Origin of the sequence: Labrys okinawensis (genome assembly GCF_047345005.1) — a bacterium.
Lineage (GTDB): Bacteria > Pseudomonadota > Alphaproteobacteria > Rhizobiales > Labraceae > Labrys > Labrys okinawensis.
The window spans coordinates 6,955,697-7,013,139 of record NZ_CP178864.1; the positions used below are offsets into that span (position 1 = coordinate 6,955,697).

The following is a 57,443-nucleotide window of genomic DNA, read 5'->3' on the forward strand; positions in this document are numbered from 1 at the left end:
GTGCTCGTCGCCATCGTCTACCTCGCTATCGCAGGCCAGCCGCGCGAGGCTGCAGGCCCGGCGGCCGCGAGCTGAAGCATCGCGCTTCAGCTCCAGCCTGCCTTCTCCAGCGCCACGCGCAGCCAGGCATTGTCTGCCCCGCCTTCTTGCATGGTGACGTGCTGCACCATCGCGGCAGTCAGGCCTGGCTCCAGCTCCCGCGCCTGGCGGACGCTGGCCGCGGCGCCCTTCATATCGTCCTGCAGGGCCTGGCAGACGGACAACAGGGCCCAGCGGTTGACATCCCCCAGCGGCAAGCGCGAGAGGGTCTCGGCTGCCTCGCCATGACGCCCGAGCAGCAGTTGCACCACGCCGCGATCAAGATAATACCAGGGCGGATGTACGGGATTGAGCTGCATCGCCCAATCCACCAGTTCGAGCCCGGCAGCCGGGTTCCCCATTATCGCCTTCAGCCAGCCCATCTGAGCGATGGTGTCGGCGTCATAGGGGTTGAGCTCCAGGGCCTGCCGATGATGCAAGTCCGCCGCCAGGAAATCGTGGCGTAGCATCAGGATCAGGCCGAGGATACGATGGCAGCGCGCCTCGAAGGGGCTGAGCGAGACGCCGCGCAGCGCGTTGTCGAGGGCCGGGTCCAGCAGTTCCGGCGAGGTTCGGCCATAGCCGTTCTGCACCGCATCGGTCCAGGCGAGATAGGCAAAGGCAAGTCCCGACTGCGGATCGAGCGCTATGGCTTTCCACAGATGGGCCCGGGCCTGCCCGACCGCCTCCTCGCCATGAGCCCGCAGGAGCAAGAGCGCCTGCATGAGATGAGTATAGGCCTCGACATTGCGAGCGGGCGCCGGCGCCACGCGATATGCGGCCGCGCTCTCGATGTTGAAGACCAGAGCGGATGCGATCCGCCTGGCCACGGTCTGGTGGAAATCGAAGAGGGCATCCGCTTCAAAGGAAAAGGCCTGCGTCCACAGCCGCCGGGCGGAGCGGGTGTCCGATAGGGTGATCACCACGTTGAACAGAGGGTCACCGCCATCGATCCGGCCTTCCACCATGAAATCGACGCCCGCCTCCTGGAGAGCCACCTGCATTCCGTCGGGCTCGGTGCGGGCCAGGGCGAGCGTGGAATAGCGCTCCAGCACGGACAAGGTCCTGAAATAGGACAGCGCGGTGGTGATCTCCTCCGCCACCGCGTCGAAGGCGGATTTCAGCGGCTCTTCCAGCGCCTGGCCACGGAAGGGAAAGACGGCGATGCGGGGTTCGGCCTGGCGTCTCTCAAGTCCGACCGGCAGCTCCGCCGAAGCTGGCCCCTCAGCCAGGGTGCCGGACGGCTGAAACATGTAGCCGCGTCGCGGCATGGTGCGGATGATCTGCTGCTGCTCGTCGCCGATGCATTTGCGCGCATCACGGATGCATTGGGTCAAGGAATCATCGGTCACCGTCGTGGAGGGCCAGACGACGTCCAGCAATTCATCCTTGCCAACGACACGGCCGGGATTGCGGGCGAGATAGGCCAGGAGCTGGAAGGTCTTGGGTCGCGGCAGTACCAGCTCGCCGGCTCGATAGAGCGTTCCCCGGCTGACGTTGAAGACGGATTCGCCGAGTCGATAGGTCAGCTCCTGTTCCATGATGAGCCCTCTCGGTATTTTCGGTCTGGCCATTCGTCCGGCCCTTGCCTCGATTCTGTTTGAGGGTGCGGCCGGCCATATCCACCAGGTGACGGACATGATGGCCTCGGAAGGCGGGGCTCATCCGGGGCGACTCGGCAGGCCATGAAGCCGCGACCATATAGTCCAGACCAGGCCCCATCGGCCGCATGGGGAAAGGACAGCGTGTCCGCGGGCGGCGCGCCAGGACTTGGGTAAAGTGGCCGGATCAGCCACCGGCAAAAAAGAATCTGAGAGCCGAGCCGGCTTGATCGGGCATAACATGTCGACCGCGCCCCCCGCGCAGTTCAGCATTCGATGACACTCTAACGCCGGCATCGTTATTTGAGAGTGATATCACCCCTTGGCAATCGAGAGTTGCATGATCTAATCTGCATTGCCAGGAATTATGATTATCATCAGAGTGTTTTGGCCCTGGTTTGTTTCCGGTCTTACTTAATGGTATTCGCACCGGCGCGAGCTTAGCCTTGGATCAAAGAAAGCAACAAGCACGACGGACGCGGGCCATGGGCGCTAAGATTGCGGGCAGAGGCACACCAAACTCGGAGTGGCAGTCTCCGACTGCCATCTTCCCTCTGTATAAAATGCTCCGTTTCGAGGAATGGCAAAGCATCTTCCGTCTGAATCGGCCGGCGGACGCATGGGCGTCCTTGCGGACAACGGGCGTGCTGCGCAACTACCGAAGCCGATGCCTGTCCAGCCAACGCGCAAGGGCCGTTGCGATCGCTTCCGGCTGATCCTCAGGGGCGACGTGGCGGGCCGGGCCGCAATTCTCGATCTCCAGGGCGGCAATATTCGCGGCGCACCAGGCGGTCATGTCCTCGCCGATCAGCAAGGTTTCCGGTGGGCCCTCGAAGGTCAGCAACAGCTTCGGCACATCAATGCTCCGGCTGAGCCAGGCGTCATAAGCCTCGATGCGCGCAACCACGTCGGCCGGCTCTCCCTCGATGGGCATGGCGCGCGGCCAGGCCAGCAGGGGGCGGCGGCTCTCGCGAGTCGAAAAGGGCTTGCGATATTCCTCGAGGTCCTCGTCGCGGAGCCCCTTCAGCACGGTCGCCTGCAAGGCCTGCTCAATGAAGAAATTCTCGTCGAGCACCTTGGTCTCACCGGTTCCCGCCCCGCGCAGCATTTCGTAGCGCTGACGCGCGCCAGGCGGGAAATCCGCCCAGACGAGCGGCCGCATGATGGTTTCCAGGAAGGCAATGCCCCGTATCTGGTCGGGATGCCGACTTGCCCAGTCGAAGGCGAGAGCGCCGCCCCAGTCATGGCCGACCAGCACCACATCGTCCAGACCGAGACGATCGAACCAGGCATCGAGATAGCGGGCATGGTCCTCGAAACTATAGGCGATGGCGGGCTTGCCCGAGCGCCCCATGCCGATGAGGTCCGGTGCCAGCAGGCGGCTCGGCTGTCCGATCCCGGGCAGCACGTTGCGCCAGAGATAGGATGATGTCGGATTGCCGTGCAGGAAAACCACGGGTCTGCCGCTGCCTATCTCCGCATGGAACATCGACGAACAGAGAATATCCAGGATGGGCATGATGCCTTTCTCCAGATCAAATGGTAAGGTACCTGACTAGATTAGCAGATAGACAGGTACCTGTCCATTATGGATGAAGGCGACGCGCATTCCCGTTCGCTCGGGCTGTTGCTCAGACTCGTGCACCAGTATTGGACGCAGGCCATCGAGGCTGCGCTGGAAGAAGCCGGTTTCGGCGATATCCGTCCACCCCACGCCAATGTATTCACCTTCACGCGGCCGGAAGGCATCCAGGTCAGCGAGCTCACCCGGCTCGCCCATGTCCGCAAGCAGACCATGACTCAGGCCGTGGAGGAGCTGGAGCAGCTCGGCTATGTCGAGCGCCGGCCCGATCCCAACGATCGCCGCGCCCGGCTGGTGTTCCTGACCGAACGGGGCAGAGGCGTACGGCCGGTCGCCATGGCCGCCGGCCAGAGGGTAGACAGGCAATGGGCCGAGCTGACCAGCCGACAGGAGATCGACGCGCTGCGAGACGCCCTGCTGGGAATACTCGAGCAGTTGCAGCATGCCGCCGACCGGCAGGCCAAAGCATGACGTTTGGTCATGCCACTTGCCGAAAGGCGAGCCCCCGCCGACGTCATGAGGACGTCATCGGTCAACCCTAGATTTCGCCTCGGTAAATTTCCCCGCAGACGGAGCAGGTCCATGATCGATCGTCGCGCCTTTTTGACTATCAGTGTTGCAGTTGCCACAGTTGGAATGCTACCTGCAACAAATGCTCTTGCAGCAACCAAGCTCGATATCTTCACCGATAGCGACGCCAACATCTCCGACTGGCTTGCCAATGTGGTGAAGCCGGCGTTCGAGAAAGCGCATCCCGAATACGAGATCAATGTGGTGATCGCCCGCGACGGCGGACTCGACGCCGTGGCGCAGCGTGCCCTGGCCGCCCTTCAGACCAAGGCCGATCCGCAGATGGACTTCGCCGAGGAGCACGACCCGAACCTGCCGAAGGGCGGGATCGAAGCCGGCCTCTGGACCAGGTTCGACGCCTCTATCGTGCCGAACTACGCCCATGTGAACAAGCTGGCGATCCAGTCGCCCTATTCGATGCCCTATCGTGGCTCGCAGGTCCTGCTGGCCTATGATTCGGCCAAGATATCGCAGGCCAACCTGCCCAAGACCTGGGACGCACTGGTCGCGTGGATCAAGGCCAATCCGGGCCAGTTCATCTATAATCGCCCGGACAAGGGCGGTTCGGGCGGCAATTTCGTCCGCCGCGCCATCCATGAAGTGAACGGCCGGGATCCGCAGGTCTTCAAGATCGACAATTTCTCCAAGGAGGAGGCGCAGAAGCGGCTGACGCCGGCCTGGGCCTTGTTGAGCGATCTGGCGCCCGCGCTCTACGGCAAGGGCACCTATGCGGCAGGCAACACGGCCTCGCTGCAATTGCTCGCCAATGGCGTCGTCTCCATGGTGCCGGCCTGGTCCGACCAAGCCCTGCAGGGGCTTTCGCAGGGCGTCCTGCCTTCGACCATCAAGCTGGTCCAGTTGCAGGACCTGGCGCTCTGCGGCGGCTTCTCGGCCTCGGTGATTCCCTCGATCGCCGCGCATCGGGATGGCGCGCTGCTCTTCGCCGACTTCCTGCTCTCGGAGGAGGTCCAGACCTCCATCCTCAAGGATCTCGGCGGTTTCCCGGGAGTGGACTGGAAGTTCCTGCCGGAGGCGTTACGTCAGCAATTCGCCGACGTGATCCCGACCGCCATCCCGACCTTCCCGCAAGGCGACTGGGAGACTGCGGTCAATGACGGCTGGTATCGCAACGTTGCACCGAACCTTCAGCGCAGCTGACATCGCAACGCGATGACGGCGCTTCCTTCCTCGGCATCGAAATCCCAGGCCCGACCTATCCCCGTCGGGCTTGTGCTCGTTGCGGCGCCGGTGCTGCTTGTCCTGCTCTTCGTGCTGATGCCGGCGCTGACCGCCATTCTCTACACCTTGCGCGCGAGCGGTGACGGTGACTGGTCGCTGCAGAACTACCGTGTGTTCCTGTCGGATCCGCTGAGCATCGGCAATGTCCTGTTCACCCTGCAGACGACGCTGATCACCGCCATTCTCCTCCTCGGGCTTTGCCTGCCGATCGCGCTCTATCTGCGTTTCTCGCAGGGGCGCCTGCCGGCCTTCGTGCAAAGCATTGCCGTGTTTCCGCTGTTCGTGCCGGGCATCATCATCGCCTACGCCCTGATTCGCTTCATGGGCCCCAACGGCACGCTGGCGACCGTGCTGCATCATATCGGCGTGGACGGCTACCGATCGCCCTATCTCACCGGCTGGGGCACGATCATCGGCCTGGTGTGGGAGGGCATGCCACTCACGCTGCTGGTCCTGCTCTCCGGCCTGGCCCAGATCCAGGATGCAGCTGTCGAGGCGGCGCGCGATGTAGGCGCGGGCCGCCTGCGCATCCTCACCGGCATCATCCTGCCCCAGATCCGCAACTCGCTGATCGTCGCATTCTCGCTGTCGTTCCTGGGCGCGTTCGGGGCGTTCACGTTGCCCTATGTGCTCGGTCCGGCTTCACCCGAGATGATGGGCGTGTTCATGCAGCGCACCTTCACGCAGGTGATGGATCCGGTCCAGGCCCAGACGCAGGCCGTGGTGAGCTTCCTGATCTGCGCCATCGTCGGCATCGTCTATGTGCGCTCCGTTGCTCGCTCGCACGGGGCGGCACGATGACGGGGCGGTCGCAATCTCGTGCGAACCTGCTGCCGGGTATCTCGCTCGCCGGCTTGCTGACCATTTTCATTCTCGTGCCAATTGCGGCCGTGTTCCTCTGGGCTTTCGCCGAGGTCTGGCGCTATCCGTCGCTGATCCCGACGCAATGGGGCCTGCGTTTCTGGTCCGCCATGCTCTCCCGGGCCGATGTCCGGACGGCGCTGCGGACCTCGCTCGCGCTGTCGGCCGTGGTGACGGCGCTGTCGGCCTGCATCTGCCTGCCAGCCGCCTATGCGTTCGCCCGGCTGGAATTTCCAGGCAAATCGGCGCTGTTGCTCTCTTTCCTCGCCACGCATGCCTTCCCGAAGTTCGGTCTCTACATCGCCATTGCCACGATCATGTACTCCTTCGGCCTGATCGGAACCTTTGCCGGTGTCGTGCTAATCCAGCTCGTCAACACGCTCCTTTTTATGATCTGGATCCCGGTCGGTGCGTTCCAGACCATCGACCGCAGGCTCGAGGAAGCCGCCCGCGACGTCGGGGCATCGGCCGCCCGCACCTTCTTCTCGATCACCTTGCCGCAGGCGGGGCCGGCCATCGGCGCGGCGCTGTTGCTGACCTTCGTCGGCACATTCTACGAAACCGAAGGCGCCTTCCTGATCGGGGCGCCTCATATCCGCACCATGCCGATCCTGATGATTTCGCTGATCAACAACCAACTCATCGTCCAGTACGGCGCCGTGCTTTCGGTGCTTCTCTGGGTACCGTCCTTCATCGCGCTGCTCCTGGCGCGCAACATCCTGAGCGCACGCACGATTGCCGGCGGTCTCGGTGGCTGATCGGAATCCCGGCCAAGCGCATGTCGAAGCTCATCGTCGAAAACCTGACCAAGAATTTTTCCAGCACCGCGGCCGTTTCGGACGTTTCGGTCTCGATCGACGATGGCGAGCTGCTTTGCCTGCTCGGTCCCTCGGGATGCGGAAAATCGACGGTGCTTCGAATGATCGCCGGCTTCGAAGCACCGACATCGGGCCGCATCATCATCGATGGCGAGGATGTCGCTCATCTTTCGCCGGACAAGCGACCGACCGGCATGGTTTTTCAGAGCCATGCCCTCTGGAGCCACATGACGGTCTTCCAGAACATCGCTTTCGGCCTGAAGTTGCGAGGCCTCGCGCGGGAGGCCGTTCGCAACAAGGTGTCCGAAGTGCTCGAACTCGTGGGATTAGCCGGCTACGAAAGGCGCTATCCCGGCCAACTTTCGGGGGGCCAGCAGCAGCGCGTGGCGATCGCGCGCTGCGTCGTGCTCACCCCGAAGATCCTGCTGATGGATGAGCCGTTCTCGGCGCTCGATGCGCATCTTCGGGTGAGGCTGCGCGAGGAGGTTCGCGGCATCCAGCAGCGGCTCGGCCTGACCACCCTCTTCGTCACGCACGACCAGGAAGAGGCGCTCACGCTTGCCGACCGTATCGTCGTGATGAAATCCGGCCGCGTCGAGCAGATCGGCTCGCCATCAGCCATCTACGCCCAGCCGGTGACGCGCTTCGTGGCGGAATTCATAGGCACCATGAACATGATGGAGACGACCGTCTCGGCGGGCGCCGCACGGGTCGCCGGCGTGTCCTTCTCGGTCGACGGAAGCGATGGGCCCTATGCGCTCGCCATCCGGCCCGAGGATATCGGATTGTCCCATGCTCCAGGCGGGGGCCTCTGCGCCGTGGTCGAGCGGATTCTCGACCTGGGCGCATTCCGGATGGTCGATGTTCGACTCGGCGATGGGCAGATCGTCAAGGCCCAGATCGGGAAAACCGAACCCTGCCGCATGGGCGACCGAGTCTGGCTTGCCGTCAACGCCATGGTCGCGTTCGACGAGGGCGGCGCGGTTCATGCCGCCCGGCCTTTCCACCCGGGAACACGCCTCCATGGCTGAGGCCGATGGTCCAGGGAAGGCGGACGGTGTTTCACTCCTCGGCGGCGCCCATCGCGTTCGTCTCAAATGGCATCGCATGAGGCGGCGCCTCGACGACACTCCTTTCACGCCGGCGATTCTGGCCGAGGCCTTGGCAGCCGGTGCATCATCGGAGGTTGATCTGCGGGCCCATGGCGAGGCGGGTCTTGCGGTGCTGCATGACGAGACCCTCGACCGGGAGACCACGGGCACAGGCCCGGTCGCGACGGCCACCGAGGCACAGCTGCGCCGTCTGCACCGGCGCGGAGCCGACGGGCGCCCGACACGGGAGCGCCTTCTGCTGCTGAATGATCTCGCCGATCTGGCAGGCCGCGAGGCTGCGCCTGGAGCGCTGGTTCAACTCGACCTCAAGGAAGATGCTGCCGCCATCTCCCCCGCGCTCGCCAGGAATTTCGGCCGCACCATCGCTCCGGTTGCTGCGCGCTTCATCCTGTCTGGCCATGACTGGGAGGCGGTCGGCCGTCTGGCGGAAGGAGCGAAGGTGTCTGGGGCAAAGGGGCTTGCCCTCGGTTTCGATCCTTGCGGTGACGAGGCAATGGAACACCTCGAAAGCCTCAGGGATTTCGAGGCGTTCGTCGACGGGCCGTTGCGGAGGGCGCCGGAGGCTTCGACGATCTACCTCGACTACCGGATCATCATCAAGGCCGCGGCCATCGATTACGATATCGTGGGCGCCTTCCATGCCGCAGGCATGCTAATCGACGCCTATACGCTCAATCTCTCGCACCCGCAGGCGGAACAATCGCTCCGTGATCTGGTCGGCCTGAAGGTCGACCAGATCACCACGGACGAACCGATAGCGCTGCAGGCATGCTTCGAACAGGGCTGACAGCCTGCAGGAGCGGATCTTGGCAACTCGGGCGGAATGACGGCTTGGCCTGAGTTGAAAGGTCTTCACAACGTCTACCGTCCGCCATGCTCCAGCTTCTGTTCAGCCTTGAGATTGTCGAGGTCACGGCCGATAGTCGCGATCGCCGTGAGGTGTCCGTCGGAGTGAAAGCGCACCGCAGCGTCTTCCTTCTTCACCGAACCGGCGACCTTGTGGGGATCGCTGCCTTTGGCGTGGCCCGTATAGCTGATCATCTTGTCGTAATGGCTCGACCAGAAATAGGGTGGGTCGTGGAAGGGCCCGTCCTCCCCCATGATCAGCCGAGCCAGATACTGGCCCTGGCGCTCGGCATGCACCCAATGCTCGACCCGGATCGGCTTGCCTGAGACCGGATCGGGATAGCGGGCGATGTCACCGGCGGCGTAGACGCCATCCGCCGAGGTTCTGAGGTGATCGTCGGTCACCACTCCGTTGTCGACGTTCAGTCCGGCGGCCTCGGCGAGCTCAGTGCGGGGCTTGACGCCGACCCCCAGCACGACGAAATCGATATCCGGGAGCTTGCCCTTGTCCAGGCGGAGCGTGCCGTCCGAAAAGCCGGTGACCTTCCGACCCAGATGGAAGACGACACCCTTCTTCTCATGGACCTTTTGCACCCAGGCGCCGATCTCTTCGCCCATCACCTTCTCGAGCGGCACCGTTTCCGGTGCCACCACATGCACATCGAGGCCGCGCTGCTTCAGTGAGGCCGCGACCTCGAGGCCGATGAAGCTGGCGCCGACAATGGCGACGCGTTTTGCCTTCCCGGCGGCCGCGATGATCGCCTCGGCATCCCTGAGGCTGCGCAGCGTATGAACATTGGCTCCTTCCAGTCCCTCGATCCGCGGGCGCTGCGGCTCTGCGCCGGTGGCAAGGACCAGGATTTCGTAGGTGAGTGTGGCACCATCGGCGAGCACCACTTTGCGTGACTTCGGATCGAACCCCGCCACCTCGGTCTTGAGTCGCAGGTCGATCCGTGCGTCCTTGTAGAAGGCCTCGTCCCGAAGCGGCATCCAGTCCTTGGGCGCCTGGCCAGCGAGATAGTCCTTGGAACAGTTCGGCCGGTCATAGGGCGGATCGGCATCTGCGCTGAGGAGCGTGATCTCACCTTCGAAGCCCTCGCGGCGCAACAATTCCGCTGTTGCGAACCCCGCTGCGCCCCCGCCGACGATCACCACCCGCCTGGTCTGCGGCCGGGGATGTTCTGCGGAGGCGGCGGCTTCCTTTTCCCGCCGGACAAAGGCCTTGCCGCTTTTCTCCTCGACCAGCCAGCAAGCCACCGCATCGATGGCCGGCGCCGCCAGTGCCTTCCCTGTCCTGAGGTCGAAGCAGGCATGATGCCAGGGACAATGCACCTTGCCCTCGGCGAGCAGCCCTTCGGCGAGCGGGCCATGATAATGACTGCATTCGGCGCCGATGGCATGGAGCGCACCATCGCTGCGAGCCAACAACACCGGCTTGTCGCCGACATGGCCGAGCAGCATCGCGCCCTCCTTTATGTCGCTCGCCAAAACGCCGCGTGTAAAATCCGGCCCCGCTGGTTTCTTGTCCTTGCTCATGAGTGTCTCCCCGAAATTTGGAAGAGAACGCATGAGGCGGCGCTTTGATCCCCGGCGCGATGGTCCCGGTGGAGAGACCCCTCGTCGGCCGGGCGAGAGAGGCTTATGAGAAGAGCTCCGCCGTCAAAGTCCCCCCGCTATCCAGCCGGCCGCCTTTTCGGCAATCATCAAAGTGGGGGAATTGGTGTTGCCGCTGGTGATCGCGGGCATCACGCCGGCATCGACCACGCGCAGGCCCGCCACGCCGCGCACGCACAGATGTGGATCGACCACCGCCATGACATCATTGGCTCTTCCCATCCTCGTGGTGCCGACCGGGTGGAAGATGGTGCTGGCGATGTCGCCTGCGAGCCTCGTCAGTTCCTCGTCGCTCCGGAACGCAGGGCCCGGCTTCCACTCCACCGGCCGATACCGGGCGAGCGCCGGCTGTCCGACTATAGTGCGCACCTGCCGCAGGCTGTCGGCGGCCACCTTTCGGTCTTCCTCCGTGCTCAGATAGTTCGGCGCGATCGCCGGGGCGTCGCCAGCCTGGTTCGAGCGGATGCGCACGCTGCCGCGGCTGGTGGGATTGAGGTTGCAGACGCTGGCGGTGAAGGCCGGAAAGGCATGCAAGGGCTCGCCGAACGCCTCCAGGCTCAGCGGCTGCACATGATATTCGAGATTCGGGTGGCTGAGGCCGGGATCCGAACGCGTGAAGGCCCCAAGCTGAGAGGGCGCCATGCTCATCGGCCCGCTGCGCCGGAGCACATATTCGAGGCCGATGCGCGCCTTGCCGAAAATATTGCGCGCCAGGGTGTTGAGCGTGGGCGCGCCGTCGATCTTGAACACGGCGCGGATCTGCAGATGGTCCTGCAGGTTTTCGCCGACGCCTGGCAGCTCATGAACGACCTCGATGCCGTTTGAGGTGAGAAGCGGCGCCGGGCCGATGCCGGAGAGTTGCAGGATCTGCGGCGAGCCGATGGCCCCGGCGCAAAGAATGGCCTCGCGCCGCGCCGTCACCTCGATCGCCTCTCCATCCCGGAGCAGCCGCACGCCGGTGCAGCGTGGCCGACCGTCGTCGCCGGTGACAAAAAGCAGGCGCTCGACCTGGGCCTGCGTCCATACCGTCAGATTGGCGCGCTCGCGGATGGGGCGCAGGAAGGCCTTGGAGGTATTCCAGCGACAGCCCGAGCGCTGGTTCACCTCGAAATAACCCACGCCCTCATTGTCGCCGGTGTTGAAATCGGCCGAGCGGGGGACGCCGGCCTGCACCGCTGCCTCGGCGAAGGACTCCAGGATGTCCCATTTCAGGCGCTGCTTCTCGATGCGCCATTCGCCGCCATGGCCATGCAAGTCCGAAAAACGGCTGTTGTCGCCCGTCAGCGGGTCGGCGCCATCATCGAGACGGTAGTGATCCTCATGCGCCTTGAAGTCTGGCAGGCAATTGGCCCAGCTCCAGGCCGCCTCTCCCGTCTCCGCCGCCCAGCCATCATAGTCGCGGGCCTGGCCGCGCATATAGATCATGCCGTTGATCGAGGAACAGCCGCCCAGCGTCTTGCCGCGCGGATAGCGCAGGCGCCGCCCGTTCAGCCCAGGCTCCGCCTCGGTCTGATAGAGCCAGTCGGTGCGCGGATTGCCGATGCAATAAAGATAGCCTACCGGAATGTGGATCCAGGGATAGGTATCACGCGGACCAGCTTCGAGGAGCAGCACGCGCCTGGAGGGATTGCGGCTGAGCCGGTTGGCAAGGAGACAGCCAGCGGTCCCAGCGCCGACGATGATGAAATCGAACGGCTCCCTCTCACTCGACCTGTCACGCGGCATTGCTTCCACCCTTGCACGCCGGACGGCCTTGCAAGACCGCCCGTCCGCCTTCGAACGCCGCACCGGTTCTATCGCGTTTTCCGCACAAAAGAGAAGGAGCGGCCGCCGGGTGCACCGGCGGTCACCCCGTTCCTGTCACATCGTGTGCATGGGGTGATGGCTGTTATCGTAGTAGCCGCGGCCATAGCGCATGAGCAGATGGTCGAGAGCTTCGATCGAATGCTCGATCTCGTCGATCGCCTCGATCGTCATGTCGGTCCAATCGGTGCCAAGGCGCTCCTTGACGCAGAAGCGACCATCCTTGAGCGCGTCGAGCCGTTCATGCAGCCTTTCCCGTTCGCTGAAGCACCAGCTGGTCAGGTCCGTCATTTCGGTCATGGACATCTCCCACAGCTTTATCTTGCTTGCTTGGGCGGAGCAGCCTCCGCCGACAGTACGAAGGCCGGGGAAAATGCGACTCTCATTCGGCGGATCTGAGGCGCGAAGGCCCTCAAATATGCGTTGGATGAGTGCCTGCGCCGCTTTGTCGCAAGGCCGTTATCCATACGCGAAGCGTTGATGTCAGACACCGACAATCACCGTGGCTTTCCAGTTCACAATGGTTTACAATCCGTTACATATCGTGATGTGTCGATGCGCCATCCAACCGATCGTTCCGGGCGAGGCAGGCTATGTCGCTTCATTCTTATCAGTGGCCCACCAATCCAAACTACCCAGCCAAGCATGCGGTGCGGGACTGCGCCTATAATCTGGCTTGGCACAAGTTCCAGGAGTCCCATCGCGTGATCGATGTGAGTCAGCGCAAAGCCTATGAAGCCGCGTTGAAGGACATCGTCTCGCATCTGTGCGATCATGGTGACCTCGATACCATCATGCTGTCGCACCGCGCCTATTCGCAGCTCCTGAAGCGCACGAGGTCGTAAGCAACGCTGGGTCCTCAAGAGCCCACCCAGCAAGGGCAGCGAAGCAATCCAGGGCGGAGCCTGTCCGCCCGTGGTTTGCCTGGGCGCGCTCGCGATAATCGGCACCGCGATCTTTTCGAGCAGGCTCTTCCATTCACGCATAATTGTTGGACAAATAATGCCTTCCCGGGCTGATATGGCGCCGCACCATTTGCGGATGCCTGCCCATGTCCTCCGTTACGCCCGATCTCCTGCGCCTCTACAGCCATAGCGACGCCCTCGCCCTCGCCGACCTTGTGAAGAGAGGCGAGATCTCGCCTATCGAGCTGGTGGAAACCGCCATCACTGCCATCGAAACGCTCGATCCCCACCTCAATGCCGTGGTGATCCGGCATTTCGAGATGGCCCGCGCCATGGCCGCGGAGATGAAACCCAATGGACCTTTCGCCGGCGTTCCCTTCCTCCTCAAAAATCTCGGCTCCCATTGGAAGGACACGCGGCTCACCGGCGGCATCGGTTTTCGCGAGAATTTCGTCTGCGACACGGATTCCGAGATGGCCCGCCGCATGCGTGCCGCCGGCCTCATTCCGCTTGGGCGCTCCAACACGCCGGAGAATGGCTGGTGCATCGCCACCGAGCCCAGGCTCTACGGCCCCACACTCAACCCCTGGAACGAGGCGGTCACACCCGGCGGCTCCAGCGGCGGATCGGCGGCGGCTGTGGCCGCGCGCATGGTGCCGCTGGCCGAAGCCAGCGACGGCGGCGGTTCGATCCGCGTGCCCGCGTCCTGTTGCGGCCTTGTCGGCCTGAAGCCCTCGCGCGGGCGCATTTCCTATGGGCCGCCCGACGCCGACATCTGGTTCGGCAGCGTCTATTTCTTCGCGGTCACGCGCACGGTCCGCGACAGCGCAGCCTTCCTGGACGCCACGGCCGGCACGTTGCCGGGTGATCCCTATATCCCCCCGACGACACCGGGCACATCCTGGCTCGCCAGTCTCGCCGACAGGCCGCGCCAGCTCAGGATCGGCTACACGCTTACCCCGCCCTGGGGGCCGGCCTTTGCGCCGGACGTCTCGGCGGCGCTGAGGGATACAGTGGCGCTGCTTGAAGCCTTCGGTCACAACCTCGAGGAACACGCCTTCACGACCGACCTCGAAAAGGCCTGGATCGACTATAATCAGGTCAATTCGGTGGAGATCGCGCGCGATCTGGACGCGCAGGCGGAATGGGCGGGGCGGGCCCTGCGCGAGGATGACCTCGTGGCCTTCAACTGGGCCCAGTACCAGCGCGGCCGCTCGCAATCGGCCATCGCCTTCAGCGCTGCCGTCGATGGCATCCGCCGAGCAAACCGCGCCATCGCGACCGAGCTTGCGCCCTTCGACGCCTTCCTGACGCCGACGCTGACGCAATTGCCGAGGCCGGTCGGCTACTGGGACATGAACGAGCCAGACTTCGACGCCTATATCGCCCGCTGGACCGACGCCGCCTTCATGTTCGCCTTCAATATCTCGGGCCTGCCGGCGATCTCGCTGCCTGCGGCCTGGACGGGTGACGACGTGCCGGTGGGCGTGCAACTCGTCGGGCACTATGGCGATGAAGCCACGCTCCTGCGCCTGGCTGCCCATATCGAAGAGGCCCGTCCATGGATCCAGCGCACAAGCCGAAGAACTGCGTGGATTGAGGTGAGGCCCCGCCGGCTACCGCGACGAAAACCGGGAGGGCCTCACCCGCAGGGGTCCGTTGTCATGACGGACCCCTTACTTTGCTAAGCCGCTGCTGCGCGGGCAGCGCCACGCGAAACAGTCACGGCGTTTTGCAATCCGGCGTAACCGGGAAGCCTCAGATGCTGCCACCCTTCTCTATGGCTTCATGCAGGTCTTCATATTCCTCGCAGCCCGTGCCGCAGATCGTCTGGATGGTGTTAAGCTGCTCCTTGGCAAGATCGAGCCGGCCCTTGATCACATAGGCTTCGCCCAGATATTCGCGGACTTGCGCGTAGTGCGGATCGGCCTGGACTGATTTCAGGTAATAGCCGATGCCCTCGTCGGTGCGACCGAGCTTGCGGGTGGCATAGCCGCGATAATTCAGCGCCTTGGCAGTGTTGGGATCGTGCAAGAGGTCGAGAACCTCGAGCGACTCGCCATAGCGGTCGGCCTTGGCCAGCACCCAGGCGTAATTGGCCATATCGTCGTCATCCATCGCGTCGGCCTTCATCTTGAGGCAGGCCTTCTTCTTCGTGCTCCAGACCTGGCCCTTCGGGCAGGTGGTCATGTCGGTAATCGGCTTGCCGTTGCCACCACCGTTACCCATGCCACCCCCGCCGCCTGAGCCCCCGCCCGAACCACCGCCGCTGGAGCCGCCACCTCCACCACCACCGGAGGCGAAGACCGCGCCGGCTGTGAGCATGAAGGCTGAGGCTAGGGCTGTGACGGCCACCTTGCGGGCCGTCGATGACATCAGGGACATGGTGTTCCTCCATTGGGTGAATGTGGGAAGAACACGCATGCTGGGAAATTATTCGCGGGGTTGGTGTACTGGTCCTAAGTCCGGCACCCCAAATCCCCTTCACTTTCCTTGACTCTTCGACTTATCGCTGTATAAGCCACGCCAGCGCGCGGCCTTCGGGCCGCGTGCATTTTTTCGTGGCTGCCCCCGCAATGTTCGGAGGCGGCAGATATCAACGACCTGGAAAAGCCGGCCGTTCGGGATGTCCGTAAGGAAGCCTCGAACAGAATGCCGGGTCCGAACGAGGATAATCATGTTCGCGGTCATCAAGACGGGCGGTAAGCAATACCGCGTCAATCAGAACGACGTTCTCCGTGTCGAGAAGCTCGACGCCAAGGTAGGAGAAGTCATCGTATTTCCGGAGATCCTGGCTGTTGGCGGTGACGCCGGCCTGACTTTCGGCACCCCTACGGTTGCAGGTGCTTCGGTTGCCGCCGAAGTGGTCGAGCATGACCGTGACGACAAGGTCATCGCTTTCAAGAAGCGCCGCCGCCAGAATTCAAAGCGCAAGCGCGGCCATCGCCAGCACCAGACCGTGGTGCGGATCTCCGAGATCCTCACCGGCGGCGCCAAGCCCTCCAAGGCTGCTGCGAAGGCTGTCGAGGCCGATGAAGCCCCCGCTGCTGTCGCCGCCGTCCCGGCCGGCGAGCTCGACGTCTCGAATCTCTCGCTGATCTCGGGCATCGGCCCGGCCATCGAGAAGAAGCTGCGGGCCGCCGGCATCGTCAGCTGGAACGAGATCGCCGCTTGGACCGACGAGGACGTCGCCAAGTGGGACGAGGAACTCGCCCTGCGCGGCCGCGCCACCCGCGAAGAGTGGGTCACCCAGGCCAAGGAGCTTCTGGCCGGCAAGCCGCCGCGTGCCAAGGTCGATCAGGCCGAGCTAGCTTCGGGCAAGGATCTCTGATTTCCTTCCGCCCGTAAGGGCTGACAGGGACGAGATTTCGTTTCATGGGGTCGACATTCCGCCCGCTTTCGGGCATTGTCGCCCCGAATTGATGGATTTCACCGCCGCGTCACAGCACCGGCGTAGACAGGATTCGAGGAGTTATCGCCATGGCTCACAAGAAAGCAGGCGGTTCGTCGCGCAACGGTCGTGATTCGCGCGGCCAACGCTTGGGCGTCAAGAAGTTCGGTTCGGAAGAAGTCGTTGCCGGCAACATCATCGTGCGCCAGCGCGGCACGAAGTGGCATCCCGGCGTGAATGTCGGCATGGGCAAGGATCATACCCTTTTCGCCCTTTGTGACGGCCGAGTCGACTTCCGCACGCGCGCCAACGGCCGAATTTACGTCAATGTCGCCGCCCCCGAGGCCGCGATGAAAGTAGCAGCAGAATAAACCCGGCGGGACGTCAGCTCCGCCGGCTCCACTGGACCCGGCGGACCTGAAAAAGCCCCAAATGGGACTGAGGTTGCAGCGGGGGCGGTGGAGAGATCCAATCGCCCCTTTTTCATGCCTGGAGCTGCCCCAAATGTCCTCTCTCGAAATTCTCCCGGCCGAGATCTTACCCACCATCGAGATCGAGACGGAGCGCCTGATCCTGCGCTCTCCGCGTTTCGCCGACGTGCCCGCGATGGCCGCCCTTGCCAATGATCCAGCCGTCGCCCTGATGACGGGCCGCCTGCCGTTCCCCTACGGCGAGAGCGACGCGCTGGACTTCGTGCATTTCCAGGCGGAAGCCCGTCAGGCCGGCAAGGAACTGGCCTTTGCGATCGAATGCAAGACGAGCGGCGATTTCCTCGGTTGCGTCGGCCTGCGCTTCCCCAAACGCGACAACGCCGAGATCGGCTACTGGCTGGGCCAGCGGCATTGGGGCCAGGGGCTGGCCACGGAGGCGGCCCGCGCCCTGATCGATCACGGCTTTTCGACCCTTGGGATCGCCGCCGTCACCGGCGAATGCCGCGTCATCAACGAGGCCTCGCGCCGCGTGATGGAGAAATGCGGCCTGCGCTACGTCAATTCGGGCCTGCGTCATGCGCCCGCCCGCGGCGGCGCCTTGCCGATCGATCGCTTCAGTCTGACCCGGTCCGACTGGGCCAGCTTCAAGGCCTGGCGGCCGGCGATCGTGCGCGGCATGACACCGTCGAGCGAATTGATGGCATAGGCCTGGGAGGCGCGGAACCGCTAAATCGGACAGAAAACGCCGACTTGGAGGTCGGCACACCAGGGACGCGGCATCGCACTGGTGTGCCGGTCTCCAGACCAGCATGGAACCTCTCTGTCGGACCAAAAAGATGCCGGTCCGAAGACCGGCACACCCTCACGTCACGCTCGCCAGCGCTTGCGCGACGCGCATATCACCCCAGGCCTTCGGCGGGGTCGGAGGGGCGCTCTTGCTCTTCAAATCCGTGCCCTGGCCATTGGTCAGCGAAACCTGGCCTCCGCGGGTCTTCACCGTCACCAGCCCGTGCTCGACGAAGACGCCGAACACACCATTGCTGGGCCCGGCGAAAAATTTGGTGCCGCGCGCCGCGATCAAACCAAACGGCGTGGTGACATTGAGCGTGCCCGAGGGCTTGTCGTCGGGGCGGTCGAACAGGATGGCGCCGCGCTCCAGCACGAGTTCGCCGCCACGGTCGACCAGGAACTTGTCGATGCGCACGCGGGTGCGCTCGCCCAGCGACAGGCGGGTCATCTCACCGAGCTTGGCGCCGAGCCGCGCGCCGGCACCCGTGGTGAGCGTGTCGTCGATGAAGACTGAATCGCCGACCGAGAGGGTGCGCTTCTCGCCCTTGAGCTGGCCGGTGCTCTCGCCGGTAACCTGGACGACCGAGCCCGCCTCGATGATCTGCATGGCGGCAGCCGCGAAGCCGGGGCGCGCACCGGCAAGGGCCAGCCCTATCAGCAGGGAACGGCGATGAATGAGCATGTTGACGCTTCCTTGTCGAAACCCGCCCGCTTCACGGCGAAGCAGGCGGAAACCCAGCGAGACAAAATCTTCTTCTGCAGGCGATATGGCAAGGATCGTGTCTGCGCCGTGACAGGAAACACGTGGCGATGACCTAGTAGCTCTGGTCACACACGCGCTGGCGGCGGACGACGTAGCGCCCGTAATAATCGTCATAGACCTTCACATTGCGATAGTAGCAATGCGGCCGGTACTGCTTGTAGCGCGGCTGATAATCCTGATTGTAGCCGCCGCCATAGCCGTTGTCATATTGCGCCAGGGCCGGCAGTGGCGCCAGGGCACCCAGCGCCACGGCGGCGGCGAGCAGCGCCGGGCGAATTTTCAGGCTGGAAGTCGTCATTGCGAATCTCCTCGCTCGAACACGACACCAAGGGCGGGGCCCGACAGCCCGGGCCGGCCTTTGATAAATGGCAGTTGAGACGGATAGTTGGAACGTTGGCCCGGTGAAGTCCGACCAACGCCACCGCATCGCCGGCCCGCGGGGTCGGGCAGGCAAGTTGAGGCACAAGCACTTTGACGGCCTCATCCTAGCCGGTCTGTTTCCGTTGAAACAGATCAACTTTAGGGTGAAGTCGCGTCTGCCCTACACGTGTGGAGATCATTGGGCGGAGTTGGGATCCTGCGGCTTGTCGGCCGTCTTCCAGAGCGAGAATACGATACTGCCCGCGATGATCGTCACCGTTACGGCCAGCGCCAGGGCCGGATCCACCTTGCCGACGAGATGGCCCCAATAGATCTTGCCGCCGATGAAGACGAGCACGAGGGCGAGCGCATATTTCAGGTAGTGGAAGCGGTCGATCATGGCGGCGAGGGCGAAATAGAGGGCTCGGAGGCCGAGGATGGCCATGATGTTGGCCGTGTAGACGATGAAGCTGTCCGTGGTGATGGCGAGGATCGCCGGCACCGAATCGACGGCGAAGACGATGTCAGCGGCGTTGATGACGATCAGCGCCAGGAGCAAAGGGGTCGCGTGGAGCAGCATGCGACCACTGGCGGGTTCCGCCTGGCGCACGAGGAAGCGGTTGCCATGCAGGCCATCGGTGACGCGCATATGGCGGCGCAGGAGGCGCAGCAGCCAGTTCTCCTTGAATTTGGAGCCCTCGTCCCGAGCCATCAGCATGCGGATGCCGGTGAGGATCAGGAAGGCGGCGAAGAGATAGAGCACCCAGTCATAGCGCTGCACGATGCTGGCGCCGGCCAGGATCATGATGCCGCGCAGCACCACGGCAGCCAGGATGCCCCAGACGAGCGCACGATACTGGAAGGCCGGCGGCACGGCGAAATAGCGGAAGATCAGCGCGATTACGAAGACATTGTCGATCGACAGCGATTTTTCGATGAAGTAGCCGGTGAAATAGTCGAGCGCCGGGCTGGTCCCATCGGGCCGCTCGCCCAGGCCCCACCAGATCGCGCCGCCGAACAGCATGGCGATGACGACATAGACAGCCGAGAGCCTGAAGCTTTCGGCAACGCCGAGGACCTTGTCGTCGCGGTTGAGCACCCCGAGGTCGAAGGCGAGCAACAGCGCGACGAAGGCCAGAAAGCTAAGCCACATCCAGACGGGCTGGCCGGCAAAATCGAAAAACAGGAGATCGAACATCGGAACCGGACCCATATGCTTCGAGAGATCGAAGCCGGCTCCGACATCGCGGACAAGATCCGCCAGAGGGGCCCGGCAGCCGGCGCGCCTTGATCGCCGATTTCGGGCACGGGGGTCAAGGGGCGGCGGATTAAGCTTTGGTTAGGCGAGGAAGATCTTCCCTGGGACCGCAGGCATCCCAGCCTGCTCTTGGAAACGATAGGCCTTACAACAGAGGAAGAGCAGGCAGGGATGCCTGCGATCCCGGGAAGCAAGCCCCACCAGCCGCGCTCTGCAAACGCAAAAAGGGCCGAAGCACCAGGCTCCGGCCCCAAACGTCCACAAGACCCATCCGCTTACTAGGCGGCGGTAGCGATCTTCTTCTCGATCTCGCGCTTCAGGCGAACGGCCGTGGTCGACAGCTCGGAGCTGCTGGCCTTGATCAGCCAGGCGTCGAGGCCGCCATTGTGCTCCACGGTGCGCAGGCCGGCGCTCGACACGCGCAGGCGCACGGAGCGACCGAGCACATCGGAAATCAGCGTGACATTGTGCAGGTTCGGCAGGAACTTGCGCTTGGTCTTCACGTTCGAATGGCTCACCTTGTGGCCAGACTGGACGCCCTTTGCGGTCAGCGAGCAACGGCGGGACATGGTACTATCCTTCTTGATCAGAACGGCGCCGCTCACGCGAGGCCTCAGGCAAATAGAAAACCGCCACCCGGGATGGGTGCCGGTCCTCCGCCAGAAATTGTGTGCGTTGCTATAGTCGGGCCCTTGCACGGCGTCAAGAGTATCCGCGAGAGGACTTGCCTTCTGACGCGCTTGCCTGTATCAGGGCGGCGCGTCTCCATAGCCTGCGCCGAGCATCGGCAACGGCCCCACCGGAAGACGCCTTGGCGCCGCTTTAGCTCAGCCGGTAGAGCACATCATTCGTAATGATGGGGTCGCGTGTTCGAGTCACGCAAGCGGCACCAACAATTTCAATAGTTTACGGTGTACTCCAAAGATAGACGAGGCATAGCTGGACACACTGAGGGCGTACCGTGGGAGGTATTCGCAACTCCTGGTGCAATTCAGGGTGTCTTGAGATTGCGCCTACCACCGAGCATCATCGAGCTTCGCCTCCTCAAATACCTCAGAAACACCGTTCGACGCCGATTACGCTCATGCCTTGATTGAGGTAGAAACGCGAGGGGAGAGGCCGGCCCGAGACCTTCGCCGTTGAGCATGTCGGGTTAGCGCCTTGAATTAGAGAATGTGCTGCGGCTTCTTTGCACGGCGGTGAACTTCGCAGCCTTACCCCCAGAGTTGAAAAATAACAGCTGAGCCTAGGTCCGTCCGAAAATCACCCGTACCAACCTAACTGTGTACAACATTCGGCATCCAATTGGGGGGATAGATGGCAAAGGACGGACCATACCGGGAGGTTGTTGTCGAGAGCTTCTACTCTGGTGGCAGGGGCGTCCAAATACGTCCAATTGAGGGCCAAGCATTCTCACAACATCTTTTAGTCGAGTGTTCGAAAAGCTTGATCGATGACTATCCAGTAGGCACCAGGTTCAAAATTCGTGCTAAATTGACAGATCGACTAGGTAGTGGGGATTTCTTGTACTCTTATCATCGTTGGAAGGTGGAAGTTCTTGGAAAACCCTAGCTAGCAACATACGGAGATTGATTAGGTCAAACTCTCGTCTTCCGCTCCAAAATAGTATGTTATACGCGGCTAGGATCGCATCCCACCCGCCAATCAGCTATTGTGAAGCGTGGGCCTGCGCGGCTGCTACTAGAAAAACATTGCCGACTTGGAACCCACCAACGTCGATACCAACAGTCCTCGATCCAACCTGGTATTGCGGGCCTCACACGATGTCTCGGGCACGAGAATGCATGCGTGACAAGCAGCACCATGAAGCGGCCGCTCATCGAGATCTGTCCCCGCGTGGTGGTCCGCGCATATCGGGTCGTTCGAGCAAAGCTCGAGACCTTGAACTGCCTTCGCCAGGATCTCCGGTAGGCGCTCGGCCATACCGCTCAGGCCGCCAAGAGTGCCCTGAGCACCGGCAGTTGAGGTGTAAATGAGTATGCCGAAGCGTTCGGGCTGGCCAGCGCCGCTGGCGTAGATGCGCTCTTTCAGGGAGGAAATCGGATAGCCACACTCCAATGCCAGTTCCGCCATCAGGGCGTGTGAGAGTGAGTGCAGAGCCCAGTACGCTACGCCGAGATGCCTCGGAGGGCGGTTAAAATGTGCAGCCTCCTGGGCCTCACTGCGGTGAAGCTCGCTGGCGTGGTCGACGACGTCGGCGCGGTCGCGCCAGTTCCGAATGAAGTCCGGATTCACATGCAGGAATATCCCTTCACCGAACTGCTCGATGGCTGGCAGCCACTTCACTTGTCGGTCGAGGGGAGCGCCGTCAACCTTGAGCCGGATTTCATCGAGCTCGCTCTCGGCCGGCGTTGGCGGTGGCTCGAGGCGGGTGAAGCCGTAGAGGCAAGTAACCTCCCGCAAGCGACTTACCTTGACGATGTTGCCGATGAATCCGTCCCAGGGCGCCGAGAGCGTCAAGGAGGTCCGGTCCAGCGTCTCTGCGAATAAGAATGCCCCCGCATCGTCGTAGCCGATCGTTGGTGCGCCGGATGCCAGCGCATCGAACTCTGCGATCCGCGGATTCGTTGACGGGCTGTCACCACCCTCAGCCATCGTCGCTAACGCACTCGCTATTTCCTGGTCGGAAAAAGGGGCAAAAGGCTCCTTTGTTTGCGGGAGAGATCTCAGCACCTGGATAAAGTTTGGCAGACTACGAAGAGACTCGACCGTTTGGCGGTGTTCATCAATCGTCTGACGCACACGATCATCTGTGCGTGTCAGTGAGATCACTGTCACAGTCTGCGCAAAGTAAGTATTGGTCGCCGAGCGGGATAGGAGTCGAAGGTCCTCGATGCAGCTCTCCCCGGCAACATACCGGGGCATGAGCCACGGGCTCAAAGCGCTGCAGGTGCCGAGAAATTTCGGCTTGTAGAGGTCTGCCATCGTAACCCGCGAGCCGCAGTTGCATTGCACGGAAATGTCCGAGGGATCAGAGCTGACGCCTCGTTCAACCCAAAACATCGGTTTACGGCAGCTTCGGTCACCGCCGCGATGCACCAGTCCCCTCCAGTCGATATCTTCGAGATGTCCTTTCGCACATGCACCGACAAAGCGTATCGGATTGACACCCAGGCGTTTGCCGTTGGCAGAGTCCACGTAGCTCAGCCGATCGCCTCGCGTTTGGAGGTGCTCGAACTCGACCATTCTACGCCGTGTTTCGGAGGTCGCGGGCGCCTGGCCTGTAGCTGCCGGTACATCCTCGACCGTAAACCAGGTGGGGAACACCATGACATCAACACCCGGTCGGCGATCGTCGTGCCGGTCATCATCGTGTTCCGGCGGCGGGCGCAGCCCCTCGAACTCCGGCCCGAACGCGAGTTGTTGGCGGAGTAGGGGGACGAGGCGCTGTTCCTCTATTGGCTGCCACTGACCTCCGTGGTGCCAGCCCTGAAGACCGGAAACGACTACAGCGTGGTCGGGCAGATCCAGCATCGCGCCGGGGCCGTAGGTCAGCAAAAGCTGCGAGAAGCTCTGTGTGGTGTCGGGCATGGTAGCTCGCAGTTAGAGGGTTTGACCTTTTGGTGTTTTCAGGCGAAGCAGGGCCACGGGCTCCGTATCACGCATCGATCGGCCCGCAACGAACAGGCGCCGCTCGGGCGTCATATTGGTCTGTTGACTCTGCGGGTCCTGAAGCAGGCGCCGCACTGGCTGTTCGTTCGCATATTTGAACGGGTCACCGCCTCTAGTTTGTGCATCGGCAATGTCGATCCAGGCGGCCTTGAGTGTATCGAGACGGTTGAGACACCGATCGACCTGTGATTGTGGTGCGCCTCCCTCAGCCATCTTGCTTCGCACAGCCGCAGCAAGCACGGCGAATGTCTTGTCGTGTAGCGCGACGCTAGCGGCTGCATCGTTAGGAGTCAGGTTCGGCTCGAAGTGACGAACCGCGGCAACCATCATGGCTGCCAGAGCGCGATCCAGGGCGCGGGTCGAGAACGGCGTGACGCTGGTTGCTTCTACTGCGCGGTAGAAACTTTTATGGAAGGCACGGAACTGTTCGTAGTGCATGCGGTCACGCGGCTTATGCACGTTGAGCAGAGTGATAACCAATCCAGGTTTATGACCCTCGCGGCCGACACGCGAGGTCGCTTGAATATACTCGGCAGCAGTCTTGGGCTGTCCTTGGACGACCATCAGACCTAGCCGGCCTATGTCGAGCCCCACTGAGATCATATTAGTGGCTAGGGCGACATCTACTGCCCCCTTCTGGTTTGCAGGACGCCCAAGTTTGGTCCTCGCTTCGGAAACCTTGTCCGTGCTGTAGCGCGAGGTCAGCTCCTCGACTTCCCTTAAGCGGCGATTGGCGAACGGCCTTCCAGTCGGTTGAAGGCGCACACGGCTCGATCCATAGCTTCCCAGGTGAGCACGAACCTCATCGTCCACGATACGCCTTGCGCCACCCAACTCGCGGAGCGCATTGAAATAGCATAGCGCCGTGAGGTAGGGGTCTGCTGGATCATCGGCACTGCCACTGGCGAGTGCCTCCGCGCCGGCGAGCAACGTTTGCAGCGTCCTGAGGAAGACGAGCTTTGGTCCCCTGCCAGGCGAAGCCACACCAACGTAGAGCCGCGATGGCGATGTCGTGTCGGCCTTGGCGAAGAAGGAGTCGCTGCGGCTTATACCCGGTGGAGGAAAAATCGCCGTGCTTGCACGTCCGAAGAGGCTTCGTATCTGCGCGCTAGCGCGGCGCACCGTGGCGGTAGAAGCCACGATCTTTGGCCCACGCGGCGCGTCATTGATATTGCGCGAGGCCAATAGATCGAAAGCCGTTTCGTAGAGCCCGGCAATTGTTCCGAGAGGGCCCGAGATCAGGTGCAACTCGTCCTGAATTATGAGATCGACCGGTGGTAGAGGTGCCGGCAGCCTCGTGCCCTTGTTTGGCTCAGCTGCGCCGTAGAATCCTGTCCCGTCGTGGCGTGTGACATTGCCGAAGAAGGCGCCTGCGCCTCCGACCCAGGGGACGTTGGCGAACTTGTCGATGGTTGCAATCATGAACGCCGGCAGCCGCCGATAGATTTCTTCGTCGACCACCACGATCGGCAGCCTATCGAGGCTGGAGAAATCGCAGTCAATGCTATCACAGCGGATATCGAGACGTTGCGGATTCTGTTGGTGTGGATACAGGTGGAACGCATCGGGCTTTAGCTCGCCGCCACACCAGGGGCAGTTCTTGAGCGGTGCTGGTGCGGGACCGCGGCCATTCCGGTAGCTTCGCACCCATTGAATGGCAGACTTTGGCGTAGGATTAGCGGCGCTGCCGAAGGTATTGGGCGTGGCGCCCGCTCCGACCCAGAGGCCAATCTCTATCGGCCACTGGCCAAGGCGCCCTCGGTCGCGCCGCTCCAGCTCAAGCGCGCAGACAAGGCCAGCGGCCCGCTGAAGCTGATCCAGCGTCAGCAGGCGAAGGGTGTAACGCATCACGACCGACAGACCGGCTCCGCCAAGATCGGAATGGTCCAGTCGCCTCCGGGCTATCGCGAAGGCGGCTAAGCCCAGATAGGCCTCGGTCTTGCCGCCGCCTGTGGGGAAGAACAGCAGATCTACCGTCGCTCGATCCCGATGAAGCGGATCGACGAGACCGTCAAGATTGAGAAGGATGAAGGCGAGCTGGAAGAGGCGCCAGCCAGGCGCTGATTGTTGGTCAGGTGCCTTACCGTTGATCGTGTAACTACGCTGGCGGTTGGCTCGCGCCATGGTGCGGTTCATGATCGTGAAAGCTTCCCGACTTATCGGATCGGCCACCAACCGTGCTATGCCGCTCGCGATGCGTTCTCTCGCGACCTCGATATCCTTGAGAAGCTGGCGCGCAACCTCTTGGCGCTTTTTGCCGTTGATTTGGCCTACCGCCTTGGCCTGTTCCAAAGCCCATGCTGAGTACGCAGCTGGCAACTGTTCGAGTGCTGCCCGCAGGCTCTCGGCGTTCTCGGCGGCGGCAGCCAGAGCCTCCATCTTGCGCTCGACGCTGGCAAGGTCGATGTCGGCGCCAAGTTTCTCGACGTCCTGGCAGGGGATGGAGTTTGTGAACACCGTCGTGACACGGCGGTCGCCGTTCGTCGTATCCCAATCGCTCGAGCTGTTGTGGCCCGTCGCGTAAGAGACGACATCGGCATAGTGGAGATCCGAGAGGCGCTCGTCGAAGTCTCCGGCGTCGTAGGACGCGCGATCGTCGTTCGGCTCGAAACCGAGCGGCGATGTCAGCTCCAGCCGGGCCTGGAAGCAGAACGACAGGTCGCCGTAGCGCCGGAGAGCCTCAGAGCGTCTGTTGACGAGGAAGACCGAGACGGCAAGCAGATCGCGGCGATGGCCGTCAATCCCGGCAGTGTGCGTGGGTCGCACCGAAACAGCAAGCTCAAGCCCGCCTCCGGGGTAAGCGGGCGCCGTACTTTCGGGAACAAGATATTTGTGCAGCCCATGCTTGATGGGGATCGGCACCCGCCTCTCTCGCGGCAGGCGGCGCCACTGCAGGCTGCTGCGCGCAGGCTCATCGAGTTTCCGCTTTTCCTTGGCTGCAGCCTCGCGCTCCTCCGGATTGACCAGGGTGGAGGCCAAGGGAGGCTCGGTGACATAGTCGCCCCAGGTGATACGGGCCTCGATCGACGTAGCCTCAAGTGGCAACAAAACGGTAAGGCCAATGGAGGACGGTACGAACGAGCGGCGCAGCGGCGGCTCCGTCGTGCCGGCATCTTCGCCCGCGCCCGGACCCGGTGCTCCCTGTTCGAGACCTTCCGTCTCTCGCAGCGTCTCGAGCGCAAGCTCTGCTTGCTGCTCGTCCGCAAGTTCGGCGCGCCTGACCGCAACCGTCCTCCGAGAAGGGGCAAGGAAGCCCGTCAGATACCAGGTCGACGGGCTCGTTCCCTCCAGCACCTCGAGCGCAAGGTCCGGGTCGAGGTCCGGATGCGGGCCTACGAGATCGCGGCGCACGATCTCAACCAACCGCTCGCGAACTTCGACGGGCGTGCCCGGCTTGGAAAGGATGCTTAGTCGGTCCTGAGGTATCGCCGGTTCATCGCCTGCTGCCATCGCGTCCACCGCGTCATTTCCTCTCGAACTGCGCCAGTTGTGCCAGCGTCTGCTCCAGCCACTTCTGGGTGTAAGCCACTTTAAGTCCCGCCCTGGGCCGGAAGCCGGCGTCGCCCAGTAGCCGCTCTAGCGACATGAGACGATCCCTGAGGCCCATGCGGATGCCGATGCGAAGGCTGGCCTTGTCCGGGCCGCACAGCACCCAGGCATCCTTGCGTTCTATGGCATGGGCCCAGAGCGACTGTTCACCGGGATCGAGGAACCCGATCTCGGGATCGCGCACCAGTGCGCTGGCAAGCTCTTCAGCCCCGACGGGGTGGACCTGCCTGAGCGTCATCGCCATGACCGTGCTGTCGATCTGCTCTTCCGGGCGCCGCTTTTGGAAGCCGGTCTGGGTCTCGATGAAGCACATGGCCACCGTCTCTACCGCATATGCCCCAGTCAGCGCCTTCCACGCGCCAATGCGCCAGCACTCGATGATGACGTTGGTGTCGACGAGGACGGGACCGCTGTGGCGTGCCATGTCAGCATCACAACTCGTACGGCGCTTCCACGCCGTGCGCGGCGAAGAGAGCCGCAAAATCGTCGATCGCGACATTGACGATAGAGGCCACCCGGCGCATCGACGTCTTGCCCTCGTCGAGGGCGGTCGCGACGATCTGCACGAATGGCTTCGAGAAGAGCGCTGGTGGCATCTGTTTTTCTGGCTTGATCCTGCCGTTGTTCCTCAGGCTGTCATCCGAAATAGCATCGTTCTGTGTGCGGTCCAGGCGACCCATGCCGAACAGCCGCCAACGCAAGGCCTGCGAGGTCACCAGCAGCTCGTCAGCCACTACATTTAGACGATCGACCAACGCCTCGTCGGCCAACTGTGCCCAGTCGCCGAAGCGGTCCAGCACCGCCGACGGCATCAGCAGGGCCGAGGCGAAATTGTCGGCGAGGTGTTCGACGCGATTACGCTTTGTCGGCCTTGTCTCCTCGATATGCTCGGGCGGCATCTTCTCCCAGGTAAGGATATGGAAGAGTTCGTGGGCGAGGTCGAAATGCCGCCGCCCGGCGATTTCGTTGCGATTGATGAGCACGACATCCAACTCAGGCAATTGGCAGGCCGCACCGGACACGCCCTCAATCGGGTCGACCATCAGTACCAGCATACCGAGCCTGTCAGCCATGATCTCGGCGAGCCGATGGGCGGGCACATCACCCAAGCCGAACTCGGCCGCGAAGCGCTCACCGGCTGCGACGGCCTCAGCGTAGTTCGATTGCTTCGTCAGGCTCAGCGTCGGCCGGATCAGCGGCGGCTGGTGACCGACCTGCCGTCCGAGCACGCGAAAGGCCGCAATAAATCGACCGGCCGCCTCCTCGTAGCCGCGAAGCCTGTCGCTGTCGACGCCGGTCTGGCGCCAGGAGAAGCGGCCCTCCCCAGCCAGCATGAACGGGTCAGTGAAGTAATCTAGGGACACTCCGAAGATCCGGACAGCGCGCAGCAGTTCATCCGCCGAGACCTTACGTTCGCCGGTCTCAATCGCAGACAGGGTCTGGCGATCATTGAAGCCGAACTGCTCGGTAAGGGCCTCCTGGGACAGCTTGCGCTGCTCGCGTAGCGCCCTGATGCGCGCGCCGATGGTCGTGGTCATGTGAACCTCCGGCAATCAATCTAGTCTTGCGGAATTGAAGTTGCAAGATTTTCTTGCATTAGGTCGTTTGCCAATTCAAGCGCATCAGGCACTCGGACCCGGCGGACGCTAGACTGCTCCTTACGAGGGAGTGAGTGTGCCGGTTTCGATAGAAGCCGATCCTCCTTGCGGTGGATGAGGCGCGGCGCCAGATCAGCGAGAAGTGATCTTCAAAGTCAGGTGACTTTCGGAAGAATTTCGGGTGCTCGTAGAATACCTCACGGCAGTTGTCTGCCCTCGACGGGTCACCGTAGAAGTAATGCACCCACCTTTCGCATAACTGCCTCGAGCGCACTTTGAGCAACAAAAATAGGATGCCCGCAATCACATCTGCCAATCGGTTCGGCCGAAGGTAGGGCGGCTTAGTCATATCGCGTTCTAGTCGTAGTCTTCATCCTCCTCATTCTGCATACGCTTGAGCCCCTTTTCGTGCAGGCCTTGGCGCAGTTCCTCCTCACGGCGTGCGGCATTAAGGGCGAGGAGGCGGGAGAGGACGAGGTCGCGTTGGGCGGCGGGCCAGAAGTACCGACCCTGGTAGGTGTGATCGTCTTCGGAGTCTTCGGCGAGGAACTCGGGCTTGAGCGTCTCGGCAAGATCGTCCCAGCCATAGGCGCGCAGCACAGCGCGATCCATCTCGTTGTGGAGGTCCCGCAGGTGCTGAATAGCTGGGCTGGTCTCGTTATCGTTGTGAAAGCGGTTGTATGTCTTGGTCATGCCCTCATTAGCGGCGATCATAAGCTCGGCGCGGTGGTCGTGATAAGCCTTACCAATGTCCTTGAGCGCGTCGTCAGTCTCGTAGCCGATAGGAAACGGGTAAGTCTCGAAACATTCGGGTGGGCTATACACGGGGGTTTCTCCCTGTCGTGAGCCCCAGCGCAATGCCCATAGCATGTGGACCCGACTCTGCATTGCCGCGAATGTCGGCTCGAATGCTTTCGCGGCTATAACTATGAGCTTTTGGCTGAAGATTACGTTCCGGGGCAAGCGTGCGAACGCAATATGTGCGGTGGTCTGAGAAATGGCCATTACGCTATGAAGTCCAGTTGTCGCCGCCCGCAGAGCTGGAGTATCCGTTCCATACTGCCACCAGAATTTTTTGCGCCTCTCCGCCACAGCGTAGCCACGAAGATGAGCCCGCTTCGGCTTAACCTTCTCTTCAACTATCGAAAAAAGCACTGGCCACCTCTGTGCCTGGGATAGAGACATATCTCTGAAATTGATTGCCCAGCGAACGCTTTGATGCCTGGGACTACTCGTGACCTCGTCACCACCTATGTAGGGCAAAAGGACTTCGGTGATGCCCGCGCCCTCTTTTAGAATGCGAGCGGCGTCGGCCAACGTGCCGGCGTGTTCCTCGTTGCCCTCGTCTGCGAAAATAAAACCCAAGCCATAAGTGTCTGCACCTCGGAATGCCTTCGCTCCGTTGGCTTTGAGCGGTATGGGGCTGTCTATTTCGTCCCCCTCGAAAAGCTGCGAGTTTATTGCTGCAACAGCACGTCCGTTTATCATACAGGGACCCGACACGCCCTTGGAGATGACTACAGATGAGACTACGACGGACGCCTCGCCTGGCCACGGAAAATTCCGTTCAACCTGACGCAGGTAACCCCCTTGCTTCACAATCCAGCTAAGACCCGCGAGCCGAGTATCGCCTTCCGAGATTGTCTTTGTAGCGAGCAAGCCGATCAAACCTCGTTCTCGGCACAACGAGAAGGAGCGCCGAAAGAAATGAGCAACGAGATCGACCGCTTTGCCCCCACTGTTCTGGTGAATTGATCGCAACCAATCGGGGTACGCCGTCCCTAAGGCCGCCCAGACCTTCGCCCCTCCTAGGAACGGTGGGTTTCCCACGATCGCATCGAACCCCGGATTGTCCCGCACGAACACTTCCGGAAACTCGATCTGCCAATGAAATGGTTGCCATCCCTGCTCAGCGCGGAAGCGCTTTGCCACGATTTCGATCTTGTCCCATTCGGGGCGAACAAATGCCGTTATCCAGCTCTCGACCTTGGCGCGCGCCTGTTCTCTACCTTTCGCCTTGTCAGCAGAGAAGAATGCAGCGATCACCGCGTCGCCGACTTGCCTCGCTGGCTCGATCTTCTCCTCTACGCGCCGATGTCGCGACTCCTGAATGGCTCGGGTCACGTCGTCGGGCGCTGAGCGGATGGCCTCGCGGCCTTCAAGTGCACTTCGAACCTCGTCGCGTATCAACTGCCGGTAGAGGGGCAGACCAGGCTTGCTGTCATCCCAGTTTGCCGCTTCGATCTCATGCTGCGTCAGCCCAACCAAACTGTCTCCCGCCTTGATCGCATGATCGAGGAAGGTGAATTCGTGCTCGCGAGCGAGCGTCGCGAGCCAGAGGGACAGGCGCGCCAAGTCGACGGCTAATGGATTGCGGTCGACACCGTAAAGGCAACGTTGCGCCACCAGCCGACGCGCATGGATGACCTCGTCTTCGTCGGCTGGAATGGTCGGCTTTTCCGCCTTGTGCATATCCCAAGCTTGCTCGAGCCGCGCGCCGAGCTGGCGGCAGGCCTCGACGAGGAAGGCGCCGGAGCCGCAGGCCGGGTCGAGCACCTTCAATGACATCACGGCCTCTGGCGAGGCATTGTTGCCGATGCTCTCGAACGCCGGTTCCAGCGTGTGGCGCACGATCGGCTCAGTGAGCGAGCGCGGTGTATAGTGCGATCCGGAGCGGCGACGCTCGTCGGTCGGCTGCAGATAAGGCACGCCCACGCCGATCGGCATAGCCCTCGGCGAGGCGCGTTCGTCAACGGTGTTGCCAAGCCCTTCGATCAACGCTTCGACATCCTTCGCCACCTTCACCGCGGCGGCCTGTTTCGCCGTGAGCTTGATCGACTGGTCCTTAAGCCATTTCTGCCGGTCGGCCGGCTTCTGCGTCAGCAGGGTCTCGAGACCGATGAAGTTGGGAAGCTTCTTTTCGTCCCTCAGCGCAATCATGCGCTCGCCGGCCCGCCTAGCGGTGAAGCCCATTACCGTCTCGTAGACCGAGCCGATGCTTTCCACATCGAGGGAGCGATAGGAGAGCCGCTCGCGCACGCGCGCGCTATCGACGCCGCGCCCCTCGACGGTCATCAGCCCATGCAGGATTCGCAAGATCGTGCCGTCCGACACCGGCAGCACCTCGACAGCGTCGGCGGCGGAGCCCCGCCCCTCTATGAAGGGGAAGGCGTCGGGGTCGAACAGCTTGCCGCCGCGCCGTGACACCCAGTTCGAATAGCCGCGATGGATGAGCCGGAACACGGCGAGTAGCTGCCCCCAGGCGCCGCGCCGCTCGTCCATGGTGTCGGGGTTCAGCGCCTCGTCGTCGAGCAGGCGCGAATAAAGTGTCTTGATCGAGTAGCCCTGTTCCCACAATTCGCCCAGTCCGTCGTCCTTGTGGGTCGGCAGCAGGTCGCGGTCCTCGGCATAGAGCAGGAACACCAGCCGCATCAGGCAGGTGAGCAACCCTTCGTAGAGGTGGTGCGGATCGTTCGCTGCCAGCGCCTCGATGCGCGCGAGATCGGCGCGATGCATGCCGCGCAGCAGCTCGTAGAGCGCCTGCAGCACCTGGCTCGACAACTTTTCGGAAACCTCATTCTGGGCCTCGCGCGACAGCCTCAGCAGATGCCTCAGCCGAGTTTCGTTCGCTCCGGTCCAGAAGGCACTCCGCCCGAGAGAGAGCTTCAGGCCCGCCAGCATTGGCCGGCCCTCCACCCGGCCTAGCGCTGCCAGCGGCCAGGTGATCCAGCCCGCCGTCTCGCCGCGCGGAGCATGGACCAGCCGCAGCGTGTTCCTGGCAATGAGGATGCCAGTGCCAACGCCGGTCTCGCGCAGCAGCCGTTCCAGCCGTTGATGCGGGCTCGCCTCCCATTCGTCGGCGCCGAACTGGCCGCGCGCATCGGGATCGAGATCCGGATGGACCATCACCAGCGCTTGCACCGGCACGTCCGCCTCCTCCTCCCTTTCGCGCCAGAGAAGCGCCATGTGCGGTTCGATGAGCGTGCCATGCTCCGGCAGTGTGCGCGAAAGCCCCGGCGGCATCGCCGGACCGCCCGGCGCCCCCGCAACATATCTGGCTGGCCAGGCGAGTAGCGTGTGGACGAAGCGCCACGGATCGCGCAGCACAAAATTCCTGTCGTCCTCGCGCGCGGACGTCGGCGGTAGACCGAGGGCGTGCGCGGCCGCTTCGGTGTCGAGCGGCCCCTGTCGCAGCGGCGTCAGTCCGCTGTTGCGCAGCACATTGGCGCCGAGGACCAGGCCCTCGGGTTGCAGATAGTTCAGCCACTGGCTGGTTTCGTCGATATCGCCCGGTGCCAATTGTTGCCTCAGCTTGTCGTGGGCCAGAGATAGACCAGCCCGATCGGCTCAAGCTGGCGCGCCGCCACCACGTAGTTACCGCGGACTTTTTGCGGCTCACTGTCGAGATCTTTCTGAAGACGCACGAGCTTGTCGTCCCAGGAGCGGCGGTCTGACTCGAACTGCCGCAGCTCACGCTCGGCCTGCTGCTTCTGCTCATCGCTCTGGTAGAGATCGAACGAAAGCTGTGCAGGCGGTTCGGCATCGCGCATGCATTCGCGAACGCGCCTGATCTGCCGTTCAAGCAGGTCGCGCAGCCCGTTGGCCTCCCGTTCGCCGTTCTCCGCCAGATCCCTGATTGCGGCGGCCTCCGCGGCCGTGGCGCGGCGTTCGAGAGGTGGCCTGAGATCGGCAATGTCGGCGTCCACCGACTGCCGAAGTCGCTCAATGACGCCGTCACTGGGCGAGCGCGAGGTGCGCAGCGCCTCTTCGAGCTGGGCGATCGTGCTCGCCTCTCCAGTATCGCCGAAAGGTTCCAGAAGGGTATCCCGGCGCACGTCGCGCCAGGCGGCCGTTACCGGGATGATCTCCTCATGCAATCGCCGCCCGTCCGGTCCGAACAGCGACAGCCGGCCGATCAGCACAACGCGCGGCTGCGCACCCTCCCCGACGATCGCCGTCACGCGGCCAATATTCGTGCGGAAACCCTGGGAAGCAAAACGCGATACCAGCCGCTTCACCAACCGGTGTTCGAGATGCAGCTGGACGATATCCTGCGGCTCCGGCTCGCCGTCGGCCAGCACAGGCGGGTCGAAGACCAGCCCGCGCATGGGCGTCTCGCGCCGCCACCGAGCCCGGTCGCGCTGGCGAGGGGGCCGCCCGGTACGCAGCTCGTCGAACAGCACGGCCCAAGTGGAATCTTTCGCGAAGGCGGGCGACGCCGGATCCAGCGTGAGCGCTTCGGGAACGGCGAAATGTCCAGGTTCGAGCCTGGTGCCATCGTCGGCCAGAGCGATCTCGACGATCCGCTTCACGTCCGAACCCGCGACCCCAACGCGCTGGCGCGCTTCCTCGAGCCTCCGCTGCAGCCAGTCCTGCTCTTCCTTCAGCCGCTTGATCCTGCGATCCGCTTCGTCGTCGAGATCCCGCTGCGCTGCGCCGACGCCATCGTCGCTCACATTGTCGATTTCGTCCGCAAGCCGGGCGGCGTCGGCGCGTGCGATCCCACCCTCCGCGAGGCGCGTCTCGATCTTCCGTCGCAGCACTTCGCCCGCCGTGCCCAGCTGCTTGCGGATGATCTCGGTCTTGCGGATCAGCGTGTCCAGCACGCGATCCTCAATACGCTGCTTGTAGAGGAAGTATCGGCAGCTCACCGTGGCGGCAGGCTGCAGCTTACGATCGATACGGCCATTGCGCTGCTCGAGCCGGGATGGATTCCATGGCAGGTCGATATGGATGAGGTCGCGGCAGCGCGTCTGGAGGTTGAGGCCTTCGCGGGCAGCGTCGGTGCAGACGAGGATGCGGATAGGCGCCTTGTCGAACGGCGCGTTGAAGTTCTGCTTGATCCGGTCTCGCTCGTCCAGACTCGTGTGGCCGGTGAAACTCACGATGCGACCGCTCAGGTCGGCACGCCCCTTGGTACGCTGGAGAAGGCCTTCCTCCAGACGCTCGACCACCCAGCGCCGCGTGTCGTCCCACTCGGTGAACAGGATCAACCGGCGATCCTTCCACGCGTGCTTCCCGTCCAGCATTTCGGCCTCGATCCAGTCGAGAAGCCTCTCGATCCTCTGGTCGGGCTGATCCCGGTGTGCCAAGGTGATCTTCAGCATCGCCTCGACATTGGCAATGGCCGCATTGATATCGCCGAGTTCGCCGCGCGCGTCGTCGGTCACGACCTCAATGAGATCGTCGCTCTCGATCACATCTTCGGCAGTATCTTCGGCGCTCACAAGCTTCTCCTGGCGGCGTTGCAGCGCCCGCAAATGCGTCCGCAGGGTCCGGTCAAAGGCTGCGATCGAAGAGAATAGGCGCTGCTGCAGGTTGGCGAACATGAACCGGGCGCGGCTGCCACCCATGTTGCCGGACCGATATTCGTCCAACATCATCGCCAGTCTTAGCTCGGGTGCATCGGACGGCAACCCATCGATGACGATCGGATCGACCAAACGCTCGGGAAACTTATGCCCAAGCCGACGCAAATCCTCTTTCAGTCGCCGGACCATAACAGGCTCGAGATCCCTCGCGCTGACATCGATGCCGCGGGTGAAGCGCTGTGGGTCGAGAATATCGAGGAGCGTGGAAAAGGAGTTGGAATGGCCGTTATGCGGGGTGGCCGACAGGAACAGCCGGTGCTCGAACGGCGTTGCGATCTCTCGCACTGCGCGCGTCAGCTGTGACTCAGTGGCCCAGGCGAGCCCCCCCGCCGGCGCGGCGTGATGCGCTTCGTCCAGGATGAGCATCGAACGCGCCCGATAGGAACCAAGGATGTCGCGCAGACCGCTCATATAGGTCTCGTCCGCCAGTACGCTGTGCGAGACGATGAACCGTGACCCGATGCTCCAGGGATTTGCGGAAAAGCCGCGCCGACGCCGGCTCTCGAGAAGGTATTCGCGGTCGACGATGGTGAAGTCGAGGCCGAACTTCTGAGAAAGCTCGTCGTGCCACTGCGACTGCATCGACGCCGGCGCGGCAACGACCACGAAGCTCAAGCGTCGGCGTAGCATCAACTCGCGGACGATGAGACCGGCCTCGATCGTCTTGCCCAGACCTACATCGTCCGCGATCAGCAGGTTAACGCGAGGAAGCTCGAGCGCCTTTGCGAGGGGAAGCAGCTGGTATTGCTCAAGCCGAATACCGGAGCGAAACGGCGACTGAAACAGACGGCGGTCGGCCGATGTGGCGGTACGCCATTCGGTGGCGCGCAGATGTGCACCGAGGCGCTGAGGATTCTCGAAGGTGTTCTTGAGCAAATTCGACCAGTCCGACGTATCGATCGGCTCGAGATCAAGCTCTGCCTTCAAGGCCAGGCGAATTGCATCTCCTTGGGAGTCGTCCTCGACCGAAACCAAGTCAATCGTAGTCACATGTTCAGCCTTGCCCAGCCCCTCGACAATCCAAGTGGTTGATCGAGCTCGAACAAAGTCGCCCGGCCGTATTGAGATATCGCTTCCCACCTGATTCCCCCACGCATTTAAATGAGCGAGTCACTTGGCCAAAAGCAAATGCGGTTTTTATCGTGAACACACTCATATCCCCAGTTGGCTCTGAGGCAGGCATCAGCGATCACGGAATTTGATGCTTCAAGGGTATTCTGCTGCACCAGCTTCCCAGCCCGCCCACCGTAGAGCAAATTTTGTCGGGGCGTCAGATAGAAAGACGTTGGCAGCGCCCTGGTGCATGCCGGGGGGAGGGTGGTCATTTCGTAGTAAGCGCGCGCTGCCTGATGTGTTGCATCACCCTGAGAGCTGTTCCGAGGGCCAGGCTCTGCGCCTAGCATGCGAATAGGGTGCAAGAGCCCGCGGACACTTTGTCCCAGCAGACGCCAAGGCTCCAATATCGGCAGTTCGCAGCCGTGACATCGCGCCAACGGGTTATCTAAACATCTGCTTGTCTGTATTTCTTGAGAAATACAGACACTCGTTCTATACAAATGTATGGTTTATCATCCTGATTCCCTTGTTGGTCGTAGCCACAAGGCCCGAACCGAAGCGGTTGCCTATCTCCGCACATCGAGTGCTGCAAACAGCGGCGGAGACAAGGATAGCCACCATCGTCAGATCGGGGCGATCGGGGCCTTCGCAGGGCGAGCGGGCGTGGAGATTGTTGAAGTTTTTTGTGACGTAGCCGTCAGCGGCGCCGATCCCATTGAAAGCAGGCCGGGGTTTGCAAAGCTGCTGGACCGTATTGAAAACAATGGGGTACGCGTAGTTCTGGTAGAAGACGCATCTCGCTTCGCCCGCGACCTGATCACGCAGGAGTTAGGCATACTGTCGCTTCTCGAATTAGGGGTCACTGTGCTGACCGCCACCGGCGACGATCTCACCGTGACAGACGATCCATTCAAGGTCGCGATGCGCCAGATTGCCGGTGCCTTCGCGCAACTTGAGAAGGCCAGGCTTGTCCATAAGCTGAAGGTCGCCCGAGAACGCAAACGCTCTCGCGGTCTTAAGGTGGAGGGTCGAAAGTCCTATGCCGAGACTGTTCCAGAAACTGTAGCGCTTGCGCGTTCCCTTGCCATCCGCAGGGGCAAGCGGCAGAGCCTCTCTCTGCGGGGTATCAGCGCTTGGCTGGCTGAGGCCGGCCATCTCAACGGTAAAGGCCGGCCATATGGCGCTCAGGCGATCAAGGACATGCTGCATCGGAAGCCAAGGAAGGCCCGTAAGGGTCCCCTCGGGCCTATCTCGTCATCGACAGAGGGAATATAGGCCATGACACACACGGGACTTGCGATCGTTAATCCGGCGGCAGAGTTAGGTCTGGTGGGCTACGACCAGTTGTGTCGCGCACTCGCCGTCGCTGCCACGGTCGACGAAGTGGCGAAGATCCAGGACAAGTCCAAAGCCATGCAAGCCTACGCGAAGCAGGCGAGGAATCGAGGTTTGGAAGCCGACGCCAGCGAGGTCCGCATGAGAGCTGAGCGCAAGCTCGGAGAGATGATGGACAGCTTCAGACAGGCCGGACACATGTCCAAAGGCGGCAGACGGCCTCAAGCGGAAACCGGGGTTTCCGGAACCCTGGTTGGTTGGGGCGTGAGCCTGGCTGAGATCGGCATCAACAAGAACCTTGCTAAGGCTGCCCGCAAGGCTAGTGGGTTGGACGATATCGCCTTCGCCCAAGCTTTGGTCAACAACCGCGAACGCATACTGTTCAGGGATGATCGTCCAGTCTTCAGTACAGCCAAAAAACAGGCCTTGCGTGCCGATCGAGAGAGAGTACTGGCTGGCAGAATTAAAGCCCTCCCAAAAAAACGCTATGGGGTGATCTACGCAGACCCGGAATGGCGTTTTGAGCCGTATTCGCGTAGTAGCGGGATGGACCGCTCAGCCGACAATCACTACCCAACCTCCTGCGTTGAGGCCATAGTCGCCCGCGATGTCCCCTCGATCGCCGCAGAAGACTGCGTACTGTTTCTTTGGTCGACCGCGCCCATGTTGCTTCAAGCACTCAAGGTCATGGCGGCCTGGGGGTTTGCATACAAATCCCATATTATCTGGGACAAGCAGCGGCCCGGCACTGGCTATTGGGCTCGGAACCAGCACGAACTGTTGCTTATCGGTACCCGGGGGCATATGCCCGCCCCGGCGCCAGGGGAGCAGCCCGCTTCAATCTTGAGCGTCCCTCGGGGCGAGCATTCCGCCAAGCCTGCCGAAGTCCGGAAGCTTATCGAGCGCATGTTTCCAAACGTCCCCAAGGTCGAATTGAATCGCCGAGGGTCGCCAATCCCTGGTTGGGATGCGTGGGGTAACGAGTTCGACTTGGCAAGTGAATCACACAAGCTTGAAGACTCGGCCTGAGAACTCCTTTTGAGCAAGTAATGGCTATTCCCTAAGCAGGACCAATAGGCACGAACTGGCCGTCAATCAGCGCAAGCTTCCAGCGAAGCGGGGGCAGAGCCTGCGTAGGTGCCGCGACGCTACCGGCTGAGTCCAGTTGTTCGTTTGCCCCCTGCTGGGCTAGACGTTCACGGGCGAAGGCGATCAAGCTTTGGTCCCCCCAAAGTTCGCCTTGTCTCAAGGCAGCCCGCGCTAACGCCATAGATCCCGGCGACAAGCGAGGAGAACTCTGCTCCAAATCCTTTGGAGTATCGCCCACATGAAGGGCTGGTCGATTCTCTTGGCGCCCATCATTAGTCATGGCGACAAAATGCAAACACTCTGGCCTTGCGACAAGAGCAACTTCCGAGGCTTCCACAAATTCCAACAGGTTTTAGCATGGCCCCCAGGGCGGCTTAGCTTGCCCGTGTATCACCGCGTAGGCTAGCACCACCCTGTCCAGGTCGTTACCTAGCGATCTAGGGGGAATACGAAGTGACTGGAGAGCGTTGATAACGATGCTCGGATCACCCTCCTCGCGTGACCGCAGAGCTTCCGCCACCACAGTTGCCCTGCGTTGCCAGTTGGCGAAACGGAAACCACGACTTTCGAAAAGAACGTTTAAGCGCCTTGTATTGATGAGACCCGCTACGAGCCTCTTGAGCGCTTTTCGCCCCGTGTAAGTCGGCGAAAGACGACCCGACAAAAACATACCGCCATGTTTGCAGCACCGGTTTGTCCCTCGCATAGCTTCACGTCTGCAGAGTTTGCCGGTACTGCGGGCGATAGCTTCGCAACGAGGCGTCTGCCACATGGCTTCCAACCCGTTTTGCCAAACTGGAGATGCCGCGCCGCGAAGAGCCACTGACTGAACTGACATCATGTTCCGAGTACCCCGGAGAGGCAACCTGGCAGATCCTATTGGCTTGCAAGCCTCTCGACCAGATGTGCGGAAGTCTCAGCGCGTGCCGTCCAGGCCACTTCGAGTTGATAAACCGTTGCTTGGATGGACCCCCTGCGCCAAGTGTCGTGGGCCGCCGCCAAATTAGATCCTATCAACGTCCTTTCTAACATTCGAATTGGTCGTATTTGGCGCGGCGGCGACCTTAGCGGCTCCCAGGGCTGGGCCACAACTGCACATGTTCACCGCCCCGCGTAATGGTAACCTATATGTGTCCAGCTACAGGTACGCTCTATTGAGAAAAATGCCTCTAATAGTCCTGCCACAGGGACGGTCAGGCTAAAGTTGACATGCCTGTCGTCCGGCGGGAAGTACGGTCGAGTCCGAGGTGAGGGACGGTATGGTCCAACTACGGGTACGGGAGATTAGTTTTCTTTAGGGCGCCATCGTTCAAAATCCTTTGTTGGGAGCTTACCGTTACAGTCGAACTCTGTTAGTCGATATTCAGTTGCGGCTCGCAGATGGTCCGCGATCGCGAAGTGACCTTTCCTGACAATAGCTACAAACCCCCGTTCTTCTAGAACACGAAAAGCGGTCGCTGCAGTTGACTTGCTTATGTGCAGTTCGGTCGCGACTTGACGAGCACCGAGCGAAATCCTCCCGTTGTTCGCACCATTGTAGCGAAAGAGAAGCTCCATATAAACGCAGCGCTGCACGGTATTAAGGCTACGCCATGCGTCCGTTTTGATGAACCAATCCTGGATAGCGTAGTAGCGAGTTCGCTTTTCCGATCGGCCGATATGTCTAACGCTCCTTTTTCTACCGCTCATCTTGGCGCCTCTACGATTTGATTAGCCAACAAGCGGGGGTAATCGCGGCCAACAACAGCGAGAGCTGCCTCCGAAAAGTACGTGGCATCACTGCGCCTGGTCCATTCCGCCGCTGCATCTCGCTGAAGCTTGCCATCGATATAAACGGGCTTGCCACGGACCAGGCGGGCTCGGCTCGGCAACAGAACGGCAAACTGCTGTGCGCGGCGAGTGCAGACCAGCGAGCACTCACGGAGCAGAAGGTTGAGACCGACAATCTCGATATCGAGATGTGCAATCAACCCCCCGCGGTGGATTGGCTCGACCCGGCGGATGGCGAGGTCGAATAACGGTTGGGGAGGGGTGCTGAGGATAGTGTGCATGCGAGGCTCCGCTTAGGAGCCGCCAACTTGATCGGGACCGTTCAGATCGGTTATGATAGTGGTCTGTCAGGCAAAGGACATGACCCTACCGCGCCGTCCGGTCCCTAACCGGGCGGCGTCTCACTTCTTGTCTTTGTGGTTGTCTTGCACCCACACGCGGACAGAGCCGATGCGGTAGCCAATCTTCCGCCGGCCGAGCCAGACGTAAGCCGGCCCCGTCCCTTGGGAGCGCCATCTTTCAAGGGTCGCAATCGCTACTCCTAGCGTCTGGGCCGCTTCCGCCGGGGTTAGGATAGCGTCAGCTCCCATAGCGAGTGTCGGGCGCAGCCGTTGGGCGATGCTGTCGGCCAAGGCATCCAGGCCATCGGGCCCGAGTAAAGCCACCGTCGTGTTTGCCGGGATAGAAGGAAGGAGGAGTTTGGGGCTGCGGGCGGTCATCAGAAGGCCTCCACACTTGCAGCAGGATTAAAGGTCCTGGGTTTTCGGGAGGCGCACAGCTCCCACAAGCGGAAAGCTTGCGGCGTGATGGTGGGGACGTCTGCCACGAGGGCAACATCCGGCACCTCACCAGTGAGCATACCTGCAACGAATGTTTCCCAGCGACCGTCCAGATATTGCTGGACGAACTTGCTGACCGGCATACCGGGTGGGTCGTAAGCGGATTGGGTGTGCAAGGTGGTAACTCCTATCGGGTGATATCGATGGCCCGATGGGAGCAGACTGACGACGGCTCATAACCGACAAAATCAGGCGCAGATTTTGCCGTTGACAGGGCGGTGCCGTCAGCGGCGTGGCTGCCTGCGACGCCACATCCCCCGGACCTCTGCTAGCACCTGCTCATGGCTCCTGTCGCCGAGCTTTAGATAGTGTTGCAGCGTTTCCTGGTCGCCCCCACCAGAGAAGAATTCATGCATCAGCTCGGGTGACGGCTTGCACGATTGAAACATCAATTCCACGATCTTGACCATCGGACTCAGCGATTTACAAGCCTGCTTGAGGCGTTGCCATGTTCGAAGCTCAACCCCTATGTTTGCCCCACGAAACACAGCGATCTCGATTTCTTCAGCGCCCTGCGGGGGCTTCTTGAAGCCCAGCAAGCCAAGGCGCCTACCAATCTCCTCCTTCCGCACAGGATCGTTCGACTTCTTTCCCCCATGCAGCGCCGCCGCATAGCACCACACCGTCGCTACCAAAACATCCTCCGACTTTTTGTCATGCTTGGCGCGACGAATGCCACTGGCAAGTACGGAGGGAAGAGGAGACCCGCTCCTGATGCGGCTAAGATCGGCGGCAATTAAACGAAACGCATCCCGCCCTATCACAGGCTGAAGTAGGGCCAACGCCTCGGTGATAATTGCTACCTCCACATCGCCATCCTTGAGAGGAGAGTTGGAGGAAAGGATCTCCGCTGGTATGGGCCCTCCACATCCCTCGGGATACACTTGGCGGCTTATCGCAGCGTGAACCTTGTCTCTCCCCAGCGCATCTACAACAGCGGCAAATCGCCGACTCAATTCCGCAAGAAGGAAGCGATCCGTTTCCTCTTGGCTGACACCACCCTCCGTGCTCATCCCGCCTTCCTTCGTCTGCCACCCGAAGACTTGATACCCCTTTCGCGCGCGCCTTTGTCCTTGAACTCAACCCTCGCCGGTTTTGCCTCCCTGACGGCCTTTTCGATCTCCTGACACCAGCGCGCCATAGCGTCAGCGCGCGCTGCCTCATGAGCTTCCAAATTATAGATAGCTTCCAGCGTGCTCTGGGAGCGGTGGTTAAGCATCAGCTCCGCCACTACGGTCGCGATCCCAAGCCGGGACCAGTGTGAGCGAGCCGTCTTGCGCAAGTCATGCAGAGTGAGCGGTCCCTCTACGTCGTATTCCCTCGCTACGTTCAACAGACGAGGCCAAAGTTTGCTCCACCCAGAAATCGGGGCGCCCAGCCGGGAAGACGGAAACAGATGCATTTCGTCATGAAGGCGCGGGACGCCATCAATAACCGCCAAAGCAAATTCCGGCAGCGGGATGAAATGGGCCTGCCCGTTCTTGGTGGTGGCAGGCGGGATGCGGAGAGTTGCAGCCGGGTGAGCAAACGGGCGCTTATCATTTCCCCTATGTTCCGCATGCCGTGTCAGCCAGTCGAGCTGCGCCAACGCGGTTTCATTACGTCGTGTGCCTGCCACCAAAAGGAAACGCACCATGCCGCCAAATCCAACCGGGATCCGCGCGTCCAGCGTGGCCTGCCACAGGCCTGCGATCTCTTCCATGGTGAGTTGGCGCCCTTGTCTGGTCTTCTCCACCCGAAGGCGCTCGGCCCGTGTCCGCCGTTCGCGCGGCCCTCCTGCCAGAACGTTCGCCGGCACCCGGCCCTGATCGAGAGCGAAGGCTAGCAGAGCATGGAGTTGAAGCCTAAAGGCCTTGGCTGCTCCAGGCTTGTTTTTTCTCACTGCCTCCACTCGCTCCATCAACTCAGCGCGTGCAAGGCCGGCGATATCGATATTCTGGCCAAGTGGCTCTAGTAGATAGCGCCGTAGGCAGGAGGCATTCTGCTCGACATTAGTGATGCCGGCCTGCCGCTGTTTGGCGATATAGGCATCTACCAACTCCCCGGCAGGGGCCAGTGCTTTGCGCCTTTTCTCGGCCTGCGGGTCACCCCCCGCTGCCACCGAGGATGTGACCTTGAGGGCGATCTCTTGCGCCTCTTTCAGCTTCACCTTGTCCACCGGACCGATGGTGTAGCGCCGCTCGGGACTGCCACGCCCGCCAAGACGGTAGCGCACCATATATGTTATCTTCCCGCCCGGCAGGATACGTATGCCCAGGGGACTTTCTGTGTCCCGCACAAAGCGTTCTCGCTCCCCTGCGTCCTTCGCCAGCGCCTCGATCCGCTTTGCCGTCAGCTTGGTCCGCTCTGCCACCACTTAGCCTCCAAATTTGACATGAACACATGCCATAGGCATCACCCAGGACGTACCGGGGACGCACGGGGGTGCTGGCTCATGCGGGCTTGTGATAGCGTTGAGAGAAACGAAAGTCTAGAAATTACAGTGGTTTGCAGGGCGCAAACTGGCTTATGATGGCTCACGAGGGCTATAAGTCTCATGTTTCGTAATGATGGGGTCGCGTGTTCGAGTCACGCAAGCGGCACCACTTCCCTCAAGCACCGAACGGCTTATTTCCCCCTGTCTTGGCGCTCGCTTGCGGTATCGCCGCCATCAATAGCTCGCTGCATTCTGGATCTGTGTTCCGTCGGGTCTGAATAGATAGGTTGGACCGACGAACGGCCCTCTGTCAACGGTATGTAGGTACCCGTTCTCCACAAGGGTTTGCAATTGGACGGCCGCCACAAGGGAGACCCCTGCTGCTGCCGACAACGCCTTCATTAGGGCCGGTCCATCGCCCGTCAACATCTTCCCATTTGAAAGGGTATAGGTTGGGCCAATATCCGCGGCTGCACATCCGAAGACGATGATCAGCCCATTTGCCGCGAATCTGCCTTTCAAGGAAGACCATTCACGAACGGTCAATGGGTTCAGGCTTTCAGGCGTCGCAGTATTGGCCGTATGTTACATACTTGTATCCGGTATACACCCACGATAACCTCGTCCCGGATCTGTTGCATGCCGCCCAAGAGCGGTGCCTGACGATGGTTCTGGGAGGATACCAGGTGAAGATCAAAGCGATCGACGTGCTGCAGGCGGATGCCGGCTGGAGACTTTTTTCGTTTGTGAAGATTACGACGGACAGCGATATCGTCGGCTGGTCCGAATATAATGAGAGCTTCGGCAGCCGGGGCCTCGCCGAGGTCATCCGCGCTCTGGCGCCGCTGGTAATCGGGCTCGACCCGATGCGCAGCGAGTTCATCTGGGCGCATCTCAACACGAACAGCCGCCAGTCGCGGGGCGGGCTCAACCACCAGGCCATCGCGGCGATCGAGAACGCGCTGCTCGACATCCGTGGCAAGGCGCTGGGCGTGCCGATCTGTGCCCTGTTCGGCGGGCCAGTGCGCGAGCGCGTGCCGGTCTACTGGTCGCATTTCGCTACCTACCGGGTCTATACGCCGCAGTATCTCTCTGGGCCGGAACCGAAGAATTACGACGACCTCGCCAAGCAGGCTGCCGAGGTGAAGGCGGCGGGGTTCAAGGCGCTGAAGACCAATATCCTCCCTTTCGATGGCCAGAAGCTGCAGCCCTTCAATCCGGGCTTTGGCCGCACGTCGGGCCATCCCGAGCTCAACTGGGACAACAGGCTGCTCCTTGGCGTCGCCGACCAACTCGGCGCGATCCGGGAGGCTGTCGGCCCCGAGATGGGGCTGATGCTGGACATCAATTTCCACTTCAAGACCGAGGGCTTCCGGCGCGTGGCCGATACGGTGGCGCCCTTCAAGCTTACCTGGCTCGAGATGGACACCCATGACGCGCCTTCGCTCGCGCTTATCCGCCGCGGCGCGCCCTGCCCGATCGCCGCCTGCGAGACGCTGGTCGGACGGCGCGACTTCAAGGCCTATTTCGAGAACTACGCCATGGATACGGCCATCATCGACGTGGTCTGGAACGGGCTGGGCGAGTCCGTGAAGATCGCCACCATGGCCGAGGTCTATGAGATGAATGTCGCCCCGCACAATTTCTACGGACATCTCTCCACCATCATGAGCGCACATTTCGCCGCCCTGGTGCCGAATCTGCGCATCATGGAGATCGACATGGACAGCGTCGCCTGGCGCGACGAGTTCTATACCGACACACCGAAGATCGAGAACAGCGAGCTGATCGTGCCGACGGGCCCGGGCTGGGGGCTCGAAGTCAACGAGAAGGCGGTGCGGGCGCGGCCGCCGAAGGGGTAAGGCGCAGGATTGGTGTGTCGATCGTACTCAAACGCATCGACTCTTTTCAGGACACACCGTTTCAAGAGCGGACTGGAAGTCCGCGCTCCCAGGAAAGTATCATGGCCAAGCCGCAATTCGATTTCAGCAACCACCGCGTCCTCGTAGTCGGCGCAAGCAGGGCCGGCATCGGCGCCCATATCGCCGACGGCTTTGCCGCCTGTGGCGCCGAGGTCACCATCACCGGCATCGAGAAGACGCCGATCGAGGATTACGTCGACCGCTACCCCTACCGCCAGCTCGACGTCACTGACGAGGCGTCGGCCCGGCGCCTGTCAGCGGAGATGCCGAAGCTCGACGTCCTGGTCAATTGTGCAGGCATGGGCAGCCGCGAGACGGAATGGACGAATGAGGGCTTCCGGCATGTCCTTGATGTCAACCTCGTCGGCATGCTCAACCTCGCGAACGCATTCCAGCCGCAGCTCGCCGCCAGCCAGGGGGCGGTGGTGGCGATCGCCTCGATGTATTCGATCCTCGGCAGCCCGATCATCCCGGCTTACGGCGCCAGCAAGGCGGGCCTCGCCCAGCTCGTGAAATCGCTGGCGCTCGCCTGGGCGCCGCAGAGGGTCCGCGTCAACGCCATCGCGCCCGGCTTCATCGTCACCGAGCAGACCGCCAAGGGACGGGCTGATCCCGTGCATTACAACCGCGTCCTGAGCCGCACACCGATGGACCGCTGGGGCCAGCCGGAAGACCTGGTCGGGCCGGCACTGTTCCTGGCCTCAGACCAGGCGGCGTTCGTGACGGGGATCCTGCTGCCGGTGGACGGCGGGCTGCTGGCGAATTTGTGACAGACGCGACGCCGAGCCTCCCCCTACCAGACCGTATAGCCGCAATCGACCACCACGACCGCGCCGGTCATGGCGCTGGAGGCGTCGGTGGCCAGGAACAGGATGGTGGATGCGATTTCGTCGTCGCGGGCGACGCGCTTCATCGGCGTCATCTCCATCCAGACCGGCATCATGACCGGATTGGTGAAGCCCGAGCGCGACATCGGCGTGTCAACATAGGTCGGCGCCACGCAGTTGACCCGGACCCCGCGCTCCGCCCATTCGCCCGCGAGCGACTTGGTGAGGTGATGCACGCCAGCCTTGGCGGCATTGTACTGGGCCTGGCGCTGCGGCTTGTTGGAGATCAGACCGGACATCGAGCCGAGCGTGACGATCGAGCCGTGCCCGCGCTCGAGCATGGGGCGGCCGAATTCGCGGCAGGACCAGAACACGCCGTTGAGGTCGACATCGACGACCTTGCGCCAGACATCGTTGGCCATCTCTTCGCCGGGCGTGTCCGGCCAGGCAATGCCGGCATTGGCGACCATGATGTCGACCGGACGCTTCGCGTTCGCTTCCTTCGCGGCTTGTGCCACCGCCTCCGGATTGGTGACGTCCAGCACCACGCCCTCGACGTCGTGGCCCTTCTCGCGCAGCGCCGCCTGGCCGGATTCGAGGATCGAAGCGTCGTAGTCCGAGATGATCACCGAGGCGCCGGCCTCCAGCAGGGCTTCGGCGGAGGCGAGGCCAATGCCGCGCCCACCCCCGGTGATGAAAGCTGTCCGGCCGTCGAGCTTGTATTTCGCAAGATACATGGTCATTCCCATTTCTAGAGGAAGATGTGTTCAGGCAGGAGCGGTCATCCAGGTTAACGCATTGGTTTCAAAGAATTTTGCGATTCTTGGTGATATGGCGGTGAAGGCGAGGCCCAGCGCGCTGACGACCGTCATCACGAAGAAAGGGCCGACCACCGGGAGGCGGGTCAGCCACCGACCGGGAAAGGCATCGTTGAACACGACCGCGATGAAGACTCCGAGGGAGATTGTCAGGAAAAGCGGAATCGCCACCAGGATCACGGTGTTGCGAAGCACCATCGGCAGGCCGGGACCGGTGAGCGTGAAGTAGAAATTGCTGAAGTCAACGAAGACGCGCGATAGTTTCCTTCCTGATGTCTATCCCCGGATGCCAATAAGGCTCAACAGGCGCTTTATGCAAAAGTTAACATACTGTATGGTAGATGGCAAAATTAGGAAGCCTGTGCGGGAGGGGGATGGAGTGATCGCCGGCAACAGGTGGGCGCCATGAGCGAACGGGAATCCGGTGGCCCTGTCCTACTCGACCGGATCGGTCGTCCGCGATCCCTCGCGGCAATCGCCGCGGATCAGATCCGCGAACTGATCATTACCGACCGCCTGAAGCTCGGGCAGCAATTGTCGGAGGCGAGCCTGGCCGAGCAGCTCGGCATCAGCCGCACGCCGGTGCGCGATGCCCTGCTCCGCCTGCAGGCCGAAAGGCTCGTGGACATCCAGCCCCAGCTCGGCAGCTTCGTGTTCAACTATGACGCCAAGCAGCTCCACAGCGTCCTCGCCGTGCGCGAAATCCTGGAGGTCGGCGCCCTGCGCATGGCGCTCAAGGCCGACCGGGACAAGACCCTCACCGCTCTTGCCACCGCGGCCGCCTCGGCCCGCATGGCATTGGCTGCCGGGGCGGAGGCCTATCAGGCGTCGGATACCGCCTATCATGAGGCCTTGGTCTCGGCGAGCCAGAACCTCGAGCTGATCGATGCCTATGGCCGCATCTCCGGCCGCATCCGCGCCATCCGCTTCCGGGTGAACCGCAGCCACGCCAAGTTCCTCGAATCGCAGGACTCCCATGAGGCGATCGTGGCGGCGTTGCGCGACGGGGACGACCAGAAGGCCAAGGAGATCCTTGAGAAGCATGTCTATAACAGCTATTTTGGCTATCTGGAGGAGATCCGCCGCGCAGGCGGCCCCGCCGAAGGCTAAGGCATTTTCGTTCCGATCGGATATGGCTCTAACTTCCGCGGCCTCGCCTAATTACGGCTCGAATCCCTCCGCTTGTAAGACGAACCGGCGCGTTGATAGGATCGTCGCTACTACAAGGGGGCCGCTGCCTCCACAGGCGGAGGGAGCCCCATGAAATTCGAGGAGAACTACGATCTCACCGGACAGGTCGCCATCGTCACCGGCGCGGCCAACGGCATCGGTCATGCGATCGCCGGGGTGCTGGCCGAGCGGGGCGCCATCGTGGCCATGGTGGATCGCAGCGAGACCGTAGCCGAGGCGGCGCAGGCGCTCGGCGAACGGCATCTGGCCTTCCAGATGGACGTTGCCGACGAAGCCGCCATCGAAACGATGGTCGAGGATCTCATGCAGCGCCAGGGACGCATCGACATCCTGGTCAACAATGCAGGCATCGGCCGCACGGGTCCTTCCGAAGCGCTTTCTACCAAGGACTGGCACGAGCAGCTTGCCATCAACCTCACGGCGCCCTTCCTGCTGACACGGGCGGTCGGGGCGCGCATGAAGGCGCGGCGCTATGGCCGCATCGTCAGCATGGCCTCGCAGGCGGCGCTCGTCGGGCTCGACGGGCATGTCGGCTATTCCGCGACCAAGGCCGGCCTGCTCGGCATGACGCGGGTATGGGCACTGGAGTGGGGTCCTCATGGCATCACGGCCAACGCCATTTCCCCCACCGTGATCGAGACACAGCTCGCCAAGGCGCATTGGGCCGGCGAGATCGGTGAGAACTTCCGCCGCAAGATCCCGGTAGGCCGTTTCGGCCAGCCCGAGGAGGTCGCCTATGCAGTGCTGCATCTGGTCAGCAAGAGCGCCGGCATCATCAATGGCGAGAACATGGTGATCGACGGCGGCTACACGGCGACGTGAGAGTGACGGGGGCGACCTTCAAACCCGACTCTTGACCATGCTTGACCGGTAGAAGGCCGGGTCTGAAGACCGGCCCCCCGTAGTTATCCGGCGAGCCGCACCCTGTCATGCAAGGCGGAGATGTCCTGCAAGTCCGTGGCGATCATGCGGTCGATGAGTTCGGCCACGCCCGCGCCGCGTTCCCCTTCGGTGATGATGTCGGCTTCCTTGATCAGCGCGGGGATGGCGTTGGCCACCGCCACTGCACAGCCGCAGGTCTTGATGAAGGCGTGGTCGTTCTCGGCATCTCCCACGCCCACCACATGCTTGGCCTCGATGTCGAGACGCTTCAGCGCTGCGGCCAAGCCCGTGGCCTTGTTGACGCTGGAGGGCAGCACCATCACAGCCCCCTTGTTGAAGATGATCTGCAGCTCCAGGCCAAGCTCGCGGATCGCCTCGAGCACCTGCACCTCATAGGGCTCCCAGGTAGCGACGATGGCCCGGCCGACGGAGAGACCCGGTACCTTCGCGGCCTCCAATTTCCTGATCAACTCGGCAGACGCGGGCTCGGCCAGGAGCGTCTCCTCCTTGCTTTCGGGGTCGTAGAGCAACGCCCCGTTCTCCGCGACGACGAGGTCGAACAGGTCGAGCCGCGGGCAGACCTCGATGAGGTCATCGAGCTCGCGACCGGTCACCATGATCGGCCGGCGCCCGGAATAGCGCAGGCGTTCGAGGGCAGAAGCGGTTGCTTCATCGAGAATGCCGTCATGGGCGAGGGTGCCGTCATAGTCTGTGGCGAGAGCTCGAAAATACATGGATCACCAATCGGTTGGACCAGACTCAACTAACTGCGATTGCCGGCTAATTACTTCTGCTTAGCCGCCTTGTTTGTATAGCGGGCGTTGCCAAGGCCGGTACCGATGGTCAGGACACCCCAGCGCTTCACATCCTGCATGAAGGGCACCTCGGAAAGGCCCTGCACCACCGCATCATTGTGCAGGATGACATAGGTCGGCTCGCCGGCAATGTCGGGAATGGCCTTAGTCAGAACCGCCGGCAGGTTGAATTTCGGGCTCTCCCAGTTGGAGCCGGGCAGATTCTGCCCGCCCCAGGCAATCGAACCGTCCGGTTTGATGACGCCGGGACAGCCGACGCCGATCACGGGCGCCAGGGCGAGCTTGCCCTTTCGGGCACGGGTGATGAGATCCTTCAGCATCTCGACCATGCGATCGATCGCGGCGCCTCGCGCGGGCTCGTCGTCGACATGGTGCCAGAGCTCCGACTTCCAGATTTCCGCCTTGGCGAGATCGGCATCGTCCCCGATATGGCTGATGACCACGCCGGCGCGAATATTCTTGCCGCCAATATCGACGGCAAGGATGCCGTCATGCCCCGCCAGGCTCCAGGCTGGCATCAGATGCAGCGAACCGATCAGCCCCGCCTCGTTCGGGTGGTGGCGGATGGGCCGAAGCTGGATCGTGATCTTTTCGGCCTTGAGCAGCGTCTCCGCCCGGGCGATGGCGAGCTTGCCGACACGGCTCTCCTTGAAACCGCCGCCGATGGCGATGCGCTCGGTGCTTTTCCAGGCGTCCGTGCGCAGATAGCGCTGGATCACCGCGGCAAGTGACTGCGCGAACTCCTCGATGGCGCCATGCACCAGCGCGGCGGCCCTCAGGTCGTCGCCGGTGAGAAGATTGTCGATCTGCTTGCGCTTGAGCTCATCCGTTGCGGCTTCGCCGAGGGGATCGTCGCCCTGCTTGCGGAAAAGCCTGCGCAGCTCCTCCAGCTTGTCGAGGAAGGCGCCGGTATTGGCCCGGTCGCCGATGAAGCCTTCCTTGTCGCGCAAGCCGATATTGTAGCCGTCGATACTGACGGAAGGCAGTTCAGCCGCACCGTGAATCAGGAACTGATGGCTCTTGTGCTCGTTCATCGGGTCGCTCGCGATCGGGGCAGGCGGTTGCATCGCCTTGCAAAACCCCCGATCGTCCGCGAAAGTTCCTGCGCGCTCCGGACGTCACCGTGGCGCTGCGCACCATAGATAGCGCGTCTCCGTCCAGCGAGAGGCGGCGCCACCTTCCAAGCGGCGGCTACCTTTACTCCTTCACCAATCGAGCAATCAACCGCCGATATTGGCCGCCGCCAGCACGGCCATGTTCACGAGATCGGAGTCCTTGGCGGCGAGCGGCACGATCTGCACCGGCTTGTCCAGGCCCACCAGCATCGGGCCGATCACCGTGGCACCGCCGAGTTCCTGCAGCATCTTGGTGGAGATCGAGGCGGAGTGGAAAGCCGGCATGATCAGCACATTGGCTGGTCCACTTAGCCGGCAAAATGGATAGAGCGCCATGGCCTCGCGGTTAAGCGCCACGTCGGCGCCCATCTCGCCGTCATACTCGAAGTCGACGCGCTGCTTGTCGAGGATGCGCACCGCCTCGCGCACACGTTCGGCCCGCTCACCCTCTGGATGGCCGAAGGTGGAGTAGGCCAGCATGGCGACGCGTGGCTCGTAGCCGAGACGCTTGGCCACCGAAGCCGCTTCGATGGCGATGGCGGCAAGCTCCTCGGAGGTCGGCATGTCATGCACGGCCGTATCGGCCACCAGCACCGTCCTGCCGCGTGCAATGGCGATGGAGAGGCCGATGACGCAATGGCCCGGCTTGTCGTTGATCACCCGGCGCACATCCTCCAGCGCGATCGAATAATTGCGGGTGAGGCCGGTGACCATGGCATCGGCATCGCCCATCGCCACCATGCAGGCGGCGAAATGATTGCGGTCGATCGAGGCCAGGCGGATGCAGTCGCGCATCAGATAGCCGTGCCGCTGCAGCCGGTCATAGAGATATTGGGCATAGGCATTGGTGCGCGGGGAGATGCGGGCATTCTGGATCACCATGCCCTCGCGCAACTCGACGCCGGCAAAGGCGGCGGCCGCCTCGACCCGATCCTCGCGGCCGACCAGAATAGCTGTGCCCAGTCCCTGGTTGACGAAGGATGCGGCGGCGCGGATCACGGCCTCCTCCTCGCCCTCGGCGAAGACGACGCGCTTGGGCGAGCGGCGAACCTTGTCGAAGAGGCGAGCCAAGGTGCCGGCTACCGGATCGCGCCGGGCGGAGAGCTGGACGCGATAGACTTCCAGATCCGCGATCGGCTTGCGGGCGACCCCCGTTTCCATCGCCGCCTTGGCCACGGCCACCGGAATACGGGTGATCAGGCGCGGGTCGAACGGTGCGGGGATGATGTATTCGCGGCCAAAGCGTGGCCGGGCGCCCTGATAGGCGGTGGCGACCTCGTCCGGCACATCTTCCTGGGCGAGCTCGGCCAGGGCCTGCGCCGCCGCGACCTTCATTTCCATGTTGATCGAGGTGGCGTGCACATCGAGTGCACCCCGGAAGATATAGGGAAAGCCGAGAACGTTGTTGACCTGGTTTGGATAGTCCGAACGGCCTGTGGCGATGATGGCATCGTCGCGGACGGCATGCGCCTCGTCCGGCGTGATTTCGGGATCCGGATTGGCCATGGCGAAGATGACCGGATTGGCCGCCATGGAGCGCACCATATCCGCCGTCAGCGCGCCCTTGGCGGAGAGGCCGAAGAATACGTCGGCGCCCTGCAGCGCTTCTGCGAGCGTGCGCTTGTCGGTGACGGCGGCATGGGCCGATTTCCACTGGTTCATGCCCTCGGTGCGGCCCTGGTAGACCACCCCCTTGGTGTCGCACAGCAGCACGTTGTCGGACGCAAAGCCCATGGCCTTGACGAGCTCGACGCAGGCGATGCCGGCGGCCCCGGCGCCGTTCACGACCAGCCTGGTGTCGGTGATGTTACGGCCGGTGAGCTTGAGACAGTTGAACAGGCCGGCGGCCGCGATGATGGCGGTACCATGCTGGTCGTCGTGGAAGACGGGAATATCCATCAACTCCTTGAGCCGCTGCTCGATGATGAAGCATTCCGGCGCCTTGATGTCTTCCAGATTGATACCGCCGAAGCTCGGACCGAGATAGCGTACCGCATTGATGAAGGCGTCGGCATCCTTGGTATCGACTTCGAGGTCAATCGAATCGACGTCGGCGAAGCGCTTGAACAGGACGGCCTTACCTTCCATTACGGGCTTGGACGCCAGCGCGCCGAGATCGCCGAGGCCGAGAATGGCGGTACCGTTGGAGATCACGGCAACCATATTGCCTTTGCTGGTATAATCATAGGCTAGAGCGGGATTCTCAGCGATGGCGCGTACGGGCACCGCCACCCCCGGTGAATAGGCGAGCGACAGGTCCCGCTGCGTCGCCATGGGTTTGGTGGGGTTGACTTCGAGCTTGCCTGGCTTGCCCTGCGAATGGAAGGCGAGCGCCTCCTGATCCGTGAAGCTGGGACGGACTTGGCGCGGCGGTTTCTTATCCGACATTCTGGAGGCGTTCCTCTGGGTAGGGCGCAGACCCTAGCGGCAAGGCGTGTCGGCAACAAGATATTTGGTGTCGCTGATCGTAGGCGACGATTTCCGCCCCTTTTTCTTCGGCTAACCGGCTCAACAAGGCCGGTTTCCGGGGGCATTCATGAGGTGAGCCAGCATCCATGGAATGCCGAATCGTGCGGTCGGCTTGCCCAGAAACCTGGGGCACGGAGTGGCGGTCTCCGACCGCCATCTTTGAAGCACGGCGTCATATGCCGGGGCAGGATGGCAATCGGGGACTGCCACTCCGCGTTTGGCGGGCCCATGCAGGTCACGCCTTCCCGTTCATGCATGACCAGAAGATGGCTGGGCTGCAGATTGCCGTACCGCCGTTACCAGATCGCCTGCGGCATAGGCCTTGCCCGCGATGCCCCAGGCGCCGTCGGCGGCGTAGACGATGTTGGTCCAGATGTGATCGCGCTTGAGCCTGCCCTCTGCAGCCTTCTCGACAATGTCGGTTGCAGCCTCGATGAAGGCCCGCTTCGCCTCGGGGGTCGCCAGGGCGATCTCGGGTAGCTTGAGCTCGACGAAGGCGGCCGGCGCGGCCTTTCCACCGGCGAAGACGTGATGCCGGGGCAACACGTTCAACGAGCCCACGACATTGGCGGCCATGAAGCTATTGCCGGAGAGTTCGGCGACTTCGAGCAGGGCGTCGGTCAGTTCCGCGAAAGCCTGGCTTTGGGCCTGCGCGTCGAGAAGACCTTCGGGAATCGTAAGTGTGATCGGCATGGTGTGATTCCTTGCTTGGCTGGAGGGAAATTGCGCCTATATAGATACTGGACGCTCTCTATCAATAAACACCGATCGCTCTCTATGCAAGCATAAAGAGCAATCACTCTGAATATATGGGAACCGATGCGTTACAGCGCCGAACATAAGCGCGAGACCCGGGCTCGCATCCTCCAGGCGGCAGGCCAGATCTTTCGCAAGGAAGGCTATGGCGGCTCGGGCATCGATGGATTGACCAAGGCAGCCGGCGTCACCAACGGCGCCTTCTACGGGCATTTTCGCTCGAAGAGCGAGGCCTTCCGGGAAACTGTGCTCACGGGCCTGGAGGAGCTGCGCCAGGCTATCGCCCAGCTCAAGGCGGACAAAGGCCGTGGCTGGCTTGGCGCCTTCGCCAGCTATTATCTCGGGGCCAAGCGCGTCTGCGATCTCGGCCAGAGCTGTGCGCTGCCGAGCCTGTCGCCAGAGGTCATGCGTGCGGACAACGAGACCCGGCAGGTCTATCAAGTGGAACTGCAACGCCTGATCGAGGAGGTTTCTGCCGGTTTGCCGGACGAGCCCGGCGAGGAGAACACCGACCGGGCCATTGCGCTTCTCGCTCTGCTGTCCGGTGGCGTGACGCTTGCCCGCGCGGTTTCCGATCCCGCCTTGTCCGAGCGGATCGCAGCGGCCGTCAGCCGGCAGGCGCATGCCATCGTACCCGTGCCGAAGGACTGAAAGCGTCGGCGGGCACGCTTCCACGTTGCGCTCTTATTGGTTTGTAGGGACTTTTGCCCTATATGACTGCCTCAACAGTCTTTCGGAACCCATCATGTCTGGCCTCGCCAACCGCCCCTATCTGAAGATGAACGGCATCGGCAACGAGATCATCGTGCTGGATCTCACCGATGGCTCGCATGCCGTCACACCGGCGGAAGCGCGGGCGATTGCCGCGCGCGAGCCCTTCGATCAGCTGATGGTGCTCTATCCACCGCAAAAGGCCGAGACCGACGCCTTCATGCGTATTTTCAACACGGACGGCTCGCAATCGGGCGCCTGTGGCAATGGCACGCGCTGCGTGTCCTGGTATTTCATGCCCCTCGCCGGCAAGGACAGGCTGCTCCTGCAGACGCCGACCAGCCTGGTCGAATCCCGCCGCGCGGGCCAGGGCTTCACCGTAGACATGGGCCCGCCGGCGTTCGAGTGGCAACAGATTCCGCTCGCACGCGACACCGACGATACCAAGGCCATCGATTTTTCCTTCGGACCCGTCGACGCGCCCATCCTTCAGGCGCCCAGCGTCGTGAACTTGGGCAATCCCCATGTCGTGTTCTGGGTCGACAGCGATCCCACCGACTATGATCTTGGCACCATCGGGCCACAGATCGAGCATGATCCGCTCTTTCCTGAACGCGTAAACGTCTCGCTCGCCCAGGTACGCAGCCGCGACCATATCGTGCTTCGTGTGTGGGAACGTGGCGCCGGTCTTACCAGGGCCTGCGGTTCGGCGGCCTGCGCCACCGCCGTCGCTGCGGTCCGGCTCGGCAGGACGGAGCGCAAGGTGCGCGTGACCCTGCCCGGCGGCGATCTCCTGATCGAATGGCGCGAGAGTGACGGCCATGTGCTGATGACGGGCAGCGTCGAGCTCGAGCATGAAGGCCGCTTCACCGCCGACTGGTTTGCCCACGCGGCCTGATAGTGTGCCGATCTCCAGATCGGTGCCTTTTCAACATAGGAGTCGTGCCGATCTGGAGATCGGCACACCGAACCCGTCCATGACCGAGATCGTCACCTTCGGCTGCCGCCTCAACATCCATGAATCCGAGGCGATGAAGGCCGCGATCGGCACGCGCGACGATCTCACCGTGATCAACAGCTGCGCCGTCACGGCCGAAGCCGCGCGGCAGGCACGCCAGGCCGTCCGCAGGCTCAAGCGCGAGAATCCGGAGCGCCGCATCGCCGTCACCGGCTGCGCCGCTCAGACTGATGCCGCGCGTTTCACCGCCATGCCGGAAGTCTCCTTCGTGGTCGGCAATGCGGAGAAGCTGAAGTCCCAGACCTGGCGCACGCTGGGCACGACACCCGACAAGCTGGTCACCTCCGACATCATGGCGGCGCGCGATATCGCCCTGCCCGAGATCGCTGGCTTCGAGGGCCGGGCGCGCGGCTTCGTGCAGATCCAGAACGGCTGCGACCATCGCTGCACCTTCTGCATCATCCCCTTCGGTCGCGGCAATTCCCGCTCGCTGGCGCCGGAGACGGCGATCGCCCAGATCCGCCGCCTCACCGAGGCCGGTTATAAGGAGATTGTGCTCACCGGCGTCGACCTCACCAGCTACGGCCCCGACCTCGCCGAGCCCCTGCCACTCGGCGCGTTGGTGCGCCGGATCCTGAAGGACGTGCCGGAATTGCCCCGGCTGCGGCTTTCCTCCATCGACTCGGTCGAAGCCGATGCCGAGCTTTTGCGCGCGCTGGCGGAAGAGGAGCGGCTGATGCCCCATCTCCACCTTTCGCTGCAATCGGGCGACGATCTCATTCTCAAGCGCATGAAGCGCCGGCATCTGAGCGCCGACGCGATAGCATTCTGCGCAGAGGCCCGACGCCTGCGTCCCGACATCGTCTTCGGGGCTGACCTGATCGCCGGCTTCCCCACCGAGGACGAGGCAATGTTCGCGCGCTCGCTCGATCTGATCGAAGCCTGCGGCATCAGCTACGTGCATGCCTTCCCCTTCTCGTCCCGTCCAGGCACCCCGGCTGCCCGCATGCCACCCGTGGACGGCCTGGCGATCAAGGAACGCGCGGCCCGGCTGCGCGAAGCCGGTGAGGTGGCGCTGACGCGCTTCCTCGATGGCGAGTTCGGCAAGAGGCATGTGATCCTGACGGAACGCGGTGGTATCGGCCGAACCGCACAGTTCGCTCCGGTGCGTCCTGAGACGGCACTGCCGGCAGGCGGACTGTTTGAGACCGAGATCACCGGCCGCAACGGGCGGGAACTCGTGGGCAGGATTCATCCCCGGTTCAGCCGTCACCCAGCATGATGGCTCGCAGCAACGTTTAC

Annotated in this window: 48 protein-coding genes and 1 tRNA gene (1 of these 49 cut by a window edge); 23 read left to right on the top strand and 26 right to left on the bottom strand. The window is 62.3% G+C overall.

The features are described from left to right. A protein-coding gene (locus tag ACMDCR_RS32265; RefSeq protein WP_413990528.1) for a DMT family transporter crosses the window boundary here: on the top strand, positions 1–75 show its 3' portion. It extends 813 nt beyond the left edge of the window; the window shows 75 of its 888 coding nt (coding positions 814–888); the start codon falls outside the window, past its left edge; it ends in the stop codon at positions 73–75. An 11-nt stretch (positions 76–86) separates the two neighbouring features. Here the strand turns inward: ACMDCR_RS32265 and ACMDCR_RS32270 are convergent, their stop codons facing one another. After that, entirely contained in the window at positions 87–1,619 is a 1,533-nt protein-coding gene (locus ACMDCR_RS32270; protein WP_413990529.1) for a winged helix-turn-helix domain-containing tetratricopeptide repeat protein, read from the bottom strand. A 715-nt stretch (positions 1,620–2,334) separates the two neighbouring features. Beyond that, positions 2,335–3,198 (bottom strand): haloalkane dehalogenase, encoded by an 864-nt coding sequence (locus ACMDCR_RS32275; RefSeq protein ID WP_413990530.1) that lies wholly within the window; start codon positions 3,196–3,198, stop codon positions 2,335–2,337. Between the two features lie 69 nt (positions 3,199–3,267). Between ACMDCR_RS32275 and ACMDCR_RS32280 the strand changes: the two genes are divergently transcribed. From ACMDCR_RS32280 to ACMDCR_RS32305, 6 genes are all read left to right on the top strand, one after another. Then, the gene (locus ACMDCR_RS32280; protein WP_413990531.1) at positions 3,268–3,732 is read left to right on the top strand and encodes a MarR family winged helix-turn-helix transcriptional regulator; all 465 of its coding nucleotides are present in this window, start codon (positions 3,268–3,270) and stop codon (positions 3,730–3,732) included. Between the two features lie 114 nt (positions 3,733–3,846). Further along, entirely contained in the window at positions 3,847–4,989 is a 1,143-nt protein-coding gene (locus tag ACMDCR_RS32285; protein WP_413993784.1) for an extracellular solute-binding protein, read from the top strand. Between the two features lie 12 nt (positions 4,990–5,001). Further along, positions 5,002–5,871, top strand: a complete 870-nt coding sequence (locus ACMDCR_RS32290) for an ABC transporter permease (protein ID WP_413990532.1) — start codon at positions 5,002–5,004, stop codon at positions 5,869–5,871. Then, positions 5,868–6,689, top strand: coding sequence for an ABC transporter permease (locus ACMDCR_RS32295; protein ID WP_413990533.1), 822 nt, complete (start codon positions 5,868–5,870; stop codon positions 6,687–6,689). Before ACMDCR_RS32290 ends, ACMDCR_RS32295 begins: the two co-directional genes overlap by 4 nt. Positions 6,690–6,709: 20 nt before the next feature. Beyond that, the gene (locus tag ACMDCR_RS32300) at positions 6,710–7,780 is read left to right on the top strand and encodes an ABC transporter ATP-binding protein (protein WP_413990534.1); all 1,071 of its coding nucleotides are present in this window, start codon (positions 6,710–6,712) and stop codon (positions 7,778–7,780) included. Beyond that, positions 7,773–8,648 (top strand): glycerophosphodiester phosphodiesterase, encoded by an 876-nt coding sequence (locus ACMDCR_RS32305; RefSeq protein ID WP_413990535.1) that lies wholly within the window; start codon positions 7,773–7,775, stop codon positions 8,646–8,648. Before ACMDCR_RS32300 ends, ACMDCR_RS32305 begins: the two co-directional genes overlap by 8 nt. Before the next feature lie 74 nt (positions 8,649–8,722). On the opposite strand, the gene ACMDCR_RS32310 is transcribed toward ACMDCR_RS32305, so the two are convergent. The 3 genes from ACMDCR_RS32310 to ACMDCR_RS32320 form a co-directional block, all read right to left on the bottom strand. Beyond that, the gene (locus ACMDCR_RS32310; RefSeq protein WP_413990536.1) at positions 8,723–10,243 is read right to left on the bottom strand and encodes an FAD-dependent oxidoreductase; all 1,521 of its coding nucleotides are present in this window, start codon (positions 10,241–10,243) and stop codon (positions 8,723–8,725) included. Positions 10,244–10,366: 123 nt separating this feature from the next. Next, positions 10,367–12,046: a GMC family oxidoreductase gene (locus ACMDCR_RS32315; RefSeq protein ID WP_413990537.1), complete on the bottom strand. Its 1,680-nt coding sequence runs from the start codon at positions 12,044–12,046 to the stop codon at positions 10,367–10,369. A gap of 135 nt (positions 12,047–12,181) precedes the next feature. After that, positions 12,182–12,424, bottom strand: a complete 243-nt coding sequence (locus ACMDCR_RS32320) for a hypothetical protein (RefSeq protein ID WP_284310134.1) — start codon at positions 12,422–12,424, stop codon at positions 12,182–12,184. A gap of 293 nt (positions 12,425–12,717) precedes the next feature. Between ACMDCR_RS32320 and ACMDCR_RS32325 the strand changes: the two genes are divergently transcribed. Continuing rightward, positions 12,718–12,969, top strand: a complete 252-nt coding sequence (locus ACMDCR_RS32325) for a hypothetical protein (protein ID WP_413990538.1) — start codon at positions 12,718–12,720, stop codon at positions 12,967–12,969. A gap of 206 nt (positions 12,970–13,175) precedes the next feature. Beyond that, complete coding sequence (locus ACMDCR_RS32330) at positions 13,176–14,717, top strand: amidase (protein ID WP_413990539.1); 1,542 nt, start codon at positions 13,176–13,178, stop codon at positions 14,715–14,717. Between the two features lie 70 nt (positions 14,718–14,787). On the opposite strand, the gene ACMDCR_RS32335 is transcribed toward ACMDCR_RS32330, so the two are convergent. Beyond that, on the bottom strand, positions 14,788–15,414 hold the full coding sequence (locus ACMDCR_RS32335) for a tetratricopeptide repeat protein (protein ID WP_413990540.1): 627 nt from the start codon (positions 15,412–15,414) through the stop codon (positions 14,788–14,790). A gap of 292 nt (positions 15,415–15,706) precedes the next feature. On the opposite strand from ACMDCR_RS32335, the gene rplU reads away from it, so the two are divergent. The 3 genes from rplU to ACMDCR_RS32350 all read left to right on the top strand — a co-directional run bounded on the left by rplU (position 15,707) and on the right by ACMDCR_RS32350 (position 17,557). Continuing rightward, the gene (gene rplU, locus ACMDCR_RS32340; protein ID WP_413990541.1) at positions 15,707–16,360 is read left to right on the top strand and encodes a 50S ribosomal protein L21; all 654 of its coding nucleotides are present in this window, start codon (positions 15,707–15,709) and stop codon (positions 16,358–16,360) included. Between the two features lie 149 nt (positions 16,361–16,509). Continuing rightward, positions 16,510–16,791, top strand: coding sequence for a 50S ribosomal protein L27 (rpmA, locus tag ACMDCR_RS32345; protein WP_413990542.1), 282 nt, complete (start codon positions 16,510–16,512; stop codon positions 16,789–16,791). Between the two features lie 133 nt (positions 16,792–16,924). Beyond that, on the top strand, positions 16,925–17,557 hold the full coding sequence (locus ACMDCR_RS32350) for a GNAT family N-acetyltransferase (protein ID WP_413990543.1): 633 nt from the start codon (positions 16,925–16,927) through the stop codon (positions 17,555–17,557). 156 nt (positions 17,558–17,713) lie between these two features. Here ACMDCR_RS32350 and ACMDCR_RS32355 read toward each other — a convergent pair whose 3' ends face one another. The 4 genes from ACMDCR_RS32355 to rpmB all read right to left on the bottom strand — a co-directional run bounded on the left by ACMDCR_RS32355 (position 17,714) and on the right by rpmB (position 20,590). Next, on the bottom strand, positions 17,714–18,322 hold the full coding sequence (locus ACMDCR_RS32355; protein WP_413990544.1) for a FecR domain-containing protein: 609 nt from the start codon (positions 18,320–18,322) through the stop codon (positions 17,714–17,716). A gap of 133 nt (positions 18,323–18,455) precedes the next feature. After that, positions 18,456–18,701, bottom strand: a complete 246-nt coding sequence (locus ACMDCR_RS32360) for a hypothetical protein (RefSeq protein ID WP_413990545.1) — start codon at positions 18,699–18,701, stop codon at positions 18,456–18,458. A gap of 258 nt (positions 18,702–18,959) precedes the next feature. Then, complete coding sequence (locus ACMDCR_RS32365) at positions 18,960–19,961, bottom strand: TerC family protein (RefSeq protein ID WP_413990546.1); 1,002 nt, start codon at positions 19,959–19,961, stop codon at positions 18,960–18,962. A gap of 338 nt (positions 19,962–20,299) precedes the next feature. Next, on the bottom strand, positions 20,300–20,590 hold the full coding sequence (gene rpmB / locus ACMDCR_RS32370) for a 50S ribosomal protein L28 (protein WP_413990547.1): 291 nt from the start codon (positions 20,588–20,590) through the stop codon (positions 20,300–20,302). 247 nt (positions 20,591–20,837) lie between these two features. Here rpmB and ACMDCR_RS32375 point away from each other — a divergent pair. After that, positions 20,838–20,913, top strand: a tRNA-Thr gene (locus tag ACMDCR_RS32375). A gap of 809 nt (positions 20,914–21,722) precedes the next feature. Here ACMDCR_RS32375 and drmB read toward each other — a convergent pair. The 6 genes from drmB to drmD all read right to left on the bottom strand — a co-directional run bounded on the left by drmB (position 21,723) and on the right by drmD (position 36,252). Then, positions 21,723–23,573 (bottom strand): DrmB family protein, encoded by a 1,851-nt coding sequence (drmB, locus tag ACMDCR_RS32380; protein ID WP_413990548.1) that lies wholly within the window; start codon positions 23,571–23,573, stop codon positions 21,723–21,725. A gap of 12 nt (positions 23,574–23,585) precedes the next feature. Beyond that, positions 23,586–27,104: a DISARM system helicase DrmA gene (gene drmA / locus ACMDCR_RS32385; RefSeq protein ID WP_413993785.1), complete on the bottom strand. Its 3,519-nt coding sequence runs from the start codon at positions 27,102–27,104 to the stop codon at positions 23,586–23,588. Positions 27,105–27,117: 13 nt separating this feature from the next. After that, positions 27,118–27,627 (bottom strand): hypothetical protein, encoded by a 510-nt coding sequence (locus ACMDCR_RS32390; RefSeq protein ID WP_413990549.1) that lies wholly within the window; start codon positions 27,625–27,627, stop codon positions 27,118–27,120. Positions 27,628–27,634: 7 nt separating this feature from the next. Then, positions 27,635–28,741 carry a helix-turn-helix domain-containing protein gene (locus ACMDCR_RS32395; RefSeq protein WP_413990550.1) on the bottom strand — a complete coding sequence of 369 codons (1,107 nt, stop codon included), beginning with the start codon at positions 28,739–28,741 and terminating at the stop codon, positions 27,635–27,637. A 417-nt stretch (positions 28,742–29,158) separates the two neighbouring features. Then, positions 29,159–33,100: an Eco57I restriction-modification methylase domain-containing protein gene (locus tag ACMDCR_RS32400; RefSeq protein WP_413990551.1), complete on the bottom strand. Its 3,942-nt coding sequence runs from the start codon at positions 33,098–33,100 to the stop codon at positions 29,159–29,161. 8 nt (positions 33,101–33,108) lie between these two features. Beyond that, positions 33,109–36,252, bottom strand: coding sequence for a DISARM system SNF2-like helicase DrmD (drmD, locus tag ACMDCR_RS32405; protein ID WP_413990552.1), 3,144 nt, complete (start codon positions 36,250–36,252; stop codon positions 33,109–33,111). 480 nt (positions 36,253–36,732) lie between these two features. Between drmD and ACMDCR_RS32410 the strand changes: the two genes are divergently transcribed. The 3 genes from ACMDCR_RS32410 (at position 36,733) to ACMDCR_RS32420 (ending at position 40,670) form a co-directional block, all read left to right on the top strand. Next, positions 36,733–37,503 (top strand): recombinase family protein, encoded by a 771-nt coding sequence (locus ACMDCR_RS32410; protein ID WP_413990553.1) that lies wholly within the window; start codon positions 36,733–36,735, stop codon positions 37,501–37,503. Positions 37,504–37,506: 3 nt separating this feature from the next. Further along, on the top strand, positions 37,507–38,592 hold the full coding sequence (locus tag ACMDCR_RS32415) for an MT-A70 family methyltransferase (RefSeq protein ID WP_413990554.1): 1,086 nt from the start codon (positions 37,507–37,509) through the stop codon (positions 38,590–38,592). Between the two features lie 1,766 nt (positions 38,593–40,358). After that, positions 40,359–40,670 (top strand): hypothetical protein, encoded by a 312-nt coding sequence (locus tag ACMDCR_RS32420; RefSeq protein ID WP_413990555.1) that lies wholly within the window; start codon positions 40,359–40,361, stop codon positions 40,668–40,670. Between the two features lie 153 nt (positions 40,671–40,823). Here the strand turns inward: ACMDCR_RS32420 and ACMDCR_RS32425 are convergent, their stop codons facing one another. From ACMDCR_RS32425 to ACMDCR_RS32440, 4 genes are all read right to left on the bottom strand, one after another. Next, positions 40,824–41,141, bottom strand: coding sequence for a helix-turn-helix transcriptional regulator (locus ACMDCR_RS32425; protein ID WP_413990556.1), 318 nt, complete (start codon positions 41,139–41,141; stop codon positions 40,824–40,826). After that, positions 41,141–41,377 carry a hypothetical protein gene (locus ACMDCR_RS32430; protein WP_413990557.1) on the bottom strand — a complete coding sequence of 79 codons (237 nt, stop codon included), beginning with the start codon at positions 41,375–41,377 and terminating at the stop codon, positions 41,141–41,143. Before ACMDCR_RS32430 ends, ACMDCR_RS32425 begins: the two co-directional genes overlap by 1 nt. 108 nt (positions 41,378–41,485) lie before the next feature. After that, positions 41,486–42,274 carry a hypothetical protein gene (locus tag ACMDCR_RS32435; RefSeq protein WP_413990558.1) on the bottom strand — a complete coding sequence of 263 codons (789 nt, stop codon included), beginning with the start codon at positions 42,272–42,274 and terminating at the stop codon, positions 41,486–41,488. Further along, positions 42,271–43,614 (bottom strand): tyrosine-type recombinase/integrase, encoded by a 1,344-nt coding sequence (locus tag ACMDCR_RS32440; RefSeq protein WP_413990559.1) that lies wholly within the window; start codon positions 43,612–43,614, stop codon positions 42,271–42,273. Before ACMDCR_RS32440 ends, ACMDCR_RS32435 begins: the two co-directional genes overlap by 4 nt. A 749-nt stretch (positions 43,615–44,363) precedes the next feature. Between ACMDCR_RS32440 and ACMDCR_RS32445 the strand changes: the two genes are divergently transcribed. Together ACMDCR_RS32445 and ACMDCR_RS32450 are read left to right on the top strand one after the other, a co-directional pair. Continuing rightward, on the top strand, positions 44,364–45,539 hold the full coding sequence (locus ACMDCR_RS32445; RefSeq protein WP_413990560.1) for a mandelate racemase/muconate lactonizing enzyme family protein: 1,176 nt from the start codon (positions 44,364–44,366) through the stop codon (positions 45,537–45,539). Between the two features lie 101 nt (positions 45,540–45,640). Beyond that, on the top strand, positions 45,641–46,369 hold the full coding sequence (locus ACMDCR_RS32450) for an SDR family NAD(P)-dependent oxidoreductase (RefSeq protein ID WP_413990561.1): 729 nt from the start codon (positions 45,641–45,643) through the stop codon (positions 46,367–46,369). 23 nt (positions 46,370–46,392) lie between these two features. Here the strand turns inward: ACMDCR_RS32450 and ACMDCR_RS32455 are convergent, their stop codons facing one another. Both ACMDCR_RS32455 and ACMDCR_RS32460 read right to left on the bottom strand, forming a co-directional pair. Continuing rightward, positions 46,393–47,163 carry an SDR family NAD(P)-dependent oxidoreductase gene (locus tag ACMDCR_RS32455; RefSeq protein ID WP_413993786.1) on the bottom strand — a complete coding sequence of 257 codons (771 nt, stop codon included), beginning with the start codon at positions 47,161–47,163 and terminating at the stop codon, positions 46,393–46,395. A 30-nt stretch (positions 47,164–47,193) separates the two neighbouring features. After that, entirely contained in the window at positions 47,194–47,442 is a 249-nt protein-coding gene (locus tag ACMDCR_RS32460) for a hypothetical protein (protein WP_413990562.1), read from the bottom strand. Positions 47,443–47,649: 207 nt separating this feature from the next. On the opposite strand from ACMDCR_RS32460, the gene ACMDCR_RS32465 reads away from it, so the two are divergent. Together ACMDCR_RS32465 and ACMDCR_RS32470 are read left to right on the top strand one after the other, a co-directional pair. Then, positions 47,650–48,354, top strand: coding sequence for a GntR family transcriptional regulator (locus ACMDCR_RS32465; RefSeq protein WP_413990563.1), 705 nt, complete (start codon positions 47,650–47,652; stop codon positions 48,352–48,354). A gap of 150 nt (positions 48,355–48,504) precedes the next feature. Next, positions 48,505–49,257 (top strand): GolD/DthD family dehydrogenase, encoded by a 753-nt coding sequence (locus ACMDCR_RS32470; RefSeq protein ID WP_413990564.1) that lies wholly within the window; start codon positions 48,505–48,507, stop codon positions 49,255–49,257. A gap of 83 nt (positions 49,258–49,340) precedes the next feature. Here ACMDCR_RS32470 and ACMDCR_RS32475 read toward each other — a convergent pair whose 3' ends face one another. The 4 genes from ACMDCR_RS32475 to ACMDCR_RS32490 form a co-directional block, all read right to left on the bottom strand. Further along, on the bottom strand, positions 49,341–50,051 hold the full coding sequence (locus ACMDCR_RS32475) for an HAD family hydrolase (protein ID WP_413990565.1): 711 nt from the start codon (positions 50,049–50,051) through the stop codon (positions 49,341–49,343). A 50-nt stretch (positions 50,052–50,101) separates the two neighbouring features. After that, complete coding sequence (locus ACMDCR_RS32480; protein WP_413990566.1) at positions 50,102–51,166, bottom strand: ROK family protein; 1,065 nt, start codon at positions 51,164–51,166, stop codon at positions 50,102–50,104. Between the two features lie 186 nt (positions 51,167–51,352). Beyond that, a complete protein-coding gene (locus tag ACMDCR_RS32485) occupies positions 51,353–53,635 on the bottom strand; it encodes an NADP-dependent malic enzyme (RefSeq protein WP_413990567.1) in 2,283 nt (760 codons plus the stop codon). 330 nt (positions 53,636–53,965) lie between these two features. Beyond that, positions 53,966–54,409, bottom strand: a complete 444-nt coding sequence (locus ACMDCR_RS32490; RefSeq protein ID WP_413990568.1) for a tautomerase family protein — start codon at positions 54,407–54,409, stop codon at positions 53,966–53,968. Positions 54,410–54,535: 126 nt separating this feature from the next. On the opposite strand from ACMDCR_RS32490, the gene ACMDCR_RS32495 reads away from it, so the two are divergent. The 3 genes from ACMDCR_RS32495 (at position 54,536) to mtaB (ending at position 57,423) form a co-directional block, all read left to right on the top strand. After that, positions 54,536–55,123 carry a TetR/AcrR family transcriptional regulator gene (locus tag ACMDCR_RS32495; protein ID WP_413990569.1) on the top strand — a complete coding sequence of 196 codons (588 nt, stop codon included), beginning with the start codon at positions 54,536–54,538 and terminating at the stop codon, positions 55,121–55,123. A 94-nt stretch (positions 55,124–55,217) separates the two neighbouring features. Beyond that, entirely contained in the window at positions 55,218–56,081 is an 864-nt protein-coding gene (gene dapF / locus ACMDCR_RS32500; protein ID WP_413990570.1) for a diaminopimelate epimerase, read from the top strand. A gap of 79 nt (positions 56,082–56,160) precedes the next feature. Continuing rightward, positions 56,161–57,423 (top strand): tRNA (N(6)-L-threonylcarbamoyladenosine(37)-C(2))-methylthiotransferase MtaB, encoded by a 1,263-nt coding sequence (gene mtaB / locus ACMDCR_RS32505; RefSeq protein ID WP_413990571.1) that lies wholly within the window; start codon positions 56,161–56,163, stop codon positions 57,421–57,423. Positions 57,424–57,443: the final 20 nt, after the last annotated feature.

Bases quoted from the DNA above. Each gene is read 5' to 3' on its own strand.
- ACMDCR_RS32315 (WP_413990537.1), bottom strand. From the start codon at position 12,046: ATGCCGCGTGACAGGTCGAGTGAGAGGGAGCCGTTCGATTTCATCATC.
- ACMDCR_RS32275 (WP_413990530.1), bottom strand. From the start codon at position 3,198: ATGCCCATCCTGGATATTCTCTGTTCGTCGATGTTCCATGCGGAGATA.
- ACMDCR_RS32485 (WP_413990567.1), bottom strand. From the start codon at position 53,635: ATGTCGGATAAGAAACCGCCGCGCCAAGTCCGTCCCAGCTTCACGGAT.
- ACMDCR_RS32355 (WP_413990544.1), bottom strand. From the start codon at position 18,322: ATGCTCATTCATCGCCGTTCCCTGCTGATAGGGCTGGCCCTTGCCGGT.
- ACMDCR_RS32280 (WP_413990531.1), top strand. From the start codon at position 3,268: ATGGATGAAGGCGACGCGCATTCCCGTTCGCTCGGGCTGTTGCTCAGA.
- ACMDCR_RS32365 (WP_413990546.1), bottom strand. From the start codon at position 19,961: ATGTTCGATCTCCTGTTTTTCGATTTTGCCGGCCAGCCCGTCTGGATG.
- ACMDCR_RS32470 (WP_413990564.1), top strand. From the start codon at position 48,505: ATGAAATTCGAGGAGAACTACGATCTCACCGGACAGGTCGCCATCGTC.
- drmA (WP_413993785.1), bottom strand. From the start codon at position 27,104: ATGGCAGCAGGCGATGAACCGGCGATACCTCAGGACCGACTAAGCATC.
- ACMDCR_RS32325 (WP_413990538.1), top strand. From the start codon at position 12,718: ATGTCGCTTCATTCTTATCAGTGGCCCACCAATCCAAACTACCCAGCC.
- ACMDCR_RS32390 (WP_413990549.1), bottom strand. From the start codon at position 27,627: ATGGCACGCCACAGCGGTCCCGTCCTCGTCGACACCAACGTCATCATC.
- rpmB (WP_413990547.1), bottom strand. From the start codon at position 20,590: ATGTCCCGCCGTTGCTCGCTGACCGCAAAGGGCGTCCAGTCTGGCCAC.
- ACMDCR_RS32415 (WP_413990554.1), top strand. From the start codon at position 37,507: ATGACACACACGGGACTTGCGATCGTTAATCCGGCGGCAGAGTTAGGT.
- ACMDCR_RS32270 (WP_413990529.1), bottom strand. From the start codon at position 1,619: ATGGAACAGGAGCTGACCTATCGACTCGGCGAATCCGTCTTCAACGTC.
- ACMDCR_RS32360 (WP_413990545.1), bottom strand. From the start codon at position 18,701: ATGACGACTTCCAGCCTGAAAATTCGCCCGGCGCTGCTCGCCGCCGCC.
- ACMDCR_RS32480 (WP_413990566.1), bottom strand. From the start codon at position 51,166: ATGAACGAGCACAAGAGCCATCAGTTCCTGATTCACGGTGCGGCTGAA.
- ACMDCR_RS32410 (WP_413990553.1), top strand. From the start codon at position 36,733: ATGGTTTATCATCCTGATTCCCTTGTTGGTCGTAGCCACAAGGCCCGA.
- ACMDCR_RS32460 (WP_413990562.1), bottom strand. From the start codon at position 47,442: ATGGTGCTTCGCAACACCGTGATCCTGGTGGCGATTCCGCTTTTCCTG.
- ACMDCR_RS32295 (WP_413990533.1), top strand. From the start codon at position 5,868: ATGACGGGGCGGTCGCAATCTCGTGCGAACCTGCTGCCGGGTATCTCG.
- ACMDCR_RS32330 (WP_413990539.1), top strand. From the start codon at position 13,176: ATGTCCTCCGTTACGCCCGATCTCCTGCGCCTCTACAGCCATAGCGAC.
- ACMDCR_RS32320 (WP_284310134.1), bottom strand. From the start codon at position 12,424: ATGACCGAAATGACGGACCTGACCAGCTGGTGCTTCAGCGAACGGGAA.
- ACMDCR_RS32465 (WP_413990563.1), top strand. From the start codon at position 47,650: ATGAGCGAACGGGAATCCGGTGGCCCTGTCCTACTCGACCGGATCGGT.
- rplU (WP_413990541.1), top strand. From the start codon at position 15,707: ATGTTCGCGGTCATCAAGACGGGCGGTAAGCAATACCGCGTCAATCAG.
- ACMDCR_RS32425 (WP_413990556.1), bottom strand. From the start codon at position 41,141: ATGACCGCCCGCAGCCCCAAACTCCTCCTTCCTTCTATCCCGGCAAAC.
- ACMDCR_RS32450 (WP_413990561.1), top strand. From the start codon at position 45,641: ATGGCCAAGCCGCAATTCGATTTCAGCAACCACCGCGTCCTCGTAGTC.
- ACMDCR_RS32455 (WP_413993786.1), bottom strand. From the start codon at position 47,163: ATGTATCTTGCGAAATACAAGCTCGACGGCCGGACAGCTTTCATCACC.
- ACMDCR_RS32305 (WP_413990535.1), top strand. From the start codon at position 7,773: ATGGCTGAGGCCGATGGTCCAGGGAAGGCGGACGGTGTTTCACTCCTC.
- rpmA (WP_413990542.1), top strand. From the start codon at position 16,510: ATGGCTCACAAGAAAGCAGGCGGTTCGTCGCGCAACGGTCGTGATTCG.
- ACMDCR_RS32290 (WP_413990532.1), top strand. From the start codon at position 5,002: ATGACGGCGCTTCCTTCCTCGGCATCGAAATCCCAGGCCCGACCTATC.
- ACMDCR_RS32490 (WP_413990568.1), bottom strand. From the start codon at position 54,409: ATGCCGATCACACTTACGATTCCCGAAGGTCTTCTCGACGCGCAGGCC.
- mtaB (WP_413990571.1), top strand. From the start codon at position 56,161: ATGACCGAGATCGTCACCTTCGGCTGCCGCCTCAACATCCATGAATCC.
- drmB (WP_413990548.1), bottom strand. From the start codon at position 23,573: ATGCCCGACACCACACAGAGCTTCTCGCAGCTTTTGCTGACCTACGGC.
- ACMDCR_RS32475 (WP_413990565.1), bottom strand. From the start codon at position 50,051: ATGTATTTTCGAGCTCTCGCCACAGACTATGACGGCACCCTCGCCCAT.
- ACMDCR_RS32300 (WP_413990534.1), top strand. From the start codon at position 6,710: ATGTCGAAGCTCATCGTCGAAAACCTGACCAAGAATTTTTCCAGCACC.
- ACMDCR_RS32350 (WP_413990543.1), top strand. From the start codon at position 16,925: ATGTCCTCTCTCGAAATTCTCCCGGCCGAGATCTTACCCACCATCGAG.
- dapF (WP_413990570.1), top strand. From the start codon at position 55,218: ATGTCTGGCCTCGCCAACCGCCCCTATCTGAAGATGAACGGCATCGGC.
- ACMDCR_RS32495 (WP_413990569.1), top strand. From the start codon at position 54,536: ATGCGTTACAGCGCCGAACATAAGCGCGAGACCCGGGCTCGCATCCTC.
- ACMDCR_RS32435 (WP_413990558.1), bottom strand. From the start codon at position 42,274: ATGAGCACGGAGGGTGGTGTCAGCCAAGAGGAAACGGATCGCTTCCTT.
- ACMDCR_RS32335 (WP_413990540.1), bottom strand. From the start codon at position 15,414: ATGTCCCTGATGTCATCGACGGCCCGCAAGGTGGCCGTCACAGCCCTA.
- ACMDCR_RS32310 (WP_413990536.1), bottom strand. From the start codon at position 10,243: ATGAGCAAGGACAAGAAACCAGCGGGGCCGGATTTTACACGCGGCGTT.
- ACMDCR_RS32395 (WP_413990550.1), bottom strand. From the start codon at position 28,741: ATGACCACGACCATCGGCGCGCGCATCAGGGCGCTACGCGAGCAGCGC.